The 55,881-nt window shown below is 67.8% G+C and carries 49 protein-coding genes and 2 tRNA genes (1 of these 51 only partly in view); 26 read left to right on the top strand and 25 right to left on the bottom strand.

What is annotated here, in order from left to right; translation table 11 throughout:
- Positions 1 to 1,619, top strand: partial view of an alpha-L-rhamnosidase gene (locus ACG00Y_RS20415; RefSeq protein WP_394482040.1) — the 3' portion only. Its footprint begins 1,078 nt before the window's first position; the window shows 1,619 of its 2,697 coding nt (coding positions 1,079-2,697); its start codon lies beyond the left edge, outside the window; it ends in the stop codon at positions 1,617 to 1,619.
- A 4-nt stretch (positions 1,620 to 1,623) separates the two neighbouring features.
- Here the strand turns inward: ACG00Y_RS20415 and ACG00Y_RS20410 are convergent, their stop codons facing one another.
- On the bottom strand, positions 1,624 to 3,204 hold the full coding sequence (locus tag ACG00Y_RS20410) for a caspase family protein (protein WP_394482038.1): 1,581 nt from the start codon (positions 3,202 to 3,204) through the stop codon (positions 1,624 to 1,626).
- A gap of 183 nt (positions 3,205 to 3,387) precedes the next feature.
- Between ACG00Y_RS20410 and ACG00Y_RS20405 the strand changes: the two genes are divergently transcribed.
- Entirely contained in the window at positions 3,388 to 4,296 is a 909-nt protein-coding gene (locus ACG00Y_RS20405; RefSeq protein ID WP_394482037.1) for a LysR family transcriptional regulator, read from the top strand.
- Here the strand turns inward: ACG00Y_RS20405 and pobA are convergent.
- Positions 4,275 to 5,447, bottom strand: a complete 1,173-nt coding sequence (gene pobA / locus ACG00Y_RS20400) for a 4-hydroxybenzoate 3-monooxygenase (RefSeq protein ID WP_394482532.1) — start codon at positions 5,445 to 5,447, stop codon at positions 4,275 to 4,277. The two genes, ACG00Y_RS20405 and pobA, sit on opposite strands and share 22 nt — an antisense overlap.
- 105 nt (positions 5,448 to 5,552) lie before the next feature.
- Here pobA and ACG00Y_RS20395 point away from each other — a divergent pair, with 105 nt between their 5' ends.
- Positions 5,553 to 6,428: a helix-turn-helix domain-containing protein gene (locus ACG00Y_RS20395; RefSeq protein ID WP_394482035.1), complete on the top strand. Its 876-nt coding sequence runs from the start codon at positions 5,553 to 5,555 to the stop codon at positions 6,426 to 6,428.
- 80 nt (positions 6,429 to 6,508) lie between these two features.
- Here ACG00Y_RS20395 and ACG00Y_RS20390 read toward each other — a convergent pair.
- Together ACG00Y_RS20390 and ACG00Y_RS20385 are read right to left on the bottom strand one after the other, a co-directional pair.
- Positions 6,509 to 6,585 (bottom strand) — tRNA-Pro (locus ACG00Y_RS20390).
- A 27-nt stretch (positions 6,586 to 6,612) separates the two neighbouring features.
- Positions 6,613 to 7,542 (bottom strand): polyprenyl synthetase family protein, encoded by a 930-nt coding sequence (locus tag ACG00Y_RS20385; RefSeq protein ID WP_394482530.1) that lies wholly within the window; start codon positions 7,540 to 7,542, stop codon positions 6,613 to 6,615.
- Between the two features lie 356 nt (positions 7,543 to 7,898).
- Between ACG00Y_RS20385 and rplU the strand changes: the two genes are divergently transcribed.
- The 4 genes from rplU (at position 7,899) to proB (ending at position 10,815) form a co-directional block, all read left to right on the top strand.
- Positions 7,899 to 8,210, top strand: coding sequence for a 50S ribosomal protein L21 (gene rplU, locus ACG00Y_RS20380; protein WP_394482033.1), 312 nt, complete (start codon positions 7,899 to 7,901; stop codon positions 8,208 to 8,210).
- 35 nt (positions 8,211 to 8,245) lie between these two features.
- Positions 8,246 to 8,509 carry a 50S ribosomal protein L27 gene (gene rpmA, locus ACG00Y_RS20375; protein ID WP_394482031.1) on the top strand — a complete coding sequence of 88 codons (264 nt, stop codon included), beginning with the start codon at positions 8,246 to 8,248 and terminating at the stop codon, positions 8,507 to 8,509.
- Between the two features lie 135 nt (positions 8,510 to 8,644).
- Positions 8,645 to 9,703, top strand: a complete 1,059-nt coding sequence (gene obgE / locus ACG00Y_RS20370) for a GTPase ObgE (protein WP_394482029.1) — start codon at positions 8,645 to 8,647, stop codon at positions 9,701 to 9,703.
- Positions 9,700 to 10,815 carry a glutamate 5-kinase gene (gene proB, locus ACG00Y_RS20365; RefSeq protein ID WP_394482028.1) on the top strand — a complete coding sequence of 372 codons (1,116 nt, stop codon included), beginning with the start codon at positions 9,700 to 9,702 and terminating at the stop codon, positions 10,813 to 10,815. The genes obgE and proB overlap by 4 nt, the downstream gene beginning before the upstream one ends.
- On the opposite strand, the gene ACG00Y_RS20360 is transcribed toward proB, so the two are convergent.
- On the bottom strand, positions 10,812 to 11,456 hold the full coding sequence (locus tag ACG00Y_RS20360; RefSeq protein WP_394482026.1) for an RNA pyrophosphohydrolase: 645 nt from the start codon (positions 11,454 to 11,456) through the stop codon (positions 10,812 to 10,814). The genes proB and ACG00Y_RS20360 overlap by 4 nt on opposite strands.
- Before the next feature lie 141 nt (positions 11,457 to 11,597).
- Between ACG00Y_RS20360 and ACG00Y_RS20355 the strand changes: the two genes are divergently transcribed.
- From ACG00Y_RS20355 to ACG00Y_RS20340, 4 genes are read left to right on the top strand one after another with little or no spacing between them, the layout of a single operon-like run.
- Complete coding sequence (locus tag ACG00Y_RS20355; protein WP_394482024.1) at positions 11,598 to 13,340, top strand: proline--tRNA ligase; 1,743 nt, start codon at positions 11,598 to 11,600, stop codon at positions 13,338 to 13,340.
- Positions 13,337 to 14,449, top strand: a complete 1,113-nt coding sequence (locus ACG00Y_RS20350; protein WP_394482022.1) for a DUF418 domain-containing protein — start codon at positions 13,337 to 13,339, stop codon at positions 14,447 to 14,449. The genes ACG00Y_RS20355 and ACG00Y_RS20350 overlap by 4 nt, the downstream gene beginning before the upstream one ends.
- A complete protein-coding gene (locus tag ACG00Y_RS20345; RefSeq protein WP_394482529.1) occupies positions 14,449 to 15,090 on the top strand; it encodes a lytic transglycosylase domain-containing protein in 642 nt (213 codons plus the stop codon). Before ACG00Y_RS20350 ends, ACG00Y_RS20345 begins: the two co-directional genes overlap by 1 nt.
- Positions 15,090 to 16,592 carry a hypothetical protein gene (locus ACG00Y_RS20340; RefSeq protein ID WP_394482021.1) on the top strand — a complete coding sequence of 501 codons (1,503 nt, stop codon included), beginning with the start codon at positions 15,090 to 15,092 and terminating at the stop codon, positions 16,590 to 16,592. Before ACG00Y_RS20345 ends, ACG00Y_RS20340 begins: the two co-directional genes overlap by 1 nt.
- Positions 16,593 to 16,612: 20 nt before the next feature.
- Here ACG00Y_RS20340 and ACG00Y_RS20335 read toward each other — a convergent pair whose 3' ends face one another.
- From ACG00Y_RS20335 to hemA, 6 genes are all read right to left on the bottom strand, one after another.
- Entirely contained in the window at positions 16,613 to 17,173 is a 561-nt protein-coding gene (locus tag ACG00Y_RS20335; protein WP_394482019.1) for a UbiX family flavin prenyltransferase, read from the bottom strand.
- Entirely contained in the window at positions 17,170 to 17,484 is a 315-nt protein-coding gene (gene grxD / locus ACG00Y_RS20330) for a Grx4 family monothiol glutaredoxin (protein ID WP_394482017.1), read from the bottom strand. The genes ACG00Y_RS20335 and grxD overlap by 4 nt, the downstream gene beginning before the upstream one ends.
- A gap of 55 nt (positions 17,485 to 17,539) precedes the next feature.
- The gene (locus ACG00Y_RS20325) at positions 17,540 to 18,115 is read right to left on the bottom strand and encodes a hypothetical protein (protein WP_394482015.1); all 576 of its coding nucleotides are present in this window, start codon (positions 18,113 to 18,115) and stop codon (positions 17,540 to 17,542) included.
- A gap of 113 nt (positions 18,116 to 18,228) precedes the next feature.
- Positions 18,229 to 19,032, bottom strand: a complete 804-nt coding sequence (prmC, locus tag ACG00Y_RS20320; protein WP_394482013.1) for a peptide chain release factor N(5)-glutamine methyltransferase — start codon at positions 19,030 to 19,032, stop codon at positions 18,229 to 18,231.
- On the bottom strand, positions 19,029 to 20,114 hold the full coding sequence (gene prfA, locus ACG00Y_RS20315) for a peptide chain release factor 1 (RefSeq protein ID WP_394482011.1): 1,086 nt from the start codon (positions 20,112 to 20,114) through the stop codon (positions 19,029 to 19,031). The genes prmC and prfA overlap by 4 nt, the downstream gene beginning before the upstream one ends.
- 66 nt (positions 20,115 to 20,180) lie before the next feature.
- Entirely contained in the window at positions 20,181 to 21,446 is a 1,266-nt protein-coding gene (hemA, locus tag ACG00Y_RS20310) for a glutamyl-tRNA reductase (RefSeq protein WP_394482009.1), read from the bottom strand.
- Between the two features lie 56 nt (positions 21,447 to 21,502).
- On the opposite strand from hemA, the gene ACG00Y_RS20305 reads away from it, so the two are divergent.
- Positions 21,503 to 21,778, top strand: coding sequence for a hypothetical protein (locus tag ACG00Y_RS20305; RefSeq protein ID WP_394482007.1), 276 nt, complete (start codon positions 21,503 to 21,505; stop codon positions 21,776 to 21,778).
- Here the strand turns inward: ACG00Y_RS20305 and miaB are convergent.
- From miaB to ACG00Y_RS20285, 4 genes are all read right to left on the bottom strand, one after another.
- Positions 21,768 to 23,123, bottom strand: coding sequence for a tRNA (N6-isopentenyl adenosine(37)-C2)-methylthiotransferase MiaB (miaB, locus tag ACG00Y_RS20300; RefSeq protein ID WP_394482005.1), 1,356 nt, complete (start codon positions 23,121 to 23,123; stop codon positions 21,768 to 21,770). The genes ACG00Y_RS20305 and miaB overlap by 11 nt on opposite strands.
- The gene (locus ACG00Y_RS20295) at positions 23,120 to 23,497 is read right to left on the bottom strand and encodes a hypothetical protein (protein WP_394482003.1); all 378 of its coding nucleotides are present in this window, start codon (positions 23,495 to 23,497) and stop codon (positions 23,120 to 23,122) included. The genes miaB and ACG00Y_RS20295 overlap by 4 nt, the downstream gene beginning before the upstream one ends.
- Before the next feature lie 89 nt (positions 23,498 to 23,586).
- A tRNA-Met gene (locus tag ACG00Y_RS20290) sits at positions 23,587 to 23,663 on the bottom strand.
- Between the two features lie 54 nt (positions 23,664 to 23,717).
- Positions 23,718 to 25,379 (bottom strand): rhamnogalacturonan acetylesterase, encoded by a 1,662-nt coding sequence (locus ACG00Y_RS20285; RefSeq protein ID WP_394482001.1) that lies wholly within the window; start codon positions 25,377 to 25,379, stop codon positions 23,718 to 23,720.
- Positions 25,380 to 25,512: 133 nt separating this feature from the next.
- Between ACG00Y_RS20285 and ACG00Y_RS20280 the strand changes: the two genes are divergently transcribed.
- From ACG00Y_RS20280 to ACG00Y_RS20235, 10 genes are all read left to right on the top strand, one after another.
- On the top strand, positions 25,513 to 26,871 hold the full coding sequence (locus ACG00Y_RS20280) for a TolB family protein (RefSeq protein WP_394482000.1): 1,359 nt from the start codon (positions 25,513 to 25,515) through the stop codon (positions 26,869 to 26,871).
- A 306-nt stretch (positions 26,872 to 27,177) separates the two neighbouring features.
- Positions 27,178 to 30,318 (top strand): TonB-dependent receptor, encoded by a 3,141-nt coding sequence (locus tag ACG00Y_RS20275; RefSeq protein WP_394481998.1) that lies wholly within the window; start codon positions 27,178 to 27,180, stop codon positions 30,316 to 30,318.
- Between the two features lie 96 nt (positions 30,319 to 30,414).
- Entirely contained in the window at positions 30,415 to 32,268 is a 1,854-nt protein-coding gene (locus ACG00Y_RS20270) for a rhamnogalacturonan lyase (protein ID WP_394481996.1), read from the top strand.
- Positions 32,265 to 33,257: a glycoside hydrolase family protein gene (locus ACG00Y_RS20265; protein WP_394481994.1), complete on the top strand. Its 993-nt coding sequence runs from the start codon at positions 32,265 to 32,267 to the stop codon at positions 33,255 to 33,257. Before ACG00Y_RS20270 ends, ACG00Y_RS20265 begins: the two co-directional genes overlap by 4 nt.
- A gap of 5 nt (positions 33,258 to 33,262) precedes the next feature.
- The gene (locus ACG00Y_RS20260) at positions 33,263 to 35,689 is read left to right on the top strand and encodes a glycosyl hydrolase 115 family protein (protein ID WP_394481993.1); all 2,427 of its coding nucleotides are present in this window, start codon (positions 33,263 to 33,265) and stop codon (positions 35,687 to 35,689) included.
- Between the two features lie 8 nt (positions 35,690 to 35,697).
- Complete coding sequence (locus tag ACG00Y_RS20255) at positions 35,698 to 37,686, top strand: rhamnogalacturonan lyase (RefSeq protein ID WP_394481991.1); 1,989 nt, start codon at positions 35,698 to 35,700, stop codon at positions 37,684 to 37,686.
- Positions 37,687 to 37,763: 77 nt separating this feature from the next.
- Positions 37,764 to 39,194, top strand: coding sequence for a nucleoside hydrolase-like domain-containing protein (locus ACG00Y_RS20250; RefSeq protein WP_394481989.1), 1,431 nt, complete (start codon positions 37,764 to 37,766; stop codon positions 39,192 to 39,194).
- A complete protein-coding gene (locus ACG00Y_RS20245; RefSeq protein WP_394481987.1) occupies positions 39,191 to 40,183 on the top strand; it encodes a family 43 glycosylhydrolase in 993 nt (330 codons plus the stop codon). Before ACG00Y_RS20250 ends, ACG00Y_RS20245 begins: the two co-directional genes overlap by 4 nt.
- A 57-nt stretch (positions 40,184 to 40,240) precedes the next feature.
- Entirely contained in the window at positions 40,241 to 41,191 is a 951-nt protein-coding gene (locus tag ACG00Y_RS20240) for a hypothetical protein (protein WP_394481985.1), read from the top strand.
- 109 nt (positions 41,192 to 41,300) lie between these two features.
- Complete coding sequence (locus ACG00Y_RS20235) at positions 41,301 to 42,158, top strand: hypothetical protein (protein ID WP_394481983.1); 858 nt, start codon at positions 41,301 to 41,303, stop codon at positions 42,156 to 42,158.
- Positions 42,159 to 42,838: 680 nt separating this feature from the next.
- Here the strand turns inward: ACG00Y_RS20235 and ACG00Y_RS20230 are convergent.
- A complete protein-coding gene (locus ACG00Y_RS20230; RefSeq protein ID WP_394481981.1) occupies positions 42,839 to 43,243 on the bottom strand; it encodes an ester cyclase in 405 nt (134 codons plus the stop codon).
- Positions 43,244 to 43,261: 18 nt separating this feature from the next.
- Complete coding sequence (locus ACG00Y_RS20225; RefSeq protein WP_394481979.1) at positions 43,262 to 44,008, bottom strand: MipA/OmpV family protein; 747 nt, start codon at positions 44,006 to 44,008, stop codon at positions 43,262 to 43,264.
- Between the two features lie 135 nt (positions 44,009 to 44,143).
- Here ACG00Y_RS20225 and ACG00Y_RS20220 point away from each other — a divergent pair, with 135 nt between their 5' ends.
- The 4 genes from ACG00Y_RS20220 to ACG00Y_RS20205 all read left to right on the top strand — a co-directional run bounded on the left by ACG00Y_RS20220 (position 44,144) and on the right by ACG00Y_RS20205 (position 47,377).
- Positions 44,144 to 44,818, top strand: coding sequence for a response regulator (locus tag ACG00Y_RS20220; RefSeq protein WP_394481977.1), 675 nt, complete (start codon positions 44,144 to 44,146; stop codon positions 44,816 to 44,818).
- A complete protein-coding gene (locus tag ACG00Y_RS20215) occupies positions 44,815 to 46,173 on the top strand; it encodes a sensor histidine kinase (RefSeq protein WP_394481976.1) in 1,359 nt (452 codons plus the stop codon). Before ACG00Y_RS20220 ends, ACG00Y_RS20215 begins: the two co-directional genes overlap by 4 nt.
- A gap of 35 nt (positions 46,174 to 46,208) precedes the next feature.
- Positions 46,209 to 46,883: a DUF2306 domain-containing protein gene (locus ACG00Y_RS20210; protein WP_394481974.1), complete on the top strand. Its 675-nt coding sequence runs from the start codon at positions 46,209 to 46,211 to the stop codon at positions 46,881 to 46,883.
- An 83-nt stretch (positions 46,884 to 46,966) separates the two neighbouring features.
- On the top strand, positions 46,967 to 47,377 hold the full coding sequence (locus ACG00Y_RS20205; RefSeq protein WP_394481972.1) for a GFA family protein: 411 nt from the start codon (positions 46,967 to 46,969) through the stop codon (positions 47,375 to 47,377).
- A gap of 702 nt (positions 47,378 to 48,079) precedes the next feature.
- Here ACG00Y_RS20205 and ACG00Y_RS20200 read toward each other — a convergent pair.
- From ACG00Y_RS20200 to ACG00Y_RS20165, 8 genes are all read right to left on the bottom strand, one after another.
- The gene (locus ACG00Y_RS20200) at positions 48,080 to 48,388 is read right to left on the bottom strand and encodes an addiction module antidote protein (RefSeq protein ID WP_394481970.1); all 309 of its coding nucleotides are present in this window, start codon (positions 48,386 to 48,388) and stop codon (positions 48,080 to 48,082) included.
- On the bottom strand, positions 48,385 to 48,687 hold the full coding sequence (locus tag ACG00Y_RS20195; protein WP_394481968.1) for a type II toxin-antitoxin system RelE/ParE family toxin: 303 nt from the start codon (positions 48,685 to 48,687) through the stop codon (positions 48,385 to 48,387). The genes ACG00Y_RS20200 and ACG00Y_RS20195 overlap by 4 nt, the downstream gene beginning before the upstream one ends.
- Before the next feature lie 57 nt (positions 48,688 to 48,744).
- Positions 48,745 to 50,115, bottom strand: coding sequence for a pectate lyase family protein (locus tag ACG00Y_RS20190; protein ID WP_394481966.1), 1,371 nt, complete (start codon positions 50,113 to 50,115; stop codon positions 48,745 to 48,747).
- Between the two features lie 4 nt (positions 50,116 to 50,119).
- Positions 50,120 to 51,706, bottom strand: coding sequence for a DUF5060 domain-containing protein (locus tag ACG00Y_RS20185; protein WP_394481964.1), 1,587 nt, complete (start codon positions 51,704 to 51,706; stop codon positions 50,120 to 50,122).
- A gap of 14 nt (positions 51,707 to 51,720) precedes the next feature.
- Positions 51,721 to 51,942 carry a hypothetical protein gene (locus tag ACG00Y_RS20180; protein WP_394481962.1) on the bottom strand — a complete coding sequence of 74 codons (222 nt, stop codon included), beginning with the start codon at positions 51,940 to 51,942 and terminating at the stop codon, positions 51,721 to 51,723.
- A gap of 97 nt (positions 51,943 to 52,039) precedes the next feature.
- Complete coding sequence (locus ACG00Y_RS20175) at positions 52,040 to 52,885, bottom strand: hypothetical protein (protein WP_394481960.1); 846 nt, start codon at positions 52,883 to 52,885, stop codon at positions 52,040 to 52,042.
- A gap of 209 nt (positions 52,886 to 53,094) precedes the next feature.
- Positions 53,095 to 54,507, bottom strand: coding sequence for a hypothetical protein (locus ACG00Y_RS20170; protein WP_394481958.1), 1,413 nt, complete (start codon positions 54,505 to 54,507; stop codon positions 53,095 to 53,097).
- Positions 54,508 to 55,507: 1,000 nt separating this feature from the next.
- Positions 55,508 to 55,881 (bottom strand): transposase (locus ACG00Y_RS20165; RefSeq protein ID WP_394481956.1); only part of this gene is annotated, 374 nt, incomplete at its 5' end.

Genomic DNA, 55,881 nt, shown 5'->3' with positions numbered 1-55,881 from the left:
CCATCCGCGCCAACCTGACGCTGCGGCCTCAAGCTGTTAAGCAGCCGGTGCCTGGCCAATACGTCATCGACTTCGGTCAGAACTTCGCCGGCTGGTGCCGCATCCGCGTGCGCGGCGAGGCGGGCCGCACGGTCACGCTGCGCTTCGCCGAGATCCTGGGTGACGATGGCCAGGTCGACATGCGCAACCTGCGCGCCGCCCGCTGCACCGACCGCTACACGCTGCGCGGCGACGCGGCCGGCGAGACCTGGGAGCCGCGCTTCACGTACCACGGCTTCCGCTACGTGCAGGTGTCGGGCTGGCCGGGCACGTTGGCCGCGGACGACATTGACGGTGTCGTCGTTCACAGCGACCTCCCGGTCACCGGCCACTTCGAGAGCAGCCAGCGCACCCTGCAAGGCCTGTGGCACAACACCTTCTGGAGCCAGCGCAGCAACTTCGTCGGCATGCCCACCGACTGCCCGCAGCGCGACGAGCGCCTGGGCTGGACGGGCGACGCGCAGGTCTTCTGGCCCACCGCTGTCTTCAACATGGACGTGCGCGGCTTCACGCGCCGCTTCCTGGCCGACCTGCGTGCCAGCCAGCGCGCCGATGGCGCCTATGCCGACACCAACCCGCCCGCGCTGCCGGCCTACGGCGCGCACGGCTGGAGCGATGCCGGCGTGGTGCTGCCGCACACCGTCTGGCAGCACTATGGCGAGACGACGCTCATCGACGAGCACTGGGACTCGATGGAGCGCTGGATGGCGTGGATCGCCGAGCCCAACGGCGAGGGCCTGTGGCGCGCGCGGCGCGAGGTGGACTTTGGCGACTGGCTGTCGCTGGACGCCGTCAGCCTGATGGACGAGACCACGCCCAAGCTGCTGACCGCCACCGCCTGCTGGGGCCGCATGCTGGGCATGATGGCCGACATGGCCGTGGCCACCGGCCGCACCGAGCGAGCGGCCCACTTCAGCGCCTGGCGCGAGCGCGTCGGCCAGGCCTTCGTCGCGAACTTCATCCAGCCCGACGGCCGCATCGGCAACGGCAGCCACACCGGCTACATCCTGCCGCTGGCCTTCGGCCTCGTGCCGCCCGCGCTGCAGCAGGCCTCGGCCGACCACCTCGCCGCCGCCATCCGCGCGCGCGGCACGCTGCTGACGACGGGTTTCCTCGGCACGCCCTTCAGCCTCGACGTGCTGGCCGACCACGGCCACGGCGCGCTCGCCGTCGAGCTGCTGCTGCGCACCGAGTTCCCGAGCTGGGGCTACATGGTCGAGCGCGGCGCGACGACGATCTGGGAGCGCTGGAACGGCGACACCGGCGACGTGGCGATGAACTCCTACAACCACTACGCGCTGGGCGCCATCACCGGCTTCCTGTACCGCCGCGTGGCCGGCCTGGCGAGTGCCGAGCCGGGCTTTGGCTCGGTGCTGTGCCGGCCGCTGCTGGACGCGCGGCTGGGGGCAGGGCGGTGCACGCAGGCCACGGCCCACGGCGCCATCGCGTCGTCATGGGGCGTCGACGCCCAGGGCCAGCCCTGGTTCGAGCTGGTGTTGCCGGCGGGCCTGAGTGCCAGCGTGGTGTTGCCAGGTCGCGGCGCCCGTCTGGTCGGCGCCGGCACGCATCGGTTTTCGTGAGCCGTCAGCGCGCCGGCAACTCGTCGCTGCGTGCCAGGGCGGCGCTGAACGCTGCAGCGCAGCCGGCGGTGCCGCTGTCCTGCCAGTCGTCGCGCAGCCAGAACTCGGGGCCGGCAGGCGTCCCGGTGGCCTGCACGCGGGCGAGTTCGGTGCTGCAGGCCGAGAGGATCTCGCTGCTGCGTGACGAGACGGTGCGCACCCCGCTGCTGAGTTGCTGCACGTACACGCGCGCCTGTTGCTGCTCGTAGGAGACGTAGGCGAGGTGCCCGCGGTCGGCGGACCAGGTCGGCAGCGCCAGGGCCCGTGGCGATGACACCGCGGTCTGAGGGTCCGCGCCATCGCTGTCCGAGATGACCAGCATCATGCGGTCCGGCCGGGTGGTGACCTTGGCCTGACGCAGGCCAAAGCGGCCCTGCGTGCCGTCCAGGCGCTGCAAGAGCCAGTCTGCCGTCCTGTGGGCGCTCAGGCGCCGGTCGGCCACGTTGGAGCGCTGCGAGATGCCGCCCAACCAGCGGCCCGATGGGCGCTCGTAGACCCTGGCCTGCAGGTCGATGCGGCCGTCGGCGTCCGTGACCTGCGCCAGGTTGACCGAGACCCGCTGCGCCGTCTGCGGTTCACGCGCCAGGCCCCGCGTGGGCACGGCGTCGCGGCCCTGCAGCGCGGTCAGCAGCCGGAAGCGGCCGCTGCGTTCCAGGTCGCTGGCCAGCACCTGGGCCTGCTCCGACAGCACGGCGCCATCCCCTGTTCCCATCACCAGCTCGATGGCGATGGGGGCCGAGCCCGCGGCGACCGTGCCGTGCCGGGCCGGGCCGCTGCCACGGCGGAAGAAGAAGTCGCCCAGCGACTGGTCATACAGCGACGGCACCTGTTCGTGTCCCACGCCGCGCGCCAGCTTCACCACGTCGTCGCGCACACGCCGCAACAGGCGGTCCACCGGCAGGTCGGACTGCAGCATCTCATCGACGAAGACGCGCGTGAACACGCCGTTGGGGCTGCGGTCCGCCGCGCCCAGGCTGTCCAGCGCCTGCTGGCCGCTGCCGGCCGAGTAGATGATCATCTGGCCGGTGGCGACGGCCGTGGGCACCAGGCCGCGCGCCAGCGCCGAGGGCAGGCCGCTGCCGAAAGGGTTGTCTCGGCAGGCATCGATGACCAGCAACGCAAAACGCACGCGGCTTTTCTGCAGCGCATCCAGCACGTCCTGCAGCGGCAGCGAGCTTTGCATGACCCGCTGTTCGCCTTCGCCCGGAACGTCCACCGGCAGCAGGTGGTTCTGGCCGGCCAGTTGCACGCCATGCCCGGCATAGAAGACGACCACGTCGTCGCCCTCGGCGAGGGTGGCGGCGAAGCGGCTCAGCGCGTCGCGCATGCCGCGCTGCGAGGCATCGCGCACCAACTGCGTCTGGAAGCCCACGCGCTGCAGCGCCTCGGCCATGGTGGTGGCATCGGCGGCGGCATTGCGCAGCGGCGTCACGCGCTCGTAGCGGTCATTGCCGATCACCAGCGCCAGTCGTGCGGCCGTGGCCAGTTGGCACAGGCACAACAAGGCGCCCATCAGCAAGAGGTTGCGCTTGCGGTTGAGTTTCATGGATCACCGAATGGAAGGGCCCGACGCCATGCCGCAGAGTCGCGGCAGGCGCAGTGTAGGCAGCGGCGATGGCGTCGCTGGCCACGTCATGAAGGAGGGCGGTGACGCACAGCTCTGTCAAGTCAGGTCTGGCTGGCGCTGGCGGCCATAGCGGTGCGGCATGGCCTCTGCCAAGATGCGCGCATGACGTTGAACCAGATCGAGTACTTCATCCAGGTCGCCGAGCACGGCAGTTTCAGCAAGGCGGCGCTGGTGCTGGACGTGGCCCAGCCGGCGTTGAGCCGGCAGGTGCGCGCGCTGGAGACGGAGCTGCACGAGACGCTGTTCCTGCGCAACGGCCGGGGCGTGGCGCTGACCGAGGCCGGGCGCCGGCTGCTGGAGCATGGTCAGGGCATCCTGCACCTGGTGGCGCAGGCGCGCGACGACCTCAGCGCCCATCGCAACGAGCCGGTCGGCCAGATCGTCGTGGCCATGCCGCCGACGCAGGCGCGGCTGCTGACGCTGCCCTTGATCGAAGGCTTCAGCGCCAGCTGTCCGCGCGCGCGGCTGGTCATCGTGGACGGGTTCTCGACCCACCTGACCGAATGGCTGTTGTCGGGCCGCGCCGACCTGGCACTGGTCTACAACCCCGAGCCGCTGCCGGCGTTGGAGATCCTGCCGCTGCGCGAGGAGGCGCTGGTGCTGGTGAGCCCCGTCAACGCCGCGCCACGCGGCCCGCTGACGCTGGCGCAGTTGTCGCGCTACCCGCTCGTCATGCCGCAGCGCGGCCATGTGTTCCGCAAGCGCATGGAGGAGGCTGCGGCCATGGCCGGCGTGCAGTTGCGCGTCGACTGGGAGGTGTCCAGCGTGCCGGCCATGCTGGACCTTGTCGCCGCCGGCATCGGCCATGCGGCGCTGGGCGAGGCGGCGTTGCGCACCTTCGAGCACCCGGAGCGGCTGGCCGTCACGCCCTTCAAGGCCACCGACGTGAAGACGACGCTGTGCCTGGTGACGCCGGCATTGAAGCGCTCGACGCCGTTGACCCAGCGCACGGCGGCCTTGTTGATGAAGCTCGTCCGCGACCCGCCCGCTCAGACCGGCAGGCCGACGTAGTTTTCCGCCATCGCTGCCTTGGCGGCGTCCGAGCCGACGAGGTAGTCCAGCTCTGCGCGGTGCAGCTTGGCGTCGATCTCGGGCTCGTTGGGCAGGTTGTGCATCAGGCTGGTGAACCACCACGAGAAGCGCTCGGCCTTCCAGATGCGTGACAGGCAGCGGGCCGAGTAGTGCTCGATGCCGGCCTCGCTCTTCTCGCGGTAGTGCTCGATGAATGCCTGGGACAGATAGCGCACGTCGGACGCCGCCAGGTTCAGCCCCTTGGCGCCCGTGGGCGGCACGATGTGGGCGGCGTCGCCGGCCAGGAACAGCCGGCCGAAGCGCATCGGCTCGGCGACAAAGCTGCGCAGCGGCGCGATGCTCTTCTCCAGCGACGGGCCGGTGACCAGGGCCGCTGCAGCCTCGGGGTCCATGCGCGCGCGCAACTCGTTCCAGAAGCGCTCGTCGCTCCAGTCGCCCACCTGCTCGCTCAGCGGCACCTGCAGGTAGTAACGGCTGCGCGTGGGGGAGCGCATGCTGCACAGCGTGAAGCCGCGCTCGTGGCGGCCGTAGATCAGCTCGTGCGACACCGGCGGCGTGTCGCTGAGCACGCCCAGCCAGCCAAAGGGGTAGACCTTCTCGTGCGTCTTGATCGCGCTCGCAGGCACGCTGGCGCGGCTGACACCGTGATAGCCGTCGCAGCCGGCGATGTAGTCGCACAGGATCGTTATGCGCTCCCCGTCCACCGTGCAGCGCGCGCCGGGCTGGTCGCCGTCGAAGCCGAACAGCTCCACGTCCGATGCCGAGTACAGCGTCTGCTCGCCCACCGCCGCGCGCGCTTCCATCAGATCGCGCGTCACTTCCGTCTGGCCATAGACCATGACCGACTTGCCGCCGGTCAGCCGGCTCAGGTCGATGTGATGGCGCTGGCCGTCGAACATCAGCTCGAAGCCGTGGTGCACCAGGCCTTCGGCATGCATGCGTGTGCCGACGCCGGCCTCGTCCAGCAAGTCCACCGTCGTCTGCTCCAGCACGCCGGCGCGGATGCGGCCCAGCACGTAGTCGCCCGTTTGCCGCTCCACGATCAGGTTGGCCACACCGGCCTTGTGCAGCAGCTGGCCCAGCAGCAGGCCCGACGGCCCCGCGCCGATGATGAGCACCTGGGTGCGCAGTGTTTTCATGTCTCGCTCCGAGCTTGTTCCATGCCTGTCAGCGTAGGACGGCAGGGTGGTGCGGGCAATGGACGGCGGGAACGCGTGCTTGCACAATCCGAACCCATGCCAAGGCCCAAGCCAGTCCCTTCACCGCCGCTGTACGAGCTGTATGGCGAGATGGGAAGGGATGCGGCGCTGGACGGGCTGCACATGGAATCCATCGCCGACCGCAGCCGCTTGCACAATTGGGAAATACAGCCGCACCGGCATGCGACCCTGGTGCAGCTGCTGCTGATCGAGGCCGGCCAGGCGCGCGTGCAGATCGACGGGCAGTTGCTGGCGCTGCAGGCGCCGGCCGTCGTCTGGGTGCCGATGCTGGTGGTGCACGGTTTTGCGTTCTCGCCGGAAACGGCCGGGCACGTCGTCACGCTGGACCAGGCGCGCCTGCGCAGCCTGCCCGGCAAGGCTGGTGGCCTCTGGGAAGGCCTTGCCGCCGCCCGTGCCGGCAGCCTGCCGCCGGGCCATGCCTTGTTCAGCCTCATGCGGGCGCTGCAGGGCGACTACGCGGGCACCTTGCCCTGGCGCTCGCAGGTGCTGGACGGCGCCGTGCTGATGGCTGCCGCGCTCGTCGCCCGGTTCCCGCCGCTGGCCGCAGAGCCGGCAGCGGAGCCCGAGGGGAGGGCGATGCAGCACCTGGCCCGCTACCGCGAGCAGGTCGAGCGCCACTACCGCAACCACCCGACGCTGGACACGCTGGCCGCGCCGCTAGGCATCACGACGACGCAGCTCAATCGCCTGTGCCGCCAGCACCTGCGCTGCTCGGCGCTGGACGTGCTGCACCAGCGCCTGCTGCTGGAGGCCAAGCGCGAGCTGGGCTACACGACGCTGCAGGTGCGCCAGATCGCCGATGGGCTGGGTTTTGCGGACGCGGCCTACTTCACGCGCTTCTTCCAGCGGCTGACGGGGCAGTCGCCCAGTGCCTGGCGACTGCAGCGCTAGAGCGGCAAACAGAAGCCGCCAGAAACACAAAAGCCGCAGAGTCTGCGGCTTTTGTAAGTCCTTGATGTGCAAGGGAATTTTGGTCGGGGTGAGAGGATTCGAACCTCCGGCCTCTACGTCCCGAACGTAGCGCTCTACCAGGCTAAGCTACACCCCGATGTCTTCTGCCGCCATCAGCGGGCATTCATGAATGCCGCTCGACCGACTGGATCGCGAATTCTAGCAGAGATTCTGTCCAGCGATTTCGAGGCAGCAATTGAAGGCATTCGCTCGCATGCCGCGCTTCGGCCCTGGCGGCCTCGCGGGTGGACTCCAGGGCGCCGGTTGCGCGCACGATGCCGACGATCTCCTGCAGCCTCTCCAACTCGCCTTCCTCGATGGCGTGGCGCAGTAGCGCGCGCTGCTCCGGCGTGGCGCGTTCCATCGCGATCAGCAGCGGCAGCGTCGTCTTGCCTTCGCGCAGGTCGTCGCCGATGTTCTTGCCCAGCTCGTGGGAGTCGCCTTCGTAGTCCAGCACGTCGTCGATGAGCTGGAAGGAGGTGCCGAGCGCACGCCCGTAGGCCGCGCAGGCTTCCTCGACTTCGGTCGATGCGTTGGCCAGCACGGCGCCGAGACGGGCGCTGGCTTCGAAGAGCTTGGCGGTCTTGAACCGGATCACGCGCAGATAGCTCTCGACCGTGATGTCCGGATCGTGCATGTTCATCAGTTGCAGGACCTCGCCCTCGGCGATGACGTTCGTCGCTTCGGCCAGTACGTCCAGCACCCGCATGCGGTCGACCGAGACCATCATCTGGAAGGCGCGCGAGTAGAGGAAGTCGCCGACCAGCACGCTGGCCGCATTGCCGAACAGCGCATTGGCCGTCGCCTTGCCGCGTCGCAGGGAGGATTCGTCGACGACGTCGTCGTGCAGCAGCGTCGCCGTGTGAATGAATTCGACGACAGCGGCCAGCTCAAAGCGTTCCGAGCCGGTGAAGCCCAGCGCGTTTGCGAACAGCAGCACGAGCTTGGGCCGCATGCGCTTGCCGCCTGCATGGACGATGTAGTGGGAGATCTGATCGATCAGCGCCACTTCGGAGCTGAGCCGCTGGGCGATGACGGTGTCGACCTGGGCCATCTCGGCGGCCAGCAGGCGCAGGGCCTCGGCAACTTGGGGTGAAGGCGAGGCTGACTCGACGCGCACTCTGAACTCTCAGGCTAGGAATCTAGAGATTATAGGAAGGGGCTTGCGCTGCCCCTCGCGGATCAAGTCGCGATCGGCTGGACAAGGCTTGCGCGGAGCAGCGCAGGGAGATGGTTGCCAGGTGGCTTGAGCTACGGGTATACTCGCGGGCTCTTTGCAACTCGTTCGTCGTCATGGCGTGTGAGGTGGAAGAGAAAACAAAATCGACAAAAAGGCCGGGCGCATGCGGAGATCACTCAGGTGGTCGCTGTGAGCCAGGTGAACGCACCGACAGGTGTGAAAGGAAAAACATGTACGCAGTCATCAAGACTGGCGGCAAGCAATACAAGGTTGCTGCCGGTGACAAGCTCAAGGTCGAGTTGCTCGACGCGGAAGTCGGCGCTGTGGTCACCATCGACCAAGTGCTGGCAGTTGGCAGCGGTGACGGCCTGACGGTCGGCGCTCCGCTGGTTGCTGGTGCCACGGTCAGTGCCACGGTCGTCAGCCACGGCAAGCACGACAAGGTTCGCATCTTCAAGATGCGCCGTCGCAAGCACTACAAGAAGAGCCAAGGCCATCGCCAGAACTACACCGAGCTGGAAATCAGCGCGGTCAACGGCTGATACAGCCGCTTTCGCTAATTTTGAGGAGCTAACTCATGGCACAGAAAAAAGGCGGCGGTTCCACACGGAACGGCCGCGACTCCAAGCCCAAGATGCTGGGCGTCAAGGCTTTCGGCGGCGAACTGATCTCCGCTGGCTCGATCATCGTGCGTCAGCGCGGCACCCGCTTCCACCCCGGCGTGAATGTCGGCATCGGCAAGGATCACACGCTGTTCGCGTTGGTCGATGGCCATGTCAGCTTCACCGTCAAGGGCGCGAAGAACCGTTCGACGGTCGTCATCACGCCGCTGGCCGCCTAAGGTCAGCCGTCGCGGGCGATTCCATCGCCCGACGCCCCAAGCCCCGGCCCTCCCGGGGCTTTGTCATTTCTGAAGCCTGGCGCGCCGCACGACGGCGGGCCGGCTGCAACCCAGCCATTACGATGGCCGCCCGCCATGAAATTCGTTGACGAAGCCACCATCGATGTCGCCGCTGGCAATGGCGGGGCGGGCTGCGCGAGCTTTCGCCGCGAGAAGTTCATCCCCTTCGGCGGGCCGGACGGCGGTGACGGTGGCAAGGGCGGCAGCGTCTGGGCCGAAGCCGACCGCAACCTGAACACGCTGATCGACTATCGCTATGCGCGGCGCCACGAGGCGCGCAACGGCGAGGCCGGTCGCGGCTCGGACTGCTTCGGCGCGGCGGCCGATGACATCGTGCTGCGCGTGCCGGTCGGCACCATCATCACGGACCTCGAAACCGAGTCCGTCATCGGCGAACTCCTGGAGCCGGGCCAGCGCATCCTGCTGTGCAAGGGCGGCGATGGGGGCTTCGGCAATCTGCATTTCAAGACCTCGACCAACCGCGCACCGCGTCAGAAGACACCGGGCTGGCCGGGCGAGGTCAAGAAGCTGCGCATGGAGTTGCGCGTGCTGGCCGACGTGGGCCTGCTGGGCCAACCCAATGCGGGCAAGTCCACGTTGATCACGGCGGTGTCCAACGCCAGGCCCAAGATTGCGGACTATCCATTCACGACGCTGCATCCCAACCTGGGCGTCGTGCGCGTCGCGCCGGAGAAGAGCTTCGTCGTTGCCGACATTCCCGGCCTGATCGAAGGCGCGGCCGAAGGTGCCGGCCTGGGGCATCAGTTCCTGCGCCATCTGCAGCGCACGCGGTTGCTGCTGCACGTCGTCGACCTGGCGCCTTTCGACCCCGAGGTCGACCCGGTCAAGGAAGCCAAGGCCATCGTCGCGGAACTGAAGAAATACGATCCCGCGCTGCACGCCAAGCCACGTTGGCTGGTACTGAACAAGCTGGACATGGTGCCCGAGGAGGAGCGCGCCGCGCGCGTGAAGGACTTCGTCAAGCGCTACCGCTGGAAGGGCCCGGTTTTCGAGATCTCGGCGTTGACCCGTGAGGGTTGCCAGCCGCTGATCCACGCCATCTACGACCACGTCGCCGCCGAGCAGCGTGTGCTCGAAGAACCCGACATCCGTTTCGAATCCCCTGCAGAATGAGTTTGCTGTCCAGCGCGCGCCGCATCGTTGTCAAGGTCGGCTCTAGCCTCGTTACCAACGAGGGCCGGGGCATTGATGCCGAGGCGATTGCCAACTGGAGCCGCCAACTCGCGGCGTTAGCGAGCGAGGGGCGTGAGCTGATCATGGTGTCCAGCGGCGCCATCGCCGAGGGCATGAAGCGCCTGGGCTGGACGACGCGGCCCAAGGAGTTGCACGAGCTGCAGGCCGCAGCCGCCGTCGGCCAGATGGGCCTGGCGCAGATGTACGAGAGCCAGCTCAGCGCCCACGGCATGCACAGCGCCCAGGTGCTGCTGACCCATGCCGACCTGGCCGACCGCGAGCGTTATCTCAATGCGCGCTCGACGCTGCTGACGCTGATGGCGCACCGCGTGCTGCCGGTCATCAACGAGAACGACACGGTCGTCAATGACGAGATCAAGTTTGGCGACAACGACACGCTGGGGGCGCTGGTGGCCAACCTCGTCGAGGCCGATGCGCTGGTCATCCTGACCGACCAGCGCGGGCTCTATTCGGCTGACCCGCGTAAGGACCCGACTGCGCGTTTCATCGACAACGCAGAGGCCGGCGACCCTGAGCTGGAGCGTATGGCCGGCGGGGCCGGCTCCAGCATCGGCCGGGGCGGCATGATCACCAAGATCCTCGCCGCCAAGCGCGCGGCAGGCAGCGGTGCCGGTACCGTCATCGCCTGGGGGCGTGAGCCCGATGTGCTGCTGCGCTTGGGCGCCGGCGAGGCCATCGGCACGGCCCTGCACGCCGCCACGCCCAAGCTGGCGGCGCGCAAGCAATGGATGGTCGATCACCTGCAGATGCGCGGCGCGGTGCGCATCGACGCCGGCGCGGTCACCAAGCTGCGTGGCGAGGGCAAGAGCCTGCTGCCCATTGGCGTCACCGAGGTGCAGGGTGATTTCCATCGGGGCGACGTCATTGCCGTGCTGGCGCCGGACGGCAGCGAGCTGGCGCGTGGACTGGCCAACTACTCGGGCACGGAGTCGCGCCTCATCGCGCGCAAGCCCTCGTCGGAGTTCGAAGGCGTGCTCGGCTATGCGGCCGAGCCCGAACTGATCCACCGAGACAATCTGGTCCTCCGCTAGGGGCGGCCAAATTGCGGCGCTGACACCACCTGGTCCTGTGCCGAGTCGCCCGGCGATTCGCCGTCCGGCGGCGTCTCTGCGCCATCCAGTGGCATCGGCCCGCTGATGCGCCCCTCGCCGCGATGCGCTGGCCGCATGCCCGCCCGCAGATAGCGGTTGTGGTGGTTGATGCGCGGCAGGTAGCGCGCCAACTCGGTGAGGGCCATCTCGTAGACGCCGCGCTTGAACTCGATGACGGCTTCCAGCGGTACCCAGTACTCGTTCCAACGCCAGGCGTCGAACTCGGGGTGGTCGGTGGCGCGCAGGTTCATGTCGCAGTCGCGGGCCACCATCTGCAGCAGGAACCAGATCTGTTTCTGGCCCTTGTAGTGGCCGCGCGCATCGCGGCGGATGAAGTGCTCGGGCACCTCATAGCGCAGCCAGTCGCGAGTTCTCGCGATGATGCGTACATGCTCTGGAATGAGCCCCACTTCTTCGTGGAGCTCTCGGAACATCGCCTGCTCAGGCGTCTCGCCGTGTTTGATGCCCCCTTGCGGGAACTGCCACGAGTGCGTCCGGATGCGTTTGCCCCAGAAGACCTCGTTGCGGTGGTTGAGCAGGATGATGCCGACGTTGGGGCGGAAGCCTTCACGGTCGAGCATAATCAACCTCAAATCTCTAGTTGGTTCGATTATTGCATCGGGCCGCGATTGCGGCAGTGCCCTCGCTAACCCGAAGATTTGCCTCTGTTTTGTTGTGACTTCGGCCGGGTTTTCACCCGGCCTTCGCATTTGGTACCGCGCATGAAAGCCTCCCAGTTCTTCGTCTCCACGCTCAAGGAAGCTCCCGCAGATGCCGAGGTCGTCAGCCACAGGCTGATGATGCGCGCCGGCATGATCAAGCGCCTGGGTGCGGGCATTTACAACTACATGCCGATGGGGCTTCGCGTCATCCGCAAAGTCGAGAAGATCATCCGCGAAGAGATGGATGCGGCCGGCGCCGTGGAGTGCCTGATGCCCGTCATCCAGCCCGCCGAGCTGTGGCAGGAGACCGGCCGCTTCGACAAGATGGGCCCCGAGCTGCTGCGCGTGAAGGACCGCCATGGCCGCGACTACATCGTGCAGCCGACCAGCGAGGAGGTGATCACCGACATCGCTCGCCAGGAGTTGCGCAGCTATCGCCAGCTGCCGAAAAACTTCTATCACATCCAGACCAAGTTCCGCGACGAGCGCCGGCCCCGCTTCGGCCTGATGCGCGGCCGCGAGTTCACGATGAAGGACGCCTATTCCTTCGACCGTGACGTGGAGGCGGCCGGCCGCAGCTACGACAACATGTACGCGGCCTACGGCAAGATCTTCGACCGTTTCGGCCTGCAATACCGTGCCGTGGCGGCGGACACCGGCGCGATCGGCGGCGACCGCTCGCACGAGTTCCAGGTCATCGCGGACACCGGCGAGGACGCCATCATCTACTGCCCGACCAGCGACTACGCGGCCAACATGGAGCTGGCCGAAGGCGTGGCGCTCATCCCTTCCCGAGGTGCGGCGACGCAGGCGCTGACCAAGACGCCCACGCCCGGCAAGAGCACCTGTGCGGACGTCGCCGAGTTGCTGGGTCTGCCGCTGGCGCAGACCGTCAAGTCCCTGGTGCTGGCCACCGATGAGCTGGACAAGGACGGCAACATCGTCAAGACCCAGGTCTGGCTGCTGCTGGTTCGCGGCGACCATGATCTGAACGAAGTGAAGGTGGGCAAGGTCGACGGGCTCAAGGGTGGCTTCCGCTTCGCGACCGGCGGCGAGATCGACGCGCACTTCGGTTGCAAGCCCGGCTACCTCGGCCCCATCGGCCTGAAGGCACCGCTGAAGATCGTCGCCGACCGCACGGTCGCCAACATGGCCGACTTCGTCTGCGGTGCCAACGAGGCGGACTTCCACTTCACCGGCGCGAACTGGGGCCGTGACCTGCCCGAACCCGACGTCATCGCCGACATCCGCAACGTCGTCGCCGGCGACCCCTCGCCGGACGGCAAGGGTGTGCTGGCCATCCAGCGCGGCATCGAGGTGGGCCATGTGTTCTACCTCGGCACCAAGTACTCGGCCGCGATGAACGCCACCTTCCTGGACGAGAGCGGCAAGCCCAGGCTCATGGAGATGGGCTGCTACGGCATCGGCGTGACGCGCATCCTGGGCGCGGCCATTGAGCAGAACCACGACGCGCGCGGCATCATCTGGCCGGACGCGATCGCGCCGTTCACCGTGGTCATCTGCCCCATCGGCGCGGACCGCAGCGCGGACGTGAAGGCCGCCGCCGACAAGCTCTACGACGAGCTGAAGGCGCTGGGCGTGGACGTACTGCTGGACGACCGCGGCGAGCGCCCGGGCGCGATGTTCGCGGACTGGGAGCTGATCGGCATCCCGCACCGTGTCGTGCTGGGCGACCGTGGCCTGAAGGAGGGGCAGGTCGAGTACCAGGGCCGCCGCGACGAGGCCGCGACCAAGGTTGCCGTGGGCGATGTGGTGGCGCACCTGAAGCAAAAGCTGGCGTGACCGACGCGCGGCGCCAGCCGCCTCGCGACCTGGCGGTGGATGCCTTGCGCGCGCTGGCGCTGCTGCCGGTGGTGGCGGTGAACTGGGTCGGCTACGCCTCGCTGCCCGATGGCGGCCCGCTGGGCGCAGCGACGCCTGCGCAGTCCTGGCTGGCGCAGGGCTGGCTGATCGCCATCGCGACGCTGCTGGCCGGCAAGGGCATCACGCTGCTGGCCTTCCTGTTCGGCTACAGCCAGGGGCTGTCGAGGCAGGCGCGCGGTGCGCAGGCCGATGTCGTGCGGCGGCGTCGCATGGGCCGGCTGTTGCTGCTGGGCCTGGCGCATGGGCTGCTGGTCTACGCTGGCGACATCCTGACGCTCTATGCAGCCTGCGGGCTGCTGATGTTGAACTGGTCGCGCCTGCGCTTGCGGCAGCTGCGGCGGCGCTTCATCACGTTGCTGGGCGTGGAGTTGGTGCTGATCGTGCTGGTCGCACCCTGGATGATTCATCTGGCCGCAGATGAGCCGCGTGCCGTGTCGGCCTCCTTGGCAACGCCCATGGGTTGGTCGGGCTGGCTGGCGCTCAATGGCTGGGGCTTCTTCGTCAACCTGATGGGCATGCTGTTGCTGGGCTTCCTGCTGCCGCTGGGCCTGATGACGGCAGGCCTGTTCGCCGCCCGTCTGCGCCTGTTCAGCCACCCGCGCTGGCGGCCCGCGCTGCAGCGTTGTGCGCGGCGCTGGCTGGGGCCCGGCCTCGCGCTCAACGTGGCCTGGGGCCTGGCGCTGTGGCACGGCCTGCGCACTGCCCAGCCGGGTTGGGCGGATGTGGCCTACGCGTTCAGCATGTATGTGGCGATGCCGCTTCTGGCCGGCCTGGTGCCGTGGCTGGTGCTGGCGGCGCAGCGCCGCGAGGCTGCCATGGCGCGCCTGGCGCTGGCCGGTCGGCATACGCTCAGCCTGTACATCGGCAGCTCGATGCTAAGCCTGGCGCTGCTGAGCGGCGCAGGCCTGGCGTTGCCGTTGGGCACGGCCGCGCTGGGCATGTTGGCGCTGCTTTACTGGAGCCTGTGGGTGGCGCTGGCGCCGCGCTGGCGCGGCCGCCTGCCGCTGGAGTCGTGGTTGTCGAAATGATGGTGAACAAGAACGTCGTCGCGACGACATCGGTTGCACGCCGCAGCCTGCTGCTGGGCGGGCTGCTGCTGCTGGCTTCTCCCCAGGCCAGCGCCGGCGCGCAGCGCGAGGAGCCGCTGGTGGATTCGATCCGCTCGGCGCTGAGCGCGTCCATCGCGCAGGCCGCACCGCCGCGGCCGAAGTTCGAGCGGGACGATGCCCGCATGGCCTACCTGACCTGGCTGGGCACGATGAGCGAGCGGCTGAAGAAGCGCAAGACGGAGACGCAGATCCGCATCGAGTTCCTGGAGACGGTCTGGTACGAAGCCAAGCGTGCCGGCCTGGAACCCAGCCTGGTGCTGGGCCTGATCCAGGTCGAGAGCGGCTTTCGCAAGTACGCCATCAGCACGGCCGGCGCGCGGGGCTATATGCAGGTCATGCCGTTCTGGGCCAAGGTCATCGGTGATGGCGATGCCGGGCGGCTGTTCCACATGCAGACCAACCTGCGCTTCGGCTGCGTCATCCTGCGCCACTACCTCGACATCGAGAAAGGCGACCTGTACCTGGCGCTGGGCCGCTACAACGGCAGCCGGGGGCGACCGGAGTATCCGAACGCGGTGTTCGCGTCGCGGCGGCTGTGGCTGTTGCCCGGAGAGAAGTGATGGCGACGCGGCGTTCGTTGGCTGCGCGGCTCCGGCGTCTCCTCGTCTGGGCGAGTCTTGGCGCCGCGTTCCAGGCTGCCGCGTGCTCGTTGCTCCCCGGCTATCTGGCGCCGTCCAACTACGACCTCGTCAAGCGCGCCGAGATCATCCTGCTGGCCAAGGCAGTGGCTTACGAGCCGCGAGAACACGACCTGGGCGTGTTCACGTTCACGCCGGAGGAGACGTTGAAGGGCGCGGCGCCGGCGCGGCGCTTCAGGGTCGAAGGTGCGCCCGAGATCCGCAAGCCATTCCCGAGCCATCACTTCGGTTCGCTGCGGTCCTGGACGGCTTCCGGCGGCTGTAACGTCTACGACTACCGTGTCGGCGCGACCTACCTGCTGTTCCTGCCGCATGACCCGAAGGACAAGGTGCTGGCGCTCTCCATCCAGATGCCCCCCTACACCCGCATCAACGAGGAGGTGTCGGGCCCGGCGGCGCCGTGGGTGATGGCCGTGCGGCGCTACGTGGAAGTCAGCCAACTGGGCAGCTACGAACGGGAGAATGCCGCGCTAAGGGCGCTGCAGGCCCAGGCCAGGCGCGCGTCGCCGGGGTCGCCCAGGGCCTTGGTGCGCGACATCGACACGCACTTTGCCAGCCCCAGTGCCTACAAGTCGTTCGCGGACTTGATGGCTCTGTACGAAGCCAGTGAGCAGGATCTGCCCGTCGGCCAGCCTCGGCGTGGTGCCATCAGTCGCGACGATGTGCTGTGGGCGTTCGCCAATGCACCTCACCGCGAGGCCAGGCCGTTGATGCTGGGGATGATCCATACCGGCGCGTGGGTGCGGCACGCCGATGCCGTCGCAGATTTCGCCGTTCATGCGCGTGACGCCGAAGTCGCCGCAGCGCTGCTGGCCCGGTTCGCGCTGACGGCGGACAAGGAACAGCGTGCCGCCATCGCCAGGGTGGCGGGCCTCGCTGCGGCGGCGCCACACGCCGAACTCGTGCTGCAGGCGATGCGTGAGGCCAGCAGCGAGGAGGCTTTGCTGTTCGCGCCCTGGGTGGCGCGCCACGGGTCGCCGCAAGCCATCGAGATGCTGGCGTCGCGCGTCGGCACCGCCTATCGCGACAGCGACGATCAATACGAGTCCGCCCTGACGCTCGCCAACGCGGGCGATCCGGGCGTCATCGACTGGGCCGGGCACTTGGTCGGCTCCTCGCACAAGCGGGCCTGGGTCGGGCTCTACGCCATCGCGCGCTCGCCGCTGCCGCAGGCCGACTTGCTGGCGCGCCGGGTCGTGCGCGAGGGCCAAGAGGAAGACTTGTCGGCGCTGCTGCAGGGCTACAAGGAGTCCGCCAATCCGAACCGCTGGAACCGGCTGGCAGACGTGGCGGCGCTGCCCGTGCGGCCGCCCAAGGTGGAGCGGTGGTTGCGCAGCACGCTGGTCGACATGGCCGAGGAAGGCGACCTCCGGGCTGCGGAGTTGCTGCATCGACTGCCGCCCTATTCGCCGGACCCCGACTGAGGGCCTTGTTCAGCTTTTCCCTACAGCCCGGTCCAGACCTTGGGCTGGGCGGCCGAGATGCCCGCCACTTCGAGCACGCGTTCGACGGTCTCGGCGACCATCTCGTCGATGCTCTTGGGGTGGTGATAGAAGGCCGGCAGCGGCGGGAAGCAGATGCCGCCCATCTCGGTCACCGCCACCATGTTGCGCAGGTGAGCCAGGTTGAGCGGCGTCTCGCGCACCATCAGGATGAGGCGGCGGCGCTCCTTCAGCGTCACGTCGGCGGCGCGGGTCAACAGGTTGTCGCCGAGACCATGCGCGATGGCCGCGAGCGACTTCATCGAGCAGGGCGCGACGACCATGGCGGCCGTGGCGAAGCTGCCGCTGGCGATGCAGGCGCCGATGTCGCCGGGCGAGTAGGCGTGATCGGCCTCGGCCTCCAGCGTGGAGCGGTCCAGCCCCAGCTCGTGGTGCGCATTCAGGATGCCGGCGGGCGTGGCGATGAGGTGCGTCTCGACGCCCAGCTCGCGTGCGCGCCGCAACAGCCGTAGCGCGTAGGCCGCGCCGGTCGCACCCGTCAGCCCGACGACGAGACGAGTCACGCGGCGGTCAAGACCTGCTGCAGCTCACCCGACTCGTACATCTCCATCATGATGTCCGAGCCGCCGACGAACTCGCCGCCGACGTAGAGCTGGGGGATGGTGGGCCAGTTGGCGTAGTCCTTGATGCCCTGACGCACTTCCTCGTCTTCCAGCACGTTGAAGGTCTTCAGGTCGGTGACACCGGCGGCCTTCAGGATCTGGATGGCACGGCCGGAGAAGCCGCACATCGGGAACTGGGCCGTGCCCTTCATGAAGAGCACGACTCGGTTGGACTTGACCAGGTCGTCTATGCGTTGCTGAACGTCGCTCATTGCAATTCTCGGAAAAGGCGAAAGCGCAATTATCCGAGACGCGGCGACGGGCCGGTCAGTAGCTGTAGGCCAGACCCAGTTGCAGCAAGGGCTTGAAGCGCAGGTCGCGCATCGCATCCTCGAAGCCTTGAGCGGCACTGCGACCGCCCAGGCGCAGGCCGCCGACGCTGCCCGACATCAGGCCGAGGTCGGCGCTGAAGGCGAAGCCGCTGCCTTGCAGGCGGCCGGTGTAGCCGATGCCGACATAGGACAGGTTGGCGCTCGGTTCTAGCGTGTAGGCATCGGGGCCGCTGAGCACCAGGCTGCGCCGGCCGGCCGACAGCGGCCCTCCACCCAAGGCCAGGCCGCCGCTGCTTTGCGACAGCGACAGCGGGCCCATCAGCATGCCGCCGGTGGCGCGCAGGCCGCCGTTCACGCTGGAGAGGCCGGAGCCTGTGAGGTAGTAGTCGCCCAGCAGGTTGGCGCTGAGCACGCGCGAGCCGTTGAAGCGGGGCGCCGGGTCGGAGGCGCTGGCGATGCTGCTGAGTTGCAGGCGGGCCTGCCAGCGTGGGCTGGCGTCGGCGTCGGCGTCGGCGGCCAAGGCCGGCAGGGCAGAGAGGCTCAGGACTGCAGCGCTAACGAGGCGGATCATGATCGTCTCCCGCGCGGTGCACGAGAGGGCACCGGGGTTTGATACTACGCCGGCTGTTCGTTCGCGGGAATGACGAACTGGTGGCAAAACCTCACGCAAACCAGGGGCGGCGGTCAACCGGGCCAGCGCGCGCCACTGGCGCGGGGCCGGCCGGCCAGGTCGCGGCGCAGGGCGGGAGCGGCAAAACCGCGCGCGGACAGTTGTTGCGCTACCACGTCGGCTTGATCCCAGCCGTGCTCCAACAAGAGCCAGCCGCCGGGCGATAGATGTTGCGGCGCCGCATCAATGAGGGCGCGCAGGTCGGCCAGGCCGTCGCCGCCGGGGGTGAGGGCGGTGAGGGGCTCGTGGCGCAGCGCGGGCAGATGCGGATCGTCGCCGGCGATGTAGGGCGGGTTGCTGACGATCATGCCGAAGCGCTGGCCGGCCAGTGGCTCGAACCAGCTGCCGTGGCGCCAGTCGACGGACAGGCCCAGGCGCTCACCATTGGTGCGGGCGACGGCCAGCGCGTCGGCGCTGAAGTCGACGGCCATGACCTGGGCGCGCGGGCAGGCGGCCTTGAGGGCCAGCGCGATGGCGCCGCTGCCGGTGCCAAGGTCGACGACGCTCGGTTGGCCTGGCAGGTCTTCCAGCAGTTCCAGCGCCCAGTCGACGATGGCTTCCGTGTCGGGGCGGGGGATGAGCGTGGCCGGCGTGACCTGAAGTACCAGGCCGTGGAAGGGCTGCCAGCCGGTCAGGTGGGCCAATGGCTCGCCAGCGGCCAGGCGGCACAGCGCGGCCTCGGAGCCGGGCGCGGGCGCGTCCCCGTGGGTGATGAGCCAGGCGCGGTCGTGGCCGGTCAGGTGGCCGATCAAGGTCTGCGCATCGCCGCGCTCGACGCCGAGTTGGCGGGCCAGGGCCAGCGCCTCGTCGACCGTCATGCCCGGCCTTCTTCCAGCTGCGCCAGCTGCTCCGCCGCCTGCGCTGCCAGCAGCCCCTGGATCACGTCAGCCAGGTCGCCGTCCATGATCTGGCCGAGCTTGTAGAGCGTCAGGTTGATGCGGTGGTCGGTCAGGCGGCCCTGCGGGAAGTTGTAGGTGCGGATGCGGTCGCTGCGGTCGCCGGTGCCGATCAGCCCCTTGCGCGTGGCGGCCTCCTTGGCGGCGCGCTCGCTGCGCTCCTTGTCCTGGATGCGCGCCTGCAGCACCTGCAGCGCCTTGGCCTTGTTGCTGTGCTGGCTGCGGCCGTCCTGACATTCGGCGACGATGCCGGTCGGCAGGTGAACGACGCGCACGGCGGAGTCGGTCTTGTTGATGTGCTGGCCGCCGGCGCCGCTGGCGCGGAAGGTGTCGATGCGCAGGTCGGCCGGGTTCAGCGTGATGGCCTCGGCCTCGTCGGGCTCGGGCATGACGGCGATCGTGCAGGCGCTGGTGTGGATGCGGCCCTGGGCTTCCGTGGCCGGCACGCGCTGCACGCGGTGGCCGCCGCTCTCGAACTTCAGGCGCCCGTAGACGCCGTCGCCCTCGATGCGCACCACCAGTTCCTTGTAGCCGCCCAGGTCCGACACGTTTTCGGACAGGATCTCGGTGCGCCAGCCCTGGCCTTCGGCGAAGCGCAGGTACATGCGCGCCAGGTCGCCGGCGAACAGGGCCGACTCGTCGCCGCCCGCGCCGGCGCGGATTTCGAGGAAGGCGTTGCGCTCGTCGTCGGGGTCTTTCGGGATCAGCGCGAGCTGCAGCTCGGCGTCGAGCGCGGTCAGTGCGGACTCGGCGTTCGCGATTTCCTCGCGCGCCATCTCCGCCATCTCCGGGTCGGCCAGCATGTCGCGGGCGGCGGCGAGGTCGGCTTCGTGCGCTTGATAGCGGCGGTAGCGATCGACGAGGCCGGCGACCTCGGACTGCTCCCGGGTCAGCGCGCGGTAGCGCTTCATGTCCGCAGCGATGCTGCCGTCGGCGAGGATGGTGTCCAGCTCGGCAAGGCGGTAGCCGAGGCGGTCGAACTGCTGGCGCAGGGAGTCTTTCATGGCGGGATCGGAGAAGCAGTCAGGAGGCGGCGCGATGCACGCGCCGGGCGGCGGCGGTGAGCGCCGCTAAGACTGCTTGTTGCCGCGCAGGAACAGGCGCGACACCGTCTGCGCCAGCTGCAGCCGCTGCTCGCCATCGCTGGCGTTCAGTTCGGCCAGCGTGCCGTGCAGCAGCTTCTGCGTCAGGCCCTTGGACAGCGCATCCAGTACCTCGTCCACGTCCGCGCCCTTGGCCAGCAGCTTGCGGGCACGGGCGATCTCCAGCGCGCGCCAGTCGTCGGCCTGGGCGTGCAGGGCCTGGATCAGCGGCACGGTGTGGCGCTGGTCCAGCCAGTGCATGAAGCTCTGCACGCCGGTCTCGACGATGGCCTCGGCCTGCTCGACGGCGGCCTGGCGCTTCTCGCCGGCGGTCTGCACCTGCTGGGCCAGCTCGTCGACGGTGTAGAGGTAGACGTCGTCCAATTGGGCGACCTCGGGCTCGATGTCGCGCGGCACGGCCAGGTCGACCATGAACATCGGGCGGTGCTTGCGTTTCTTCAGCGCGCGCTCGACGGCGCCCAGGCCGATCAGCGGCAGGCTGGACGCGGTGCAGGAGACGACGATGTCGAACTCGTGCAGGCGGTCGGGCAGGTCGGACAGGCGCACGGCCTCGGCGCCGAAGCGGATGGCCAGCTTCTCGCCGCGTTCCAGCGTGCGGTTGGCGACGGCCATGTGGCGTGGCGTCTTGGCCGCGAAGTGAGTCGCGGTCAGCTCGATCATTTCGCCCGCGCCGACGAAGAGCACGCGCGTCTTGGCCAGGTCCTCGAACAGCTGGCCGGCCAGGCGCACGGCGGCAGCGGCCATGCTGATGGAGTGGGCGCCGATCTCGGTGGAGCTGCGCACTTCCTTCGCCACCGAGAAGCTGCGCTGGAAGAGCTGATGCAGCGTGGTGCCTAAAGCGCCGGCGGCCTCTGCTTCCTTCACGGCCTGCTTCATCTGCCCGAGGATCTGCGGCTCGCCCAGCACCATGGAGTCCAGCCCGCTGGCGACGCGGAAGGCGTGGCGCGCGGCGGCGCTGCCCTGCATCACATAGGCATGCTCGCGCAGCGCGCCGGCCTCGACGCCACCCGTCTGCGCCAGCCAGGCGATGGCCGGCTGGACCTGGGCTGACGGTGCGGCCACGTAGACCTCGGTGCGGTTGCAGGTCGACAGGATGGCGGCCTCGGGCGCGCCGGGCAGCTTCTGGCGCAGGCCAGCGAGCGACGGCGCCAGTTGCTCGAGCGTGAACGCAAACCGCCCGCGCAGATCGAGCGGGGCGGTGTTGTGATTCAGGCCAAGAGCGAAGACCGACATGGGAAGTGAATTGTAGGATTCGCCGCTTTGCCGCCTCTGACAACGGTCAAGTCCGAATGAGCCCTCTCGACGCTTTCTGGCACATCGCCAACCTGTTCGCACCGGCCTGGGGGCTGGCGGCGCTGCTGGCGCTGGCGATCAAGGGCGTCTGGCGGCGCGAGGCGAAATCTCTGGCGTGGCGGCGGCTGTGGATGTGGGGTGCGGCGGGCGGGACGGCGGCCGTCATTGCCGCCGTGCTGCTGCTGGGCCGTGACGGCAAGATGGCAGGCTATGCCTTGCTCGTGCTCGGCGTGGCCCTGCCGCAGTGGTGGCTGCTCAGCGTCAAGCGCTGAGGACTTCTTCCGTCGTGACAACCTCGCCGCGCAGCGAGTGCGCGAAGGCGGTCGTGATGCGCACATCCACGAGCTGGTTCATCAATCGCTGAGAGCCGGGGAAGTTGACGATGCGGTTGCACTCGGTGCGGCCCATCAGTTCCGTCGAATCCTTGCGAGCGGTGCCGGTGACCAGCACCTTCTCGACCTTGCCGACCATGCCTTGCGAGATCGTCAGCGCATGGGCTTCAATGGCCGCCTGCAGCTCCTGCAGGCGCTTCACCTTGACTTCATAGGGCGTCGTGTCCTCCAGCGCCGCAGCGGGCGTGCCGGGGCGGGGGCTGAAGATGAAGCTGAAGCTCGCGTCGAAGCCGACGTCGTGCACCAGCTTCATCAGCTTGGCGTGGTCCTCGTCGGTCTCGCCGGGGAAGCCGACGATGAAGTCGCTGGCCAGGCGCAGGTCCGGGCGGATGGCGCGCAGCTTGCGCACGGTGCTCTTGAACTCCAGCGCCGTGTAGCCGCGCTTCATGGCCATCAGGATGCGGTCGCTGCCGTGTTGCACGGGCAGGTGCAGGTGGTTCACCAGCTGCGGGATCTTGCCGTAGGCCTCGATGAGGCGGGGGCTGAACTCGTTGGGGTGGCTGGTGGTGAAGCGCAGGCGCTGAATGCCGGGGATCTCGGCCGCGTACTCCAGCAGCAGGGCCAGGTCGGCGAACTCTGTGGTGTCGCCCATCCTGCCGCGATAGGCATTGACGTTCTGGCCCAGCAGGTTGATCTCCATGACGCCCTGGTCGGCCAGGCCGGCGATCTCCGTCAGCACGTCGTCGAAGGGGCGCGAGACCTCTTCGCCGCGGGTGTAGGGCACCACGCAGTAAGAGCAGTACTTGGAGCAGCCTTCCATGATCGACACGAAGGCCGAGGCGCCCTCGACCTTGGCCGGCGGCAGGTGGTCGAACTTCTCGATCTCGGGAAAGGAGATGTCCACCTGCGGGCGGCGCTGCTCGCGGCGGGCGTCAAGCATGGCGGGCAGGCGGTGCAGCGTCTGCGGGCCGAAGACGACGTCGACGTAGGGTGCGCGCTCGATGATGGCAGCGCCTTCCTGCGAGGCCACGCAACCGCCCACGCCGATCATGACGCCCTTGGCCTTCAGGTGCTTGACTCGGCCGAGGTCGCTGAAGACCTTCTCCTGCGCCTTCTCGCGCACGGAGCAGGTGTTGAAGAGGATGAGGTCGGCCTGCTCGGGGTCGTTGGTCGGCTCGTAGCCCTGGGCGGCGCCCAGCACGTCGGCCATCTTGTCCGAGTCGTACTCGTTCATCTGGCAGCCGAAGGTCTTGATGTAGACCTTCTTGTGGGTCGTATCAGTCATTGCTTGATCCAGGTCTGGTCGCCGGGGTTGAACTGCCAGGTGGCGCTCTCCGAGCGGGTCGTCGGCCAGGGCTTGTTGGCCAGTTCGGCGGGGTTCAGTATCCAGACGTCCATGATCAGCCCGCTGTTCTCGACGGTGTAGTGCACCACCAGCTTCTGGCCCGTGATGGCGCCGGGCTGCACAAGCAGGTTGGTGTCGCCCTTGATGCGGCTGCCGGGGGCGAGGCGCGCATACCTGCCGTTCATCAGCACGTCGGGGTGCTGAGTGACCACGAGTTCGCCGCGCAGGGTCTGCGGCGTGAAGGAGCGGTGCTGCTGGGCCTGGGCGGCCAGACTGCTGACGGCGAGCGTCAGGGCAAGAACACAGCGGTACATGGCATGTCCAGTGGCTGCGAGGCGGCGTCATGCGGACGCTGCGGAAACGAAAACGGCCCGAGGGTTGCTCGGGCCGTTCTCGACTTGTTTGGTGGCGCTTCAGGGACTCGAACCCCGGACCTGTGGATTATGATTCCATCGCTCTAACCAACTGAGCTAAAGCGCCTGAGCCCGCCATTCTAAGCGAAGTTTTTTGAGACTGGCAAGCGGTCTGCGCAGATCACGGCGCGGCGGGGCGCAGGAAGGGTTGCAGTGGCTGGCCCGGCAGGCGCTTCAGCGCCTCGACGAGCTGGGTGGCGTTGAAGACCGCGCCGGCGTCATTCGTGTGCGTGCGGGCGTCGGAGAAGAAGGTGTCGACCTTCTCCGCACCAACCGCGCGGTAGGCCTCGGCGACCCGCATCGTCAGGTCGATGAACTGGGCGCCGTTCGCTCGGGCGACCTGTTCGCCCCAGGCGGCGTAGTTCTCGAAGTCACGCGGCTGCTCGGGCTTCCAGCGGTCCTTGTGCGGAATGGGCGACAGCACGACGACGCTCGCGCCCTTGGCCTTGGCGTCGTTGATGTAGCGGGCCAGGTACCAGCCGAAGCTCTGCACCATCTCCTTCGTGCCGTCGGGCCGGGTGTCTTCCACGGCCTCGGGGCCGATGCCGGGCACCGAGCCGCGGTTCTTGCCGGCCGGGTCGCCGATGCGGGCGCCGTCGTTGTGGCCGAACTGGATCAGCAGCGTGTCGCCGGCTTTCAGCTGGTCGAGCACGGAGGCCCAGCGACCTTCGGTGAAGAAGGTGCGGCTGCTGCGGCCGCCGATGGCGTTGTTGACGACGTTGATGCGCTGCGTGTCGAAGAAGGCGGCGAGGCGCTCGCCCCAGCCGTAGGCGCCGTTCTGGCCGCCGCTGCGCACGGTGGAGTCGCCAATCAGCACGAGGCTGGGCAGCTTGGGGTCGCGCGGGGCTTCGACCTTCACCTTGCGCGCATCGACGACGGGCCGGTCGTCGCTGCCATCGGGCGCGAAGCGCTGCTTGTAGACGGCGTCAGGCAGCACCTTGTTCTGGATCAGGCCGGCGATGACGAGCTGCGCGTTCACCGCAGCGCCCAGCCAGTTGGTGTGCACGGTCTCCTGCGGCATGTCCGCCGGAAAAAACGTCTCGACGGTCGCCTTGCCCAGTGCCTCGTAGCGCTTGGCGCCCCATTCGTTGAGGTCGATGAAGGCCACCTTCTCCTGCCTGGCCACCTCGGCTGCCCAGCCGGCGAAGTTGCCGCCGGCGCGCATCACCGTTGCACCGTCCGCCTCCCAGCGCTTGCGGATCACCGGCGAGGCGACGACGGGCGTGGCGCCCGCCGCGCGGATCTCGGCGATGTAGCCGCGCAGGTAGGCGCCGTAGGTGTAGACGGTCTCGGGCTTGCCGGTCAGCAGGTTGTTGATGTCTTCCTTTTCGGGCCCCGTGCCGCGCAGCACGCCGCGGGCGCGGCTGTTGTCGTTGACGGGGCTGGCGTCGTTGTGGCCGAACTGCATGACCACCCAGTCGCCCTTCTTGATGAAGGGTTTGGTGCGGTCCCAGTGGCCGCTGCTGCGGTAGGTGCGGCTGCTCAACCCGCCGACGGCGCGGTTGACGACGTTGATCTTGTTCGTGTCCAGATAGGCGGCGATGGGGTTGCCCCAGCCCCACTGGCCCTCGGCGCCCTTGCCCTGGCCGTCGTCGCGGCCGTTGCGCACGGTGGAGTCGCCGATGAGGATCAGCGAGGGCAGCTCGGGCCTGGCAGGCTCGGGCAGCTGGACCTGGGCGCGCGCGGGGTCGGTCGTGGCGGTGAACTCCTGCGCATGGGCCTGGGCCAGGGGCAGGGCGAGCAACAGGGCCGCAACGAGGCGGCGGGTGGGCTTGGGCGTCATGGCGCGCATGCTAGGAGGCTCGCGCCGCCCCGGGCAGCCGGGATAGCGCAAGTTCTTGAGCGATTGACGGCCAGCAACAGTCCTTGACATACCCGGGCCTAGAGTCGCCGCACTTCGACCAGCAGGCCCTGCCATGCGCTCCAAAAGCACCTTGTTCCTCGGCGTTCTGCTCAGCCTGGCCCTCGGCTCGGCCTGGGCCCAGATCGGCCAGCGCTTCCCGTCCGAGAAGCGCGTCGTCAAGGACCCCGTCACCGGCACGCCGCTGACCTTCCTGACCACCAAGCCGCACGGCGACTCCAAGATCTACCCCAGCCACCCGCAGTGGACGGCCGACGGCAAGTGGCTGGTGTTCCGCTCCAACCGCGTGAAGGGCGAGGCCATCGCCGTCAACGAGCGCAGCGGCGAGATGGTGCAGGTCACTGAGGGCGGCTATGAGGGCATGCTCAATCTGTCGCAGTCGGGCGGCAACAAGCTCTACTTCCTGCGCAAGGACCCGGCCGGGGGTGACCCCAAGGTGCGCCAGGTCATCGAGGTAGACCTCGACCGCGTGTTTGCCGACAGCAAGGCCCGCGTGCTGAAGTCGGCGGATGTCTACCAGCGCGTCATCGCGACGCTGCCGGCCGAGCTGGAGGCCTATGGCGACAACGCGCTGGACGCCGACAACCAGTGGTTCTACTTCCGCATACAGGGCAAGGACTACGCGGGCGCGCGGTTGCCCGCCGGCACCAAGATCGAGCCGCCCTTCGGCCCGCGCCGCATGGGTGCCGGCCCGCATGCCATCGGCAAGGTCAACGTGAAGACGGGCGAGTTCAAGGACGTCGTCTCCGTGCCCTTCCAGATCGGCCACATCCAGTCCAACCTGTGGAGCCCGGGCGAGCTGGTGTTCAGCTGGGAGACGGGCGGCAAGTCGCCGCAGCGCACCTGGACGGTCAAGGGTGATGGCAGCGGCCTGCGCCCGCTGTATCCCGAGGCATCCTACGAGTGGGTGACCCACGAGGCCATCATCGGCAAGGACGAGGTGGCGCTGGCCATCATGGGCCACCGCCCCGTCCCTGGCGTGGAAGACCCGGCTCGCGCGCCTGGTACCGAGGTCGGCGGCGCCAACCCGGGCCAGGAGACGAGCTGGGGCAACTCCGGCACGCGCGAGAAGCCCACGGGCCTGGCCATCGTCAACCTGCGCACGCGCGAGATGACCATCGCCGGCCAGACCCACAAGGGCAGCGGTCTGTGGCATGTGCATGGCTCGCCGGATGGCCGCTTCGCCGTGGGCGACGACTTCAACCGCGACATCTACCTGATCGACCGCAAGACGCGCGAAATGATCCGTCTCAGCGCCGGCCACAAGGACACCGCGCGTGACCACCCCCACCCCACCTTCAGCCCGGACGGCCGGAAGATCCAGATCCAGTCCGCCATGCTGGCTGCGGACGGGCGCGAGATGAGTATCTGCGTGATCCCCGTGCCGAAGGCCTGGCTGGCCCGCAAACCCTGAATCACTGCGGGCGTTGAATATCCAAGCAATATGTGTGGAGCGAAGTCAAATATTGCTGCGACAGATTCTGGAACTGATATGCGCCTGCCGCACGCATGCGGCACTGCAACATAGATGCGGCGCTTTCGCTCACGGTTTTGACCGATAGCTGCGCGCACCAGGGTTTGCCTGACGCCAAGCAATCACGTCCTTGATTCTTTGGCCGGCGCCAAACACAGGCCGAAACCAGGCCCCTAGACTGCCCGCAGGGCAATATGAAGATTGCTGCATAGCAATCATCTCGCAAGTATTTCTGGAGGCAGACATATGCTGAACACCTACACCCTGCGCGCACCGCGCTGGACGCCGCTGGCGCTCGCCATCTCCGCCGCACTGGCCGGCCAGGCCGCGCACGCCCAGGCCGCCGCCGCACCGGCCGCCGCCGCTTCGGCCGCGCCCGCCAAGGCCGAGACCAACCAGCTCGACACCGTCGTCGTGACCGGCATCCGCCGCTCCATCCAGAGCGCCAACGACCGCAAGAAGAATGCGTCGACGGTGCAGGACAGCCTGGTCGCGGAAGACATCGACCAGTTCCCCGACAAGAACGTCGGCGAGGCGCTGTCCCGCGTGACGGGCGTGCAGCTGTCGCGCGATTTCGGCGAAGGCACCCAGGTGTCCATCCGCGGTGTCGAGCCCGACCTGAACCGCATCCAGATCAACGGCATGACGGCGCTGAACAGCAACGGCGGCACCGGCCGCGGCGCCGACCTGCGCGAGCTGCCTGCCGAGATGATCCAGTCCATCGACGTGGTCAAGGGCGTCACCGCCAACATGACCGAAGGCGGCATCGGCGGCACGGTGGACATCATCACGCGCAAGCCGCTGGACTTCACCAAGCGCACCGTGTCGATCCAGCTGTCGGGCGAGAGCGGCAGCCTGCGCGGTGGCGTGCAGCCGCGCGGCTCAATCCTGGTGGCCGACAAGTTCCTGGACGGCAAGCTGGGCGTCATGGGCATGCTGGTCTACGACAATGTGCTGACGCGCGGCGACTTCGTCCGCAACACCTCCTGGGCCTTCCTGCGCGACTGGGACTTTTCGGACGAGAAGACGCTCACCAGCTTGAACCCCGCCGCAGCGGCCATCACCAGCCGCACCGGCTGCTCGGCCTTGACGGGCAACGCCACCAACCTCGCCGACTGCAACCGGCAGTGGTTCGACTACTCGCCGCGTATCTCGCGCTACGGCATCTGGACGCGCGACCACAAGCGCACCTCCATCGACGTGACCGCGCAGTACAAGTTCACGAAGGACTTCGACGCCTACGTGAGCCACAAGGTCAACACGGGTGATTCGACGCTCAACGACCGCAACTTCGGCACCGACTTCTCGGCGGTCACCCGCCTGTCCGCGCCGGGCAATGCGCCGACCTACAACGCCACGGCCGTTCCTTCGGGCGGCACCTGCACGGGCGCCAGCACCGCCGCCACGCCGGCCGGCATGGTGGTCGAGAACCACCACGTCACCCAGTTCACCGTCGGCAACTGCCTGAATGTGGCGGGCCAGGGCGGCCAGGGGGCGTTCAGCACGTCGGCGCGCGACTTCGCCCAGGACAGCGAGTCCAAGTACACCGATGTCGGCTTCAAGTACCGGAACAACGCCTGGCGCGTGGAAGGCCAGCTGGTCGACTCCCAGGCCGACTACGCCAACGAGACCAACAACGTCATCCTGACGCAGAACGCGCCGGGCCTGGTCGTGAAGCTCGGTGCCGACCGCCTGCCGCAGTTCACCTTCCCGGCGAACTACAGCCCGGACAACGCCTCCTCCTACGTGCAGGCCCAGCTGCAATACCGCCCGACGGCCACGCAGCACAAGGAGCGCATGGGCAAGCTGGACCTGCAGTACAACTTCGACCACGGCTTCTTCCAGACCCTGTGGTTCGGCGGCCAGGCGAAGGAAAACAGCGCGCGCCAGTTCAACGGCGGCGGCTATCTGGTGCAGAACAACGGCAGCCTTTCTGCGGTGGACGAAGCGGTGGACATCAACGCCCGCACGGCCAACGTCAACCAGATCATCAACTTCGACCCGCTGTACACCGGCACAGCCCAGCGCCCAAACGTTGCGCAGAGCTACATCAATAGCGGCAACAGGGAGTCGTTCGTGAACGCCGCGCGGATGCAGGAGATCGTCAACGCGATCCGCACCAAGACGGATGGCACCTTCATGGGCGGCTATGGCACCTCCGGCCTGCCCAGCAACTGGACGGCGCCCAGCTACACGGCTGCTGCAGCGTCCGGCATCTTCGACACCAGCGCGTTCAACCCCAACTACCTGTACGAGACGCCCGGCAACGACGGCAAGACCTATCCGCAGATCCCGGCCTTCTACATCAAGGAGAAGACCCAGGCCGCCTATGCGCGCCTGGACTGGGGCACCGAGGTCTTCGGCATGCCGCTGGACGGCAACATCGGCGTTCGCTACGCCAAGACGGACGTGTCGTCCACCGGCGTGCAGGTGGACCGCCTCTGCGACCCGACCGTGTTGACGAGCTGCACGGTCCGCGTGATCTCCAACAACGTGGTCACCATCGACAACAGCTACAACGACGTGCTGCCCAGCCTGAACGCCGCGCTGCAACTGGTCCCCAACAAGCTGATCGTTCGCGGCGGCTGGGCCAAGGTGATGTCGCGGCCCGCGCTGAACCTGCTGGCACCCAACGTGACCTGCACGACCGGCAGCGGCAACCCGGCGTTCCCCAACGGCGACGGCACCGACGACTGCACGGCCGGCAACCCAGACCTCAAGCCCTATCGCGCCACCAAGTACGACCTGAGCCTGGAGTACTACCCCAACCGCGACACCAAGCTCTCGCTGGCGCTGTTCCGCACCGACATCGACACCTACGTGCGCAGCAACATCTACCAGCCGGGCGTGAACTTCTACGGCGACGGCCGCCTGTTCGACGTGACCCAGCCCATCAACGGCCAGGGCGCCAAGACCCAGGGCATCGAGCTGGACGGCAACCAGGCGCTGACCTTCCTGCCGGGCTGGCTGAGTGGCTTCGGCGTGAATGCCAACTACACCCGCATGACCTACAGCTATGCCGCCGGCAACCAGTTGGTCAGCGCGCTGGACGGTTCGGAACTGCCCTACCCGGGCTTGTCCAAGAACGCCTACAACGTGGGCCTGTGGTACGACAACGACGTGATCAATGCGCGCGTCGCTTACCACCACCGCGACAAGTACTACACGGGCGGCAACGACGTGTCGGGCAACCCGAACTTCCGCGACAAGACCGGCTACCTGGATGCCAAGCTGCAGTGGAAGGCGACGAAGAACTTCACCCTCTCCATCGAGGGCAAGAACCTGACCGACCAGGCCGAACTGAGCTATGCGGGCGACCTGTCGCGCCCGAACGAGCTGGCCTGGTCCGGCCGCCGCTACTACGTGACGCTGGGCTACAAGCTCTGAAACCTGTCTCCGGGCGTTGGCCGGCATGGCCAATCCTGTTGCGCCTGAGTTCAGGTGCCCGGCCTCTTCGGAGGCCGTTTTTTTTGAGGTGGCGCGATGACTGCATTGACTTCCTTCACTCGGCATCTGGCCTGCGGGCTGCTGCTCGCGGGCACCGCTGCCGCCCAGGCGGACACGCGCCAGGTCGAGAAGCTCGACCGCGGCGTCGTCGCGCTGTCGACCTCGTCCGGCGTCTTCGTCAGCTGGCGGCTGCTGGGCACCGAGCCGGCCGGCGTGCGCTTCAACGTCTACCGCGATGGCAAGCGCATCAACGGAGAACCGCAGGCGCTGACCAATCTGGTCGACGCGCAAGGTCGCGCCGACAGCCTGTACAGCGTGCGCGCCGTCGTCGCCGGGCGTGAGCAGGCCGCGCCCGCCGGCACGGCGCCCTTGAGCCAGCCTTATCTGCGCGTGCCGCTGCAAAAACCCGAGGGTGGCACCACGCCAGACGGCGTGGCCTACGCCTACCAGATGAACGACGGCGCACCCGCCGATCTGGACGGCGATGGCCAGTACGAACTGATCGTCAAATGGCAGCCCACGAACGCCAAGGACAACTCGCAGCGCGGCTACACCGGCCACACGCTGGTGGACGCCTACAAGCTGGACGGCACGCGGCTCTGGCGCATCGACCTCGGGCGCAACATCCGCGCCGGTGCCCACTACACCCACATGGTGGCCTACGACCTGGACGGCGACGGCCGTGCCGAGGTCATGTTGAAGACCGCTGACGGCACCGTCGATGGACAGGGCAAGGTGATCGGCGATGCCAAGGCCGACCACCGCAACGCCACGGGCTACATCCTGGCCGGGCCGGAGTGGATCACCGTGTTCAACGGCCTCACCGGCGCGGCCATGGCCACGGCCGACTACGACCCGCCGCGCGGTGGCCAGGGCGAGGCCTGGGGCGACGCCTACGGCAACCGCGTCGACCGCTTCCTGGCCGGCGTGGCCTACCTGGACGGCCAGCGGCCTAGCGCCGTGTTCTCGCGCGGCTATTACACCCGTGCCGTCATCGCCGCCTGGGACTGGCGCGACGGCAAGCTGACGAAGCGTTGGGTGTTCGACAGCGCCGCCGACGAGGCCAGCAAGCCGGCCGCAGGGCAGGGCGCGCATTCCTTCTCCGTGGCCGATGTGGACGGCGACGGTCGCGACGACATCGTCTATGGCGCCGCCACCATCGCCAGCACCGGCAAGCTGCTCTACAGCACCGGCCTGTGCCATGGCGACGCGCTGCACGTCAGCAACCACGACCCGGCGCGCGAAGGCCAGCAGGTCTTCATGGTGCACGAGAGCCCGCGCTGCTACGGCGAGCACGGCCTGGAGATGCATGACGCGGCCACAGGCAAGATCCTGTGGAGCATGTCCGGCAACAAGACCGACGTGGGCCGCGGCGTCTGCTTCGACATCGACGCCGCTCACCCCGGCGCCGAATGCTGGGGCAATGTTGGCGGCCTGATGAACGCCAGCGGCAAGCTCATCAGCGACAAGCACCCCAACCGCTACAACTTTGCCGCCTGGTGGGACGGCGACCTGCTGCGCGAATCGCTGGACCATGTCGCCATCGACAAGTGGAACCCGGCCGCCTTCAAGTTCGAGAACGTGCTGAACGGCAAGCAGTTCGGCGCTGCGTCCAACAACGGTACCAAGGGCAACCCGGTGCTGTCGGCCGACCTGTTCGGCGACTGGCGTGAGGAAGTGGTCTGGCGAAACGACGACAGCACCGCGCTGCTGGTGTTCTCCACGGCCATTCCGACCGAGCACCGCCTCGTCACGCTGATGCACGACCCGCAATACCGCGTGCAGGTCGCCGCGCAGAACACCGGCTACAACCAGCCGCCGCACACCAGCTACCACCTGGGCGCCGCGATGAAGGCGCCGCGCTACCTGCCCATCAAGGTCACGCCATGAAGCTGTTCGCCTCGTTGGCCCTGCTGCTGGCCCTCGCCGGCTGCGCGACGCCTGAACCCGCGCCGCGCCCGCTGTACCGCGACCCGGTGCTGGACGGCGCGGCCGACGTGTCGATGGTCTTCAACCGCAGCCTGAAGCGCTGGGAAATGTTCTACACGAACCGCCGCGCCACCATGCGGCTGGACGACCCCAAGGATGTCAGCTGGGTGCACGCGACGCCCATCGGCATCGCGACGACCCGCGACGGCAATCGGTGGGGCTTCGACAGCGAAGCGAAGTTCCCCGCCGAATGCACCGGCGTCACGCTGTGGGCGCCCGAGATCCAGGAGTTCGACGGCATCTACCACCTGTGGCTGACCATCGTTCCCGGTGTGCACAAGAGCTGGACCGGCGAGCGCCGCATCGAGCACCTGACCAGCACCGACCTGCGCACCTGGACCTGCGCGGGCCGCGTGGACCTGGGCTCGCCCAAGGTCATCGACGCGTCGGTCATCCGCGCGCCGCAAGGCGGTTATCGGATGTGGTTCAAGGACGAGCAGGGCGGCAGCAAGCTCAAGGTGGCCGACAGCCCCGACCTAAAGACCTGGACCGTGCGCGGGCCGGTGAGTCCACTGCCCGGCGAAGGCCCCACAGTTTTCCAGTTCGCCGGCAAATGGTGGCTGGTGGCTGACCTGTGGAAGGGCTTGCTGGTGCTGCGCTCCGACGATGCACTGAACTGGGAAGAACAACCCACGCGGCTGCTGGCCGGCGTGGGCCAGCACCCCACCGACCGCGCCAAGGGCCAGCACCCCGGCGTCACCGTCGTCGACGGCCGCGCCTACCTGTTCTATTTCACGCACCAGAGCGGCGAGCCCGAGGCCAAGACCGATGACCGTTGGCACCAGCGCACCGTCATCCAGGCGGCGGAGCTGAAGCTGGTGGATGGCTGGCTCACGGTCGACCGCGACGCACCGCCGCCCGACCTGCGTTCCGCATTCAAAGCCCGTTGACCACCATGCGCCAGCTTCTGACTACCCTGTTGCTGGCGCTTGCCGGCGCCGCCCATGCGGGCCTGGACGTCTCCACCCGCGCGACCGCGACCAGCCTGCCGCTGGACGGCGCCGTCATTGTCGGCAGCACCCACGCCGACCCGCTCGAAGCCTTCGTCGCGCAAGACCTGGCCGACGACCTGAAGCGCCTGGGCCTGCGCACCGCCGACAAGGGCGCTGTGCAGATCTGGGTCGGCACCGCCGGCCGCCACGCGCAGATCGATGCGCTGGCCGACCAGCTCGACCTCGCCAAACTCAAAGACTGCTGGGAGTGCTTCCGCATTGCCGTGCTGCGCAACCCCGCGCCGGGCGTCAAACAGGCACTCGTCATCGCCGGCGCCGACCGCCGAGGCACGGCCTATGGCGTCTACACGCTGAGCCAGGCGCTGGGCGTGTCGCCCTGGGTCTGGTGGGCCGACCTCGCGCCCGTGAAGCGCGGCCCGCTGCATGTCAGCGTTAGCAAACCGCTGCATGACGGTCCCGCCGTGAAGTACCGCGGCCTCTTCATCAACGACGAGGACTGGGGCCTGCAGCCCTGGGCTGCCAACACCTTCGAGCCCGAGGCCCGCAACATCGGCCCGCGCACCTACGAGCAGGTCTTCCGCCTGCTGCTGCGCCTGAAGGCCAACACGCTGTGGCCGGCCATGCACCAGGTGTCACGCGCCTTCAACGACAACCCGCGCAATGCCGAGCTGGCGCAGCGCTACGGCATCGTCATGGGGTCATCGCATGCCGAGCCCATGCTGCGCAACAACGTGTCCGAGTGGAAGGCGCCGCACGCGCAGTACAACTACGCGACCAACGCCGCCCAGGTGCGCGACTACTGGGCCGAGCGCCTGAAGACGAACGGCCGCTACGAGAGCCTGTTCACGCTGGGCATGCGCGGCATCCACGACTCCGGCATGCAGGGCGGCGGCACCGTGGCCGAGAAACAGGCGCTGCTGAACGGCCTGATCGCCGACCAGCGCGAACTGATCAAGCAGCACGTGGGTGACCCCGCCAAGACGCCGCAGATCTTCGTGCCCTACAAGGAAGTGCTGCCGCTGCTGCCCGGCCTGGCGGTGCCGGACGACGTGACGATGGTGTGGGTGGACGACAACTTCGGCTACATCCGCCAGTTCCCCGATGCCGCTCAGTCAAAACGTTCGGGCGGCTCCGGCATCTACTACCACCTCAGCTATCTCGGCGCGCCGCTGTCCTACCTGTGGCTGGACACGACACCGCCGGCGCTGGTGGCCGAGGAGATGGGCCGGGCCTTCGACGCCGGTGCGCGCCAGTTCTGGGTCGTCAACGCGGGCGACATCAAGCCGCACGAGGTCAACCTCAGCCACTGGTTCGACCTGGCCTGGAACCCTGCCGCCGTGCGCGCGCAGGGGCAGCAGGCTTACCTGCGGCAATTGGCGCAACGTCTGTTCGACGCCGAAGAGATCGCATCGATCTGGGACGGCTACTTCCGCGTCAACTTCGAGCGCCGCCCCGAGCACCTGCAGTTCCACCTGGCCGGCGAACGCATGCGCCGCAGCGGCATGGCGCTGCCGGCCGTGCAGCAGCGGCTGAGCCGCTTCGCTGCGCTGCTGGCCGCGCTGGACGCCGTGCGCCCGCGCATCGCCGCCGCGCAGCAGCCCGCCTTCTTCCAGCTCGTCGAATACCCGCTGCGCGCCTCGGCGCTGGCCAACGAGCGCTTCTTCGCACTGGAGCGCTACGCCACCACGCTGGAGCGCGACCCCGCCGCTGCGCGCGCCTTCGCGGCGCAGGCCGTGCGCGCCGACCAGCGCCTCAAGGCCTTGACCGCCCGCTACAACGGCGGCCGCTGGGCCGGCATCCTGGCCGAGGAGCCGGCTGATGGGCTGTGGACCAGCTACCGACAGCTCGCGCCGCTGCTGCCCGCGCCCGGCCTGGGCGGCAGCGCGCCCGATGCGCTGCACGACCTGGCCCAGGCGATGGCCGACCTCGCGCCGCTGCCGCTGGCGGAGCCCATCGCACCGGCGCTGCGCGTCACCGCGAGCGCCGCCTGGCGCCGCGTGCCCGGCCTCGGTCGTGACGACGGCGTGCTGGCCGCGCGCCAGCCCGGCGCCACGCTGGATATCGCCGCACCTGGCACCGCCACCGGCCCCAGCTGCCTGCGCGTGTACGTGCTGCCCAGCTACACCGCCACCCCGGGCGAAGCCTGGGCCGCCGATGTGCTGGTGGACGGCCAGGCGCTGCCGCTGCGCTGGCCGCGCGGCCAGCAGGACGCCGCCTGGGCCCAGGGCGTGCTGGCCAACCGCCTGCCGGCGTCGGTCACGCTGCCGGAACGCAGCGGGCCGCTAAGTGTCCAACTGCGCGCACAGCAGCGCGACCTGATGTTTGACGGCGCCGAGCTGCTGCCCGGCGCGTGCAAGACCAACCCATGAGGCTGACCATGACCAAGACATTCAAGGACCGCTGGCCCCAGGCCGTGCTGCTGAGCGCGGCGACGCTAGTACTTGCCACGACCGCCGCTGCCGCGCCGCGCTGGATGGAGGCGCTGGACCGCGGCGCCGTCGCCGTGCCGGCCGCAGCGGGCGGCGTGCTCGTCAGCTGGCGCCTGCTGGCCAGCGACGTGCCCAAGACCGCCTTCGACATCTACCGCGACGGCAGCAAGCTCAATGCGCAGCCGCTCGGCGGCGCCACGAACTTCGTCGACAAGGCCGGCACGCCGCAGTCCACCTACGTCATCAAGACCCGCGTCGACGGCAACGAGGTCGAGGCCAGCCAGCCGGTCAAGGTCTGGGAGCAGGGCTATCTCAGCCTGCCCATCCAGCAGCCCGAGGGCGGCGTCACGCCGACGGGCGAGGCTTACACCTACTCCGCCCACGAGGCCAGCGTGGCCGACCTGGACGGCGACGGCCGCTACGAGATCGTCCTGAAATGGGACCCGAGCAACGCCAAGGACAACGCCTTCCACGGCTACACGGGCCCGGTGATCCTCGACGCCTACACGCTGGACGGCCAGCGCCTGTGGCGCATCGACCTCGGCCGCAACATCCGCGCCGGCGCGCACTACACGCAGTTCCAGGTCTTCGACTACGACGGTGACGGCCGCGCCGAACTGGCCGTGCGTACCAGCGACGGCACGGTCGACGGCACCGGCCGGGTGCTGGGCGACGCCAAGGCCGACTGGCGCGAGCCCGGCGGCGAGGTGCCGTCGGCCGACCGCACCGGCGGCAAGCCGCAGCCCGACGGCACGCTGGTCGCGCCGCTGCAGGGCCGCATCCTGAAGGGCCCGGAGTTCCTGACCGTCTTCGACGGCCTGACCGGCAAGGCGCTGGCCAGCGAACCCTACTGGCCGGCCCGCGACCCGCGCACCGATGCGCCGACCGCCGCGCAGATGAAGGAAGTCTGGGACGACGGCTACGCCAACCGCTCCGACCGCTTCCTCGCCGGCACCGCCTATCTGGACGGCGAGCGCCCCAGCATCGTCATGGCTCGCGGCTACTACGGCCGCACGGCGCTGGCCGCCTGGGACTGGCGTGACGGCAAGCTGACCCGGCGCTGGGCCTTCGACAGCGCCGAGCCGGGCAATGCCGCGTTCGGCGGCCAAGGCAACCACCAGTTCAGCGTGGCCGACGTGGACGGCGACGGCAAGGACGAGATCGTCTACGGCGCCATGGCCATCGACGACAACGGCAAGGGGCTGTGGAGTGCCGGCCTGCTGCACGGCGACGCGATGGCCGTCGGCGACCTGGACCTTTCCAACCCGGGCCTGGAGAAGTTCGGCGCCCACGAGGTGGTGAAACACAACGGCGGCATTGGCTCCGCGATGCTCGACGCGCGCACGGGCAAGCTGCTGTGGAGCACACCCGCCGACAAGGACACCGGCCGCGGCGTCGCCGCCGACATCGACCCGCGCTTCCCAGGCGCCGAGGCCTGGGCCAGCAACCAGGACGTGCTCTACACCGCGCAGGGCAAGCCCATCGAGGGCGTCAAGAGGCCCCGGGAGATGAGCTTCCTGGTCTGGTGGGACGGCGACGAGCTGCGCGAGCTGTTCGACCGCAACAGGATCACCAAATGGGACTGGCTGGCCGGCAGGTCGACCACGCTGCTGGAGGCGCCCGGTGTGGTGCACAGCGCCGGCACGAAGAATGTGCCGGCTGTGTCGGCCGACCTGCTGGGCGACTGGCGCGAGGAGGTCGTCTGGCGCACGCCCGACGAGAAGTTCCTGCGCATCTACACGACGCCGCACGCCACCGAGAGGCGCCTCGTCACGCTGATGCACGACGCCCAGTACCGCGTCGCCATCGCCTGGCAGAACACGGCCTACAACCAGCCGCCCTACCCGAGCTTCTACCTGGGCGACGGCATGAAGGAGCCGGCAGTGCCGCAGGTCGTCGTTCGCGGGCTCAAGCCGGCAGCTGCGGGAAAGAAGTGATCGCGGGACGGTGGGCGGCGGGTTAGCGTCGCCCACCCGCTTGCGCACCCGTTGCTGGCCGCCACTGAGGTTCATCGATGAATTTGCTCCGCCTTCTTGCGCTCCTTGCCATGATCTGCAGCCTCGGCGCCCACGCTGCTGCGTTGGACAAGCCCCGCGTCTTCGTGCTCACCGACATCGAGAACGAGCCGGATGACGCGCAGTCGCTGGTGCGGTTCCTGACCTACGCCAACCACTTCGACATCGAGGGCCTGGTCGCCACCACCTCCGTGCACCAGCCGCGCAAGACAGCGGCCTGGCGGCTGCGCGAGATCGTCGCGGCGTATGGGCAGGTGCAGCCCAACCTGCTGCTGCACGAGCCGGGCTACCCGAGCGCGCAGCAACTGCTGGCCGTCATCACCGAAGGCCGCGCCGACTACGGCATGCAGGCCGTGGGTGAGGGCATGGACTCGGCCGGCTCCGACGCGCTGATTGCCGCCGCCGACCGCGCCGATCCGCGCCCGCTGTGGGTGCCCGTCTGGGGCGGGCCCAACGTGCTGGCCCAGGCGCTGTGGAAGGTGCGCGCCACGCGCACGCCCGCGGCGGTGGAGCAGTTCGTCGCCAGGCTGCGCGTCTACACCATCTCCGACCAGGACGACTCCGGCCCCTGGATACGCAAGACCTTCCCGTCCTTGTTCTACATCGCCAGCCCCGGCATGCACGCGGGCGGCGCCTACCACTACGCGACCTGGGCGGCCATGGGCGGCGACCACTTCCACGGCCGCTTCGTCGGCGCGGACCCGACGCTGGTGGACAACGCCTGGCTGGACCGCCACATCCGCCGCAACAAGGGGCCGCTGGGGGCGCAGTACCCGCACATCGAGTACATGATGGAAGGCGATACGCCCAGCTTCCTGGGCTTGATCGACAACGGCCTCAATGTGCCCGAGCGTCCCGACTGGGGCGGCTGGGGCGGGCGCTATGAGCTGTACACGCCGCGCAAGCAGAAGTGGCACCTGGCCGCCGAGACCCGGCCGATGTGGACCGACGCCGTGGACGAGGTGCGCGGCGCCGACGGCCGCTGGCACACCAGCAACCACGCCACGCTGTGGCGCTGGCGCGCCGCCGTGCAGAACGACTTCGCCGCGCGCATGGACTGGACCACCAAGCCCTATGCCCAGGCCAACCACCCGCCGGTGGTGAAGCTCTCCCATGCCGATCGGTTGACGGCCAGGCGTGGTGAGACGGTGAGGCTGAGCGCCGCCGGTTCCAGCGACCCCGATGGCCAGGCGCTGTCCTACGAATGGTTCTACTACGGCGAGGCCGGCACCGTGGTGATCAGCACCGGGCGGTCGGGCCAGCCCATCGAGATCAACGGCTTCGACCAGCGCGAGGCATCGTTCGTCGTGCCGCGGCACCCGGGCCTGTCGCCGGACCAGGCGACGCTGCACATCGTCCTGGCCGTGACCGACCACGGCTCGCCTCGCCTGACGCGTTACCGCCGCGTCATCATCAACGTCCAGCCATGAAGATCGTTGCCCTTCTTCTCGCCGTGCTGCTCGCCACCTCGGCGCAAGCGCAGAACCCGCTCAAGCTCGGCAAGGACCTGCGCACCGCCGACCCCTCCGGCCACGTCTGGAAGGACGGCCGCATGTGGCTCTACACCTCGCACGACGAGGAATGCCAGGCCGACTTCCACATGAAGGATTGGTATGCCTTCTCGTCCACCGACCTGGTCAACTGGACCAACCACGGCGCCGTGCTGTCGGTGAAGGATCTCACCTGGGCCGACGACTACGCCTGGGCGCCCGACGCGGCCTACAAGAACGGCAAGTACTACCTCGTCTTCCCCGCCGGCACCGGCATCAAGGACCGGCAGAACCCCAAGAACAGCACCAAGTGGATGGGCATCGGCATCGCCGAGAGCGACAACCCTGCCGGCCCCTTCAAGGACATGATCGGCGCGCCGCTGTGGCGCAAGCCTTACGCCAACGACCCGGTGCTGTTCGTCGACGACGACGACCGCGCCTACCTCTACAGCCGCACCTCGGGCGTGAACTACCTTGTCGCCGAGATGGCCGACGACATGCGCGGCTTGAAAACTGAGCTGCAGAAGATGGACATGGGCGGCTACGAGCCGCCGATGGAGGGGCCGTGGGTGTTCAAGCGCAAGGGCCTGTACTACTTCACGATGCCCGAGCACAACCGCATCCTGACCTACTACACGGCCACCTCGCCCAAGGGGCCGTGGAAGTACCAGGGCGTCATCATGGAGCAGGAGAACAACGCCAACAACCACCACTCCATCGTTGAGTACAAGGGGCAGTGGGTGTTGTTCTATCACCGCTGGCTGGACACACCCGGTGCCGCCTGCAACAAGAAACAGCGGCACGTGACGGCCGAGTACCTGCACTTCAACGACGACGGCACGATCAGGAAGGTCGAGCGGACCGACGCGGGCGTGGGTGATTTTCCCCGTCGGGCAAGACCTGGCACCACGCCCGGCGTGACAAAGTAGTCCACCTCATGCGCGGGCCTCGCCCGCATCGTTCCTGAGCGCAAAGGACTCGTCACGATGAAGCCCGTTGTTGGACGCCTTGCCTGGCTGGCGGCCATTGCCGGCGTTGGTGCCTTGGCCTTTGTGCTGAGTGGCCGGCGTGGTGATGAGGCCGCGGTGCCGCAGCAGGCGGCCGCCTTGCCGGCGCCTGCGCCGCTGGCTGCGGCGGGTGCCCAGGCCGAGCCGGCCAGTGCCGCCCAAGCTGTGCCGGCCTCAGCGCCTGTACTGACGGCGGCGGTGCCCGCATCGGCCGTGCTGCGCCGCCCGCCTGCAGATGTTTCCCGCCGCCAGCGCGACATCCAGCTCGCCGTCAGCAGCGACCAGCGTGGCAAGGCGGGCGAGGCGGCCAAGCACATCCAGACCTGCATGGCGGCAGAGCGCAACGCCGAGCAGCGGCGCCAGCGACTGGAGAGCATCTTGCAGAAGGAGAAGGCCCCGGAGGCTGTGGCGAACGTGTTGCGCGCCGGCCATGACGAGCTGCTTGCCTCCTGCCAGGCTGTAGACGCGGCCGCCCGCGCCCAGTTGGTGCCTTTGCTTCGCCGCAGCCTGGCCGAGGGCGACAAGGGTGCGGCTGCGGGGCTGGTACGAGCGTTGGGAAAGGACTTCAACCTGGCGGATGAGCCCGGCGTCCTGCCTGCACTGCGCCGCGACGCATGGGACTGCGATCGCAGCTCGCAGGGCGCGCTGGACGTCCTGGCGCGCCGGGATTCGAAACTGTTGACTCCTAACGAGATCGGCGCCTTGCGCGATCAACTACGACTTGAGCGCGGCCAGAGTTTGGAGGCAGCGATCCGGGCCGAGGCAGACCCGAAGCGCAAGGCCATCCTGGAGCAACTGAAGGCCAGCTACCAACCACCGCCCGAGGCCGACCCTGCCGAAGTGGCGCGGATCTCGGCCGAGATCCAGAGCCGCTGCGAAGCTGCGCGAGCCACCCTCCCCGGTGGCGGGCGTCCGGGCGTGCCCGGCTGAGGGAGCGACGCCTTGAACCCGTACGAACCGATCAACAGCCTCTCCAAACAGAGGCGATGAAAGCGCCGAGGATGCCCGGCGTGCAGGCTCATTGCCCGAGTTGAACGCCATGACCCTGAAACGGCTTCTCTTCCTGCTGGTGGGCTTGTGCGTTCTGGCGCTGGCGGTGAAGTGGCAGCGCGACGATGTTCCGCCCGAGCAGGCATCGCCGTCGCCGGCGCCCGTGGCGCAGGTTCCGCCGGCATCGTCACCACCCCTTGCACCGCCCGTTGAAGCCGCGCGGCCGAATGCAGCAGCCTCAGCGGTCGCCGAATCCCGCCCGCCGATGGACGCGTCGCGCCTGCAGCGGGAGATCCAGATGGCCGTCAGCAGCCAGGAGCGCGGCAAGGCCGGCGAGGCGGCGCGGCACATCCTGCGCTGCCTCGACGCCGAGGGTTGGGCTGCAGCGTTCCCGCATGGTTCTGTGGACCGATCCAAGTTCGAGCGCGACTGGGTGGCCGCCAAGGAGCGGATGCTGCCCGCGTGCCAGGCCGTGGATGCGGCGTCGCGCGCCCAACTCGTGCCGCTGCTGCGCCGCAGCGTCTCCGAGGGCGACAAGGGCGCGGCGGCGAAGCTGGCCCTGGCGATGGTGCGGGAGTTCAAGCCGGCGGCCGAGCCTGCCGTCATGGCTGCTTTGCGCCGCGACGCCTGGGACTGTGACCAACAATCGGTGAGCCGCCTCTTCTTTCTGGCCCACCAGCATGCACAAATCCTGACACCCAATGAACTCGGCGCGTTGCGCGCGCAATGGTTTGAGCAGGTCCGCGTCGAACACGAGGCGGCACTGCGAAAGTCACTGGACGGCGCTCAGCTCAAAGCGGCAATGGCGGGGATGCAGGCTGGGCTCGAACCACCGCCCGGTGCCGACACCACCGAGGTTGCCCGCATGGCGGCCGATATCCAGAGCCGCTGCAAGACCGAGCGCTGAGGCTCGGCTGCTCAGCCTCGATAGCCATGCAATGAGCCTATGGCGGTGTCACGACCTGGCTGCCTGTGGCTTGACGCGTGAGGCCCAGCCGGGAGTTCGCCCCGGCGGGCGACCTACTTTTTGCGCCGCCAAAAAGCAGGCAAAAAGCTCTCCCCTGCAAAACCGCCCGCCTGAAGGCGGGTTCCCTGCGCTGTCCGAATTCCAGGGGCCGCGCTGAACTCGCGCCGCTACGCTCTGCTCAAACAGTCATCGCGGAGTCAGTTCTTGAAGCGTGCTTCGCACGCCCCCTGGAATTCGGCCATCACAGGCGGTTTAGAAGGGGAGGTACCGAACAGCCAACACCAACTCCAACAGCCACGCCCGAAAGCCGTTCGCCACGAGGTATTCCTCTTGCCCCCTTTAGCACCGCCGGGAAACGCAAGATCCAAAGCCCGCGCGCGCAGCGCGCATCAAGAACTGACTCGCGACGCCTGTTTGAGCAGAGCGTAGCGACGCGAGTTCGGCGCGGGGCTTTGGATCTTGCGTTTCTCGGGAACCCCGCAGGGGCGGTGCGGTCGGGGGTCGTTTCTTTGCCTACTTTCTTGTCGACACAAGAAAGTAGGTCGCCCGCGGGGGCGAACTCCCCGCATGGGCCTGGTCGTAAAGCCAAAGCCAGGAGAAACAACGCCCTGGTCCGACGCTCACCCCTTGCGCGCCAACAAAAGCCGTTCGGCCAGATCCGTCACCACCCACTCCTCCGCGATCAGCCCGCGCTCGAAGCGGCTGACCACCATGTCGCGCCACACCAGCTCCTTGCCGCTGGCCGGGAAGCCCTTGAACGCACCGGCCTGCGTGCCGCGGCAGGTGCGCAGCCAGGCGATGCGGCCGTCGCCTTCCACGAGGATCTCCACGTCCACCCGCAGCTCCGGCACCGCGCGGCGCAGGGCCTCCATGACGCCGGCCACCGCGTCGTGCCCCTTCATCGTCTGGCCCGACACATGGGCCACATAGCCCGGCGCGAAGAAATCGGCAATCGCCTCGCGCCGGCCCTGTTCGAGTACGGCTTCGGTGGCTCGGCGGAGGTGGGCGGGCCAGGTCGTCGTCATGGCGTGAATCTAGGCGACTCAGAACCGGTACAGCCATCCCGCGAACATGCTGGCCTGGTAGCGGCGCTCCACCAGCGGGCTCTTCTCCACCGCGCTGCCGAGCATCCGGCCCGACACGTCCAGGAACAGCATCTCGTTGCTGCCCGTCGCATAGGTGAAGCGCAAGCCGCCTTCCGTCTGGGTGGCCGACCTGCCCAGGTAGACGGGCCGGCCGGCCATGGCCTCGTGGGGCTTCACGCCGAAGTAGTAGTCCACGTACTCCTTGTCCACGCCGCGCACGCCCAGGCGGGGCGTGACGGCCAGGTCGCCGAAGTCGAAGCGCTTCTCGTACTCCAGCGAGACGATGCGGCCCTTGCTGTTGCTGGTCGCGTCGCCCAGCACCTCCAGCGACAGCTCGCCCATGCCGGTGTCCCAGATGGCTGCTGCACCCAGCCACAGGCCCTCCTTGCGGCGGTCCATGCCGCGCAGGAAGTCCGAGTCCTTGGCCTTGTAGCCGTCGAAACCGAAGCGCCCGGTCAGGCGGTACTTCACCGAGCCGGTGCTGCCCAGCTTCAGGCCGACGCTGGGCAGCGCGACGGACACCCACTCGTTTTCGTAGATCAGCAGCGGCAGCACACGGGCCTTGGTGTCCACGCCGCGGTAGGGCTCCAGCGTGGCGCCGGCGCCAATGCCGGCGATGGTCAGCGAGTCGGGAGGACCGTTCTGGGCCAGGGCCGGCGAGGCGATCAGCAGCGCGGCGACGAGGCGGAGGGCGTGGGCTTGCATGGACAACTTTCTCGGGTGGGGATGGAACGCCGCGCAGACTAGGAGGCGCGAATTAGCGCCGGCTTAGGGAAGTACGGCGGGCGGTCACAGGCCATCCTCACAGTGGCTTAAGTCAGCGTCGTTAAGCTGCCGCGCATGCGCGCACTGCTGGTGGAAGACGACGAGATGATCGGCACGAGCCTGACCCAGGCGCTGGCCCGCGCCGGCTGGTCGGTGGACTGGGTGCGCGACGGCGAGCCTGCCCGCGCGGCGCTGGCCGATGGCGGCTATGCCTGCGTGCTGCTGGACCTGGGCCTGCCCCGGCTGGACGGCCTCTCCCTGCTGCGCCAGCTGCGTGCCAGGGGCGAGCTGACGCCGGTGCTGGTGCTGACGGCGCGCGACGGCGTGGAGGACCGCATCGCCGGCCTGGACCTGGGCGCCGACGACTACCTCGTCAAGCCCTTCGAGTTCGGCGAGCTGCAGGCGCGCATGCGGGCGCTGTTGCGCCGCGCCAGCGGCGCCGCCCAGTCGCTGCTAGGCGCGGGCGCGGCGCTGCAACTGGACCTGAACACCCGCGAGGCCTTGCGCGGCGGTCAGCGCGAGACGCTGACGGCACGCGAGTTCGCGCTGCTGCGCGCGCTGCTGGAGCGCCCCGGCGCCATCCTGTCGCGTGAGCAGCTGGAGCAGCGCATCTACGGCTGGGGCGAGGAGGTGGGCAGCAACATGATCGACGTGCTCATCCACGGCATGCGCCGCAAGTTCGGGGCGGACGCCATCCGCAACGTGCGCGGGCTGGGCTGGCGGGTGGCGCTGGTGGATACCGCCGCATGACAGTGCCTGGCAAGTGGTTCTGGCGCTGGCCCAGCTCGCTGCGCGGCCAGCTCGTGCTGTGCCTGCTGCCGCTGCACCTGCTGACGACGGCCGTGCTCGCCTGGGCCTTCGCTCGCAACTACGGCGAGACCGTTGCCCACTTCATGGACGGCCAGATGCTGGCACTGGCGCAGTCCAACGTGGCGCGCAGCTGCGCCAGCCTGGACCAGCCCCTGCCGCAGCTGGACGGCGAGGCGGTGCACGAGGGCGGCGAGTTCGTCGTGCAGGTCTGGTGCGTGCAAGACCCGGCACGCCGGCTCAGCGCGATGCCGGCCGCCGACGTGCCGTTGCAGCCCACGCCGGGCTGGCACCGCGCGACCGCCGCCGGTGCGGACTGGCTGGTCTACACCGCGCCCGACACGGGCGGCGAGGTGCGTGTGCAGGTGCTGCAGAGCGGCAGCTTTCGGCTGCAGGAGGTGGGTGGCCGCACGGTCTTTGCCAGCCTGGTGGGCCTGTTGCTGCTGCCGGTGTCGCTGGCGGTACTGGCCCTGGTGGTGGGGCGCGCGTCGCAGCGGCTGGAGCATGCCGCGCAGCAGCTGGCGCGCCGCGATGAGCACAGCGCGGCAGGCGCCGACCTGGCCGTGCCGCGCGAGATGGCGCCGCTGGTGCAGGCCTTCGAGGGGCTGCTGCAGCGCTTGCGTGGCGCGTTGCTGTCGCAACGCCGCTTCGTGCAGGACGCGGCCCACGAGCTGCGCACGCCGCTGACGGCGCTCAACCTGCAGCTGGAGAACCTGCGCCCGCACATGGCGGGCGCCGAGGCCGAGTTCGCCCAGCTGCAGCAGGGCATGCGGCGGGCCGAGCACCTGGTGGACCAGATGCTGAGCCTGTCGCGCCAGGAAGCGGCGCGCGCGACCGGCCCCGCCACCCGCCTGGACCTGCGCGCCGTGCTGCGCGCGAGCGTTGGCCAGGCGATGGCGGCGGCGGACCGGCGCGGCATCGAGGTCGGCGTCGTCGACGACCTTGACGGCCCGCTGCTGCTGGACGCCGTCGAGGGCGACCTGCGCAGCCTGTTCGACAACCTCGTCGACAACGCGCTGCGCCACACGCCGGCGGGCGGCGAGGTTGAGCTGCGGCTGGCGGCGGGCGAGGGCGGGGCGCGCTGGGTGGATGTGGTGGACAGCGGCCCCGGCCTGCCGGAGGCCATGCGCGAGCGCGTCTTCGACCGCTTCTTCCGCATGCCCGACGCGCCTGCGGGCGGCAGCGGCCTGGGCCTGGCCATCGCGAGGCAGGCGGGGCTGCGGCATGGGCTGCGCATCGAGCTGCGCGGGCGGCAGGACGGGCTCAGCGGTCTCGTCGCGCGAGTTCACCTGCCCTAAGTTCCAACTCATTCATGCCGCCTAGATTGAGCGGCATGAACACCGCACACCGCTCCTCCCTCGCCCGCCGGCTCGGCTTCGCGCTGCTGCTGTTGACGGCCCTCGTCATCGGCCTGGCGGCGCTGCGCTACGCGCTGCCGGGCCAGCCCTTCGCGCCACCGCTGCCCAACCTCGCGACGCAGCGCGAGCTGCTGGTGCTGCACGCGGTGTGCGGCGGTCTGGCGCTGATGCTGGGGCCCTGGCAGTTCGTCACGCGGCTTCGCGAGCGGCGGCCGCAGTTGCATCGCGCCCTCGGCTGGGGCTATGCGAGCAGCCTGCTGGTGGGCGGGCTGACGGCGCTGCCGCTGGCCCTGCAGGCGGACGGCGGGCCGTGGGGCCGGCTGGGCTTCGGGCTGCTGGGCCTGCTGTGGTTGGTGACCACGGCCATCGCCCTCGTCCACATCCGCGCCCGCCGCGTGGCCGCGCACCGGCGCTGGATGCTGCGCAGCTTCGCGCTGACGGCCGCTGGCATCACGCTGCGCCTGCAGATCTTCGCCGGCTCGGCCTTCAACGTGCCGGTGGAAGCCTTCTACACGGCGCTGGCCTGGACCTCCTGGCTGCCGCAGGCGCTGTGGCTGGAATGGTGGCTGTGGCGCAGCGCGCCTGCGGCACCGCAGCCGCGAACGGTGACGGACGAGCTCTGGCCGGACACGCAGTTGGATGGGCGCTGAGCCTGCGGGCACACCTGCTGCCAGATCCCGGCAGAAGCGGCGCAAGAATCCGCGCACCTGTCCAGCGTCCCGGAGATCCTTCCATGCAAGCTCACTGCCTGTGCGGCGCCGTCCGCTTCACATCGCCTGATACCCGAGAGATCGGTGCCTGCCATTGCGGCTTCTGCCGGCGCTGGGGTGGCGGCCCGCTGCTGGCCGTGCATTGCGGCGCTGACGTCCAGTTCACGGGCCAGGAGCACATCAGCGTCTACGCCTCGTCGGAGTGGGCCGAGCGCGCCTTCTGCAGACACTGCGGCACGCATCTTTTCTACAAGCTGCTCGCGACGGGCGAGTACTTTGTGCCGGCCGGTGTCTTCGAGTCGGACGACTTCGCACTGACCAGCCAGATCTATGTCGACAACAAGCCCGGCTACTACGACTTCGCTAACGAGACGACCATGCTGACGGAGCAGCAGTTCCTGGCGCAGTTCGCGCCGCCGGGCGAGGGCGGTTGAGCCTGCGGCGTTGGTGTTTGATCGAGCGGCGGGTTGCGGCCCGGTCGGCGCTTGATTGGGTGCTTTTGCGGAGAGCGTGTTTGCCCGGGAGATTGCCGGGAGTCCCCCCCGGCAGCGGGGTAACTTTCTTCTGCGGGGCCAGAAGAAAGTCACCAAAGAAGAGGCCCTGAACCGCACACCAGCACCACATGCACGAGCTGCGCCGTGCGACAGCCGCTCGGTGAGCGGGACGATGCGACCCGCTTCGCTCTCGCTGCTGACCTTGTCACGTGCATCACTCATCGCATCACCTGCCCGCTCAACGCGCGGCTGCACGCCGTGCTCACGAGGAAGACCGAAGACAGCGTCGCTCGGGCGACGCGATGGCTGCGCAACATCCACCGGGGCGTCGCCCCGGCGACGCTGCATCGGCATTCCCTGGCGAGCCCGGCGTGCAGCCGGCGTTAACGGGCGTGAAGTGGCGATGGATGGCGCTCTTCACAGGGACACAGCGAGAGCGCAGCGGGTCGCGTCTTCCCGAAACGATGGTGAGCGTTTTCGCGCGCTGCTCTGGGCGGAGTCGGGATGGAATGCGGTTCAGCGCCTCTTCTTTGGTGACTTTCTTCTGGCGCCGCAGAAGAAAGTTACCCCGCTGCCGGGCGGGACTCCCGGCAATGCGTCGAGTCAACAAGGTGCCCCGCAAAGGCAACCCAAGCAAGCGCCCTACACCGCCGATGCGTGCAGCTTGACCCCCAAGGCCTTCGCGACCTTCAGCACCGTGGCAAAGCTCGGGTTCCCGCCCGCGCCCAAGGCCCGGTACAGGCTTTCGCGGCTCAGGCCGGCATCCTTGGCCACCTGGGTCATGCCCTTGGCCCGCGCGATGTCGCCCAGTGCCTTGGCAATACCGGCCGCGTCGTCGGGCGCTTCCTCAAGCCAGGCGTCCAGATAGGCCGCCATTTCCTCCGGCGTGCGCAGGTGCTCCGCCACGTCGTATGACGAGGTCTTGGTCACCTTGGTCTTGCTGCTCGTCATGAGGGCTGCTCCTTGAAGTTCCTGGCCAGTTGGAGGGCGAGCGCAATGTCCTTCTGTTGCGTTGCCTTGTCGCCGCCGATCAGCAGCAACAAGAGGCGCTCTCCACGCTGCGTGTAGTAGACGCGGTAGCCCGGACCTACATCGACCTTGAGTTCCGACACCCCATCCGTCAGGTCCCGGTGCTGTCCGGGGTTCCCTTCAATCAGGCGCGCCACCCGCACGAGGATTCGCGCCCGGCCCGCACGGTCTTTCAGGCCGTCGATCCAGTCGCGGTACTCGTCGGTCTTCTCTACCCGCATCGGTCGACTGTAGCCTAAACGATACGATTCGCGGCGTGGCGTGATCTGCCCGTTGCCCTACATGAGGTGCGCCACCAACCCGTTCAGATAGCGCTCCAGGTTCGTGTATCCCGTCGCCGCATCGACCCGCGCCGCGTCCGCCCCGTCGCGCGGGTTCAGCCCCTGCCCAACCTCCCACGCATCCGGCATGCCATCCCCATCGCTGTCCAGCGGCGCGGGCTTGGATTGCAGCACCGGCCAACCGCCCACCTCGCTCTGGCTGTTGATGAGCTTGCCGCGCCGCTGCCGCACGTCGTCGATGTGGCGCTGGTCCACCGCGTCGCGCACCAGCGAGGCGCCGACGCCGGCCAGCACGCGGTCCAGCGTCTTGTCTGGCGCGTCGACCGTGATGGGCGCGAAGGGCAGCGGCGCCGCCAGCTTGTAGCCCTCGGGCAGGCCGCCCGGCAGGTGCTTGGCGTGCGCGCGCACCAGCGTCCACGGGTCGGCGGGCACCTGGCCGTCCATGCTGTTGCCGGCGAAGAAGGCGCGCGAGCCGGGGTTGCTTTCCTCGAAGGCGAACTTGCCCCTGGAGGTGGGCCCGGTCAGGTAGACGTTGCCGACGAAGTTGTAGCTGGTGCGCTCACCGCCACGGTCCAGGTTGTAGCCGGCGCGCTCGGTGGCCCAGTTGTAGAAGACGTTGGCGCGCAGGTCGTAGAAGCCGCCCAGCGGGTCGGCCTCGGGCTTGAGGTAGTTGCCCGGTCGGGGCATGCGGTCCTGGTGATGGGCCCAGAGGTTGTGGTGCATGGACAGCCGCGTGCCGTGCGCGCCGCGCAGCAGGCTGCCGAAGCCGTGGCAGGCGCCTTTCTTGGCGGTGTTGCAGTTCAGAGATTCGCCAATGAGGCTCCACTGCACCGTGACGTGCTGGTAGGCCGGCCGGCCCAGGTCCGGGCGGGTCACCGTGACGGACAGCGACTCGTCGCTGGACCAGCTGGTGGACACATGGTCCAGGATGATGCGCTGGCCCGAGCCCACGGTGATGGCGTCGGCGTCCACGTCGGCGGCGTCACCCAGGCGGGAGCGGATGAAGCGCACCACCACGTCGTCGGCATCGATCATCAGCGGCTGGTCGCGCAGCGTGATGCCGTCGCCGGGGGCGGTCTGGCCGGCGATGGTGATGCGGCCATGCTTGATCTCCAGCGGCGTCTTCAGCGCGATGGTGCCGGACACGGCGAACACGACGGTGCGCGGGCCGGTCGCCGCGACGGCGGCGCGCAGCGAGCCGGGGCCGCTGTCGGCCAGCGTCGTCACGTAGATCGCGCGGCCGCCGCGCCCGCCGAGCGAGATGGCGCCTTCGCCCTCGGCGCCGGGGAAGGCGGGTGGCGTCGGCTGCGCAGTTGCAGCGCAGGTGGCGAGTACCAGGGTGGCTGTGAAGGCAGTGGTGGTTCGCATGGCTTCAATCATCGTGGGCAGGCCGGGCGCCGGGGCCGGCGGGCGTGTCCAGCGCGGTCAGGCGTAGCGCGATGCCGGGCTTGCCGGGCAGCTTGATGGCGTTGGGCGCCACGAAGTCATAGCGACCCTGCGGCTTGAACTGCAGCGGCTCCTTGACGGGCGAGACCGTCATCGCCCAGGTGTCGATGATCTCCGCCTTGAAGCGCTGGCCGTCGCGCAGGCCGGTGAGGTAGAGCTTCGGCAGCCATTCCGTCGGCGCGCGGTCACCGAAGTAGACGAGGTAGTAACGCCCGGGCTGGCCGGCGATGAAGAGGTCGTCGAAGGCGTCGATGGGGTCGATGCCCTCGGCCGGCGCGGCGTCGAGGATCTTGCGCAGGAAGGCCAGCCGCGGCGGGCTCTCGCCGCGTAGGGCGACGCCTTGCGCCAGCCAGATCAGGCCCTCTGCATCGGGGATGAACTCGCTGTGCCCGCCGTAGCTGCCGGCGATGGTGGTGGCCCAGAAGGCGTGCACCATCTGCTGCCCGCTCAGCTGCGCCCAGCGGCGGTCATGGCGGCCTTCGTATTTCAGCTCGTCGAAGATCACCGGCTTGCGCCAGGCCTCGCGGAACAGCACCGCCCGGCTGGCCTCGGTGGCGGCCATGCCGTGCTGCATGCTGACGTGCGTGATCCAGTCCTCGGCATGGTTGTAGATGCGTTTGCCGTTGTGGATGGAGCGCAGGTGGCCGTAGGGGTCCCAGCGCTGCAGCAGCCGGCCCAGGTGGGCCCAGTCTTCGTCGGTCTTGGTGCGGATGAAATCGAACTCGTTGGCCAGCGACCACCAGACGTTGCGATAGGCCGCCAGCCGCGCGACGACATAGCGCGCATAGCGGTCGTCCTGCTCGCGCGTCATCGTCGCGAAGCCCCATTCGCGCTTGTCGTCGTAGGGGTGGTGCAGGATGAGGTCGGCCTCGATGCCGAGGTCGCGCAACTGGCCCACGCGCTGCTCCAGGTGGCGGAAGAAGGCGGGGTTGAAGCGGGCGAAATCCCAGTTGGCTGGCGGGGTTCCTGCGAATGGCCAGTGTTCTGGCGGGTGCTTGTCGATGCCGGCCGTCTGCGGAAACACCAGCATGCGCACCTTGTTGAAGGGCGCCGTCGCCAGCGTCTTCAAGGTCTGCTCCTCCAGCGCGTTGCCGCGATGGGCCCAGCTGTACATCGTGGTGCCGACCGGCTTGTACGGCGTGCCGTCCGCGTAGCCGAAATGGTGCTGGTGGCGCACGCCCACCGGCCCGTGGTTGCCGGGCTTGGGCGGGGTGGCGGTGAACTCGCCCTGCTTGTTGGTCAGCGGCCAGCGGTTGCTGTGCGTGACCCAGGTCCAGCGGCCTGGGCGCGGCGGCATGAAGCGAACGCGGTAGGCGCCGTCGCCGTCGTAGAAGCCGTCGACCTCCACCGTCTGCGCGCCGTTGCTGAAGCGGGCCGTGAGCTGCACGTCGACAAACGGGTTGCCGTCGGCAGGGCCCTTCAGCTCGACCTCGAAAACGCCCCATTGCTCCGCCGCGTGCGCCGCGACGCTGCACAACGCCAGCAGCAGGCAGGCCAGGACTCTTCTCAGCATGTTTCGAGCCTTCTTCAGTGTCCGATGGATTCGAAGAACCACCGGATGACCATCACCGCGATGCCGGTCCAGACCAGCCACAGGTAGGCCTTGGCCTGGCGGTTGCCTGCCTTGGCATGACGGCGAATCTCCGAGTAGGAGAGCTGGAAGCCGGGAATGCGGGCGCGCATCCAGAAGAGGCAGCCGATGGCGCCGCCCATCAACAGGAGAAACAGCGCGAAGAGGAGGGCGTTCATGGAGATCTGCATAGGTGCGATGCTGGCTACAGGGCTGGCTCAGTCAGGATCAGCGGCGCCGGCGCTGGTTGGTCACGGGGGCAGCGGTCCGCACCTGCTACGGCGCGGCCTGCTCCGCCACGCTGCGCCACGCCGCCATCGTGCGCGCCGTGCGGCTGGGCGGCTCGGGTGCACGCTCGGGAATGAGCTGGGCCGTGGTCGAGGTGACCCGGGCCAGGAAGGGCAGCGCGAACAGCAGCGGCAGCACCATCAGCCGCAGCGCCTCGGTCGTGGCCGGTTGCACCTCCATCGGCAACGCCGCCGAGGACGGCAGCGTGTGCACCTGCTGAGCGAGTTGCAGCGTGACGGCGTTGTGCCAGTCGGCGTTCACGCCGCTCAGGGCGCAGCGCTGGCGCTGGCCGAGGTGAAAGGCCGGCGGGTCACCCTTGGCCAGGCGCTGGCGCAGCGCGGCTTGCAGCTCGGTGTGCAGCGAGGCGAAGAAGGCGTGGGCCTCCAGCGCGGACTGGCGCGCTGCCACGTCGGCGCGCAGGGCGCCGACGCGCGGGTCCGCCGCGTCCATGTCGCCGAACGTCTTCAAGCGTCGTACCCGGTCGTGCAGTTCCCAGAGCTGGATGCGAAAGCTGCGCTCCGCATCGGTCACGTCGTGCCCGGCGATGTATTCGAAGGCGTCATGCGCCTCCACCGCGCAGCGGGCCAGCGCGCTCATGGACGGCACGTCCTGCAGGTCCTTGGCGGTCCGGTCGCCCGACTCGGCCGCCAGGCTGCGCAGCGCGGCGCAGTGCGCCACCAGCTTGATGAAGATCAGCCCGCCGTAGGCTGCTTGCGCAGACGGGGCGACAAAGCCGGCCAGCGCGGCCGACATGGCCTTGGCGTGCTCCAGCACGGCGTCGAATTCGCGGACCCGGGCCTTGTAGTCGCCCCAGGTGTTGATGGTTTCCAGCATGCTTGATTCGTTGGTGACAAGCGTGCGAGGTTAGGCGAAGTTTCGGCTGCGGATCAGTGCTCGGTCTTGCTGGCCTCGACTCGTCCGCCGCCGGCTTGCTGCCGGGCCGAGATCAGCAGGTCCAGCATGCCCTCGGGGCGAGGGGCGGGCCGCGTTTGTCGGCGGCCCCAAACCCTTCTGGCTTGAGTCCAGCCTCGTTCAGCGGTGCCCTAAACATCGATTGCGTATTCAAGCGGCCGCTTCGCTATAGGCGCAATGACCGACGGGCTTTCACTGGCAACGGTAGTGTTGAACTGGCTCAGGGCTTGAATCAGTTGGGCGGTCTGCAATTCGGTCGTGCCGGCCAATGGGGCTGCCGTCAGTTGCTCCAGGGGCGGCATGCTCTCGAGTGGCAAGTCCTCCAGCTCAGTACCGGCGGCGCGCATCGAGCTTCCCAACGAGAGAAACCAACTTGGCGGTGCGGCACTGGCCCAATTCGGTCCGTTGAGGCCAGCAGCGTCCGCAAACGCGGCGCGCTGGGCGACCATGCCTGGGTTGACATAGACGTCGTGGTACTCGTCTGCGAAAAGCTGGCCGCAAACGAAGATCGTGTACCTGATCTTGCTGCCTTCGCTCCAGTAGATCGGGGGAACGATGATTCTCGAACTGAAGCCCCCAACGAAGTGCAACTCGCCATTGACATAGACCCTGGCTTCAATCGCCGGGTCAGGGACGTCCAGATCGGGAAGGTCTAGCGCGAGATCCGCTGGGCTGGGAAAGAAGTCGTCGCCTACAGGCGGGCCGTCTGGCCAGACATCCTCGTCTCCGTCTCCGTCTCCTTCTCCTTCTCCTTCTCCTTCTCCTTCTCCTTCTCCTTCATCGCTTCCCTCGTCACCATACCAGCCGGAGCCATCTTCTGCATAGTAGTCGGCATAGTCATCCCATTGATCGTTGAAGTCTTCGAGTTCGGAAAATGGCTCAGTATTTCCGTCACCATGCCACTCTGCGACATAGTCATCGTAGTAGGCCGCTGCGCCATCTGGAGATATTTCCTCCGACTTTGGAGGCATGATGGGCGGAGGCGGTGGGAATTCCCGCGTGTCTTTATATACTTCTTGAAAATACTTGCTAACCAATTTTTCTACGACAAGAACGACAGCTGGATTGTCTCTGATGTGCGATGCAAGTTGTTTGGCTAGTTCATTTTTGTATTCTGGCGAATCGCTGTTTCCTACGTTGGCGGCGGCTGTCATCATCGCCTGAACAGCTTGGTCCGAGGTTACATATCCCGGCGGGAATGTGCTGGGTGAAGCAATTCCAATTGCTATGGCAACTGTTCTTGCTTCATTATTCACCATGGCCGCCACCATGGCGTGGTAGTCACCTGACTGCATGGCCGCTTTTGTCTCGACCATGTACTGGTTGTAGGTAAAAAGATGGGTCAACTCATGAGTTGCGGCACCAACCAAGCTATTTCCGGAGGCTAAAGAATTTATGTATACCGTATTCGTTGTTCGATCGATGCGCGAAGGTCCATCCGTGTACGAGTAGTTCAGATTTGGGTGCGCGGCCATTACTGATTCAATAAATCTCTCCGAAGTAGTTCCTTTGACTGCATCGATAATGTCTTCTTTTGTCCCCATGCTGCCCTCTTAGTTAGGTGAGATGATGGCGAGTGTCACATTGGAAATTGACTGTGTTGAACCTTTTGTCTGGCCAAAGGAAATGGTCCTCAGTAGGTTGCCTCGCCAAGTGATTAGTGCGTCCCTATTGATGTACGTGTGCTCAGGCGGGAGTGTTTTTTTATATTCCCACGTTGGAAAATATTGCACTTTAATTTGTTCTGTGGATAGAGTGACCGGCGCTTCGAGTTCAAAAACAATTCTTAGGCGAATAGTGTCCCCAAGAAGATTTTTGAAAGTCTTTCTATCTATGTGCGCTGTCTGTTTGTGTGCGCTGTTTTTGCAGTGATTGACGTCGGATTTTTGGTTGTTGCAAACATACCCCCTGGATGTCAAATATTGCAAAGCCCGTTGAGGACATTCTTCTCCGCAGCCCTCAATAAAAGCCAAGGTGGCTACATCTTCAAAGATTGGTATCTCAGCGGAAGCGGACTGCCATAACAAGGTGGTCCATAATACCAGTACAAGCGAGCGAACTGATTTTGAAGCTTTACTTGACGTGCTGAGTGTATTGTTGGTTAAGAGGTTTTTCGGGGCGTCCTTGTGGGCTAGATTTTGCTGGGGAAATGGATTTGATATGTTAGGGGGTATGAATTTTATAGACTTGTTGATAGTTGAAAAAATGATCAATTGAAATCCTTTCTTGATCGCGGGAGTTGATCTTCATTGTTGATAAATATAACAATTTAGTTCACAAATGCGTGCTCTGGGTGCGCAAAAAGTCTACTAATATTCGCCGCCACTTCTTTAAGCCTTCCAAAGCCTGGCGCTGCAATGTCCGCAACTAATATTTGTCTGTGTGGCCCTGCTTGGTAAACCGCCTTGATTGATTTGGTCACGTGAATGCTATTTGAAGTGAGGGCGCAGAACGTTGTGGAGATCTACGTTATCGATGAATAGGTTTTTGGGGTATTTTGGGTTGCCATAATGAGTCGGACCTGCAAAATTCCGAATCGCCGATTCAAGCTGCTGCGACGAGCCCGTTGGGCCAGCGGCGCAGCAGCGACGGGAGCGCTTGTCGGGCTTGGGGATGACGCTGTGGCATCGCCTTGGCGCGCAAGTGCGCCGCCAAGCCGTTGAGCAGGGTCGCCCATAGGGCCATCAGGCCCAAAAAAACATGCTTCAGCCCGCTGACGCTGAACTGGCGCAGCAGCGCCCGCATCAGCCAGCGGATGTTGAAGCCGGCCGCGCACAGCACCGCGTGCAGTGCGTCGCCCTCGCTGCCCTTGAGCCAGCAGCGCTGCATGCCGTGGTCCTGCTTGGTGTGCCCGATCAGCGGCTCGATCGCTTGGCGCCGCTTGAGCCAGCGCTTTTGCTCCTGGCTGAGTGACTTGT

It is taken from the genome of Pelomonas parva (genome assembly GCF_043555835.1).
In the GTDB taxonomy this organism is placed as follows: domain Bacteria; phylum Pseudomonadota; class Gammaproteobacteria; order Burkholderiales; family Burkholderiaceae_C; genus Pelomonas; species Pelomonas parva.
This window is presented reverse-complemented; position numbering and strand designations above follow the sequence as displayed.

What these genes read in the sequence shown, in the direction of transcription:
- ACG00Y_RS20410 (WP_394482038.1), bottom strand. Translation starts at nt 3,204, where the DNA reads ATGAAACTCAACCGCAAGCGCAACCTCTTGCTGATGGGCGCCTTGTTG.
- ACG00Y_RS20405 (WP_394482037.1), top strand. Translation starts at nt 3,388, where the DNA reads ATGACGTTGAACCAGATCGAGTACTTCATCCAGGTCGCCGAGCACGGC.
- ACG00Y_RS20395 (WP_394482035.1), top strand. Translation starts at nt 5,553, where the DNA reads ATGCCAAGGCCCAAGCCAGTCCCTTCACCGCCGCTGTACGAGCTGTAT.
- ACG00Y_RS20385 (WP_394482530.1), bottom strand. Translation starts at nt 7,542, where the DNA reads ATGGCCCAGGTCGACACCGTCATCGCCCAGCGGCTCAGCTCCGAAGTG.
- rplU (WP_394482033.1), top strand. Translation starts at nt 7,899, where the DNA reads ATGTACGCAGTCATCAAGACTGGCGGCAAGCAATACAAGGTTGCTGCC.
- rpmA (WP_394482031.1), top strand. Translation starts at nt 8,246, where the DNA reads ATGGCACAGAAAAAAGGCGGCGGTTCCACACGGAACGGCCGCGACTCC.
- obgE (WP_394482029.1), top strand. Translation starts at nt 8,645, where the DNA reads ATGAAATTCGTTGACGAAGCCACCATCGATGTCGCCGCTGGCAATGGC.
- proB (WP_394482028.1), top strand. Translation starts at nt 9,700, where the DNA reads ATGAGTTTGCTGTCCAGCGCGCGCCGCATCGTTGTCAAGGTCGGCTCT.
- ACG00Y_RS20360 (WP_394482026.1), bottom strand. Translation starts at nt 11,456, where the DNA reads ATGCTCGACCGTGAAGGCTTCCGCCCCAACGTCGGCATCATCCTGCTC.
- ACG00Y_RS20355 (WP_394482024.1), top strand. Translation starts at nt 11,598, where the DNA reads ATGAAAGCCTCCCAGTTCTTCGTCTCCACGCTCAAGGAAGCTCCCGCA.
- ACG00Y_RS20345 (WP_394482529.1), top strand. Translation starts at nt 14,449, where the DNA reads ATGGTGAACAAGAACGTCGTCGCGACGACATCGGTTGCACGCCGCAGC.
- ACG00Y_RS20340 (WP_394482021.1), top strand. Translation starts at nt 15,090, where the DNA reads ATGGCGACGCGGCGTTCGTTGGCTGCGCGGCTCCGGCGTCTCCTCGTC.
- grxD (WP_394482017.1), bottom strand. Translation starts at nt 17,484, where the DNA reads ATGAGCGACGTTCAGCAACGCATAGACGACCTGGTCAAGTCCAACCGA.
- ACG00Y_RS20325 (WP_394482015.1), bottom strand. Translation starts at nt 18,115, where the DNA reads ATGATCCGCCTCGTTAGCGCTGCAGTCCTGAGCCTCTCTGCCCTGCCG.
- prmC (WP_394482013.1), bottom strand. Translation starts at nt 19,032, where the DNA reads ATGACGGTCGACGAGGCGCTGGCCCTGGCCCGCCAACTCGGCGTCGAG.
- prfA (WP_394482011.1), bottom strand. Translation starts at nt 20,114, where the DNA reads ATGAAAGACTCCCTGCGCCAGCAGTTCGACCGCCTCGGCTACCGCCTT.
- hemA (WP_394482009.1), bottom strand. Translation starts at nt 21,446, where the DNA reads ATGTCGGTCTTCGCTCTTGGCCTGAATCACAACACCGCCCCGCTCGAT.
- ACG00Y_RS20305 (WP_394482007.1), top strand. Translation starts at nt 21,503, where the DNA reads ATGAGCCCTCTCGACGCTTTCTGGCACATCGCCAACCTGTTCGCACCG.
- miaB (WP_394482005.1), bottom strand. Translation starts at nt 23,123, where the DNA reads ATGACTGATACGACCCACAAGAAGGTCTACATCAAGACCTTCGGCTGC.
- ACG00Y_RS20295 (WP_394482003.1), bottom strand. Translation starts at nt 23,497, where the DNA reads ATGTACCGCTGTGTTCTTGCCCTGACGCTCGCCGTCAGCAGTCTGGCC.
- ACG00Y_RS20285 (WP_394482001.1), bottom strand. Translation starts at nt 25,379, where the DNA reads ATGACGCCCAAGCCCACCCGCCGCCTCGTTGCGGCCCTGTTGCTCGCC.
- ACG00Y_RS20280 (WP_394482000.1), top strand. Translation starts at nt 25,513, where the DNA reads ATGCGCTCCAAAAGCACCTTGTTCCTCGGCGTTCTGCTCAGCCTGGCC.
- ACG00Y_RS20275 (WP_394481998.1), top strand. Translation starts at nt 27,178, where the DNA reads ATGCTGAACACCTACACCCTGCGCGCACCGCGCTGGACGCCGCTGGCG.
- ACG00Y_RS20270 (WP_394481996.1), top strand. Translation starts at nt 30,415, where the DNA reads ATGACTGCATTGACTTCCTTCACTCGGCATCTGGCCTGCGGGCTGCTG.
- ACG00Y_RS20265 (WP_394481994.1), top strand. Translation starts at nt 32,265, where the DNA reads ATGAAGCTGTTCGCCTCGTTGGCCCTGCTGCTGGCCCTCGCCGGCTGC.
- ACG00Y_RS20260 (WP_394481993.1), top strand. Translation starts at nt 33,263, where the DNA reads ATGCGCCAGCTTCTGACTACCCTGTTGCTGGCGCTTGCCGGCGCCGCC.
- ACG00Y_RS20255 (WP_394481991.1), top strand. Translation starts at nt 35,698, where the DNA reads ATGACCAAGACATTCAAGGACCGCTGGCCCCAGGCCGTGCTGCTGAGC.
- ACG00Y_RS20250 (WP_394481989.1), top strand. Translation starts at nt 37,764, where the DNA reads ATGAATTTGCTCCGCCTTCTTGCGCTCCTTGCCATGATCTGCAGCCTC.
- ACG00Y_RS20245 (WP_394481987.1), top strand. Translation starts at nt 39,191, where the DNA reads ATGAAGATCGTTGCCCTTCTTCTCGCCGTGCTGCTCGCCACCTCGGCG.
- ACG00Y_RS20240 (WP_394481985.1), top strand. Translation starts at nt 40,241, where the DNA reads ATGAAGCCCGTTGTTGGACGCCTTGCCTGGCTGGCGGCCATTGCCGGC.
- ACG00Y_RS20235 (WP_394481983.1), top strand. Translation starts at nt 41,301, where the DNA reads ATGACCCTGAAACGGCTTCTCTTCCTGCTGGTGGGCTTGTGCGTTCTG.
- ACG00Y_RS20230 (WP_394481981.1), bottom strand. Translation starts at nt 43,243, where the DNA reads ATGACGACGACCTGGCCCGCCCACCTCCGCCGAGCCACCGAAGCCGTA.
- ACG00Y_RS20225 (WP_394481979.1), bottom strand. Translation starts at nt 44,008, where the DNA reads ATGCAAGCCCACGCCCTCCGCCTCGTCGCCGCGCTGCTGATCGCCTCG.
- ACG00Y_RS20220 (WP_394481977.1), top strand. Translation starts at nt 44,144, where the DNA reads ATGCGCGCACTGCTGGTGGAAGACGACGAGATGATCGGCACGAGCCTG.
- ACG00Y_RS20215 (WP_394481976.1), top strand. Translation starts at nt 44,815, where the DNA reads ATGACAGTGCCTGGCAAGTGGTTCTGGCGCTGGCCCAGCTCGCTGCGC.
- ACG00Y_RS20210 (WP_394481974.1), top strand. Translation starts at nt 46,209, where the DNA reads ATGAACACCGCACACCGCTCCTCCCTCGCCCGCCGGCTCGGCTTCGCG.
- ACG00Y_RS20205 (WP_394481972.1), top strand. Translation starts at nt 46,967, where the DNA reads ATGCAAGCTCACTGCCTGTGCGGCGCCGTCCGCTTCACATCGCCTGAT.
- ACG00Y_RS20200 (WP_394481970.1), bottom strand. Translation starts at nt 48,388, where the DNA reads ATGACGAGCAGCAAGACCAAGGTGACCAAGACCTCGTCATACGACGTG.
- ACG00Y_RS20195 (WP_394481968.1), bottom strand. Translation starts at nt 48,687, where the DNA reads ATGCGGGTAGAGAAGACCGACGAGTACCGCGACTGGATCGACGGCCTG.
- ACG00Y_RS20190 (WP_394481966.1), bottom strand. Translation starts at nt 50,115, where the DNA reads ATGCGAACCACCACTGCCTTCACAGCCACCCTGGTACTCGCCACCTGC.
- ACG00Y_RS20185 (WP_394481964.1), bottom strand. Translation starts at nt 51,706, where the DNA reads ATGCTGAGAAGAGTCCTGGCCTGCCTGCTGCTGGCGTTGTGCAGCGTC.
- ACG00Y_RS20180 (WP_394481962.1), bottom strand. Translation starts at nt 51,942, where the DNA reads ATGAACGCCCTCCTCTTCGCGCTGTTTCTCCTGTTGATGGGCGGCGCC.
- ACG00Y_RS20175 (WP_394481960.1), bottom strand. Translation starts at nt 52,885, where the DNA reads ATGCTGGAAACCATCAACACCTGGGGCGACTACAAGGCCCGGGTCCGC.
- ACG00Y_RS20170 (WP_394481958.1), bottom strand. Translation starts at nt 54,507, where the DNA reads ATGGGGACAAAAGAAGACATTATCGATGCAGTCAAAGGAACTACTTCG.